Source organism: Luteimonas sp. A649 (genome assembly GCF_054072735.1).
Map to the genome: position 1 here is coordinate 1,516,519 of NZ_JBSVRQ010000001.1, position 54,262 is coordinate 1,570,780.

Consider the following 54,262-nt stretch of genomic DNA (forward strand, 5'->3'; position numbering starts at 1 on the left):
TCGTCGTCGCAGAGCACGTAGGTGCGGTTGCCGTGCAATACGCCTACGCGTCCGGCAGAAATGGACGCCGCATGCCGGCCACTGGCCATGCCCTCGCCCGCCGCCTCGGCGCCGACCAGGCGCACGCCGCGGTCGTTGAGGAAGGCGTGGAAGATGCCGATGGCGTTGCTGCCGCCGCCCACGCAGGCGGTGACGACATCCGGCAGCCGGCCGTGGCGCGCGAGCATCTGCATGCGCGCCTCGCGCCCGACCACGGCGTTGAAGTCGCGCACCATGCGCGGATACGGATCGGGGCCGGCCACGGTGCCGATGATGTAGAAGGTGTCGGCGACGTTGGTGACCCAGTCGCGCATCGCCTCGTTGAGCGCGTCCTTGAGCGTCGCCGAGCCACTGGTCACCGGCACCACCGAGGCGCCGAGCAGCTTCATGCGGTAGACGTTGATCTTCTGGCGCTCGATGTCGGTGGCGCCCATGTAGACCACGCACTCCAGGCCCAGGCGCGCGGCGACCGTGGCCGACGCCACGCCGTGCTGTCCGGCGCCGGTCTCGGCGATGATCCGGGTCTTGCCCATGCGGCTGGCCAGCAGCGCCTGGCCGATGGTGTTGTTGATCTTGTGCGCGCCGGTGTGGTTCAGGTCCTCGCGCTTGAGCAGGATGCGCGCGCCGCCGACGTGGCGGGTGAGGCCCACGGCTTCGTAGATCGGGCTCGGGCGACCGACGTAATCGGCCAGGTCGGCCTCGAAGGCGGCCACGAAGGCGGGATCGGCGCGCGCGGCGTCGTAGGCGGCAGCCAGCTCCTGCAGCGGCCCGGCCAGGGTCTCGGCCACGAAGCGGCCCCCGTGGCGGCCGAAGTGGCCGCTGGCGTCGGGGAACGCATGGAAATCCTCGGGCATGTCGCTCATCGCGCACCTTCTCCGTGGGTTGTCGCGTCATCGTCCGCGCGACAGTCGGCGCGGCGCACCTCGGTCACGAAGGCACGCATCAGGTCCCCGTCCTTCTGGCCGGGCGCGGCTTCGATGCCGCTGCTCACGTCCACGCCCCAGGGCATGGTGGCGGACACGGCATCGTGCACGTTGGCCGGCGACAGGCCGCCCGACAGCAGGTAGGGACGGGTCAGGCCGGCAGGTATCGCGGACCAGTCGAAACGGCGCCCGCTGCCGCCGTCATGCCCGCCGCCATGGCTGTCGAACAGGAACGCGGATGCATCGGGAAAGGCCGCCATCAGCGCGGGGCCGCTGGCGGGTGCGCCCTCGCCCATGCCCACCGCCTTGATCCACGGCACGTCGAAGCGGCGGCAGAAGGCATCGTCCTCGTCGCCGTGGAACTGCAGCAGGCTGGGCCTGACGTGCTTCACCACCTCGCGCACTTCGTCGGCACTGTTGTTGCGGAACACGGCCACCGCGTCCAGCAGCGGCGCCAGCGCCTTGCGCAGCGCACGCGCTTCAGCGACATGGACGCGGCGCGAACTGCCGTGGGCGAAGACGAAGCCGACAGCGTCGACGCCGAGTTCGCCAGCCAGGCGGACATCGCCGGGGCGGGTCAGGCCGCAGAACTTGATGCGGGTACGGAACAGGGTGCGGGGCATGTCAGGGGCGTGGCAGGGGAAGGGGGAGCAACGGGCCGGCAGCGGCCAGCGTGACCTCGTCGGGAAGGCCGCAGTCGGCCGGGTACAGCGGTCCAAGGAACACCAGTCCACCTGCCGGCGCCGTTGGACCGGCGATGGTGCGATCGCGCGCAGCCAGCACCTCTGCGATCCAGTGCACAGGACGGGATCCCTCACCGACCGCGAGCAAGGACCCGACGATATTGCGGACCATATGATGCAGGAAAGCGTTGGCCTGGATCTCGACGATGATCACGTCGCCCTCGCGGACGACGCTGATCTGCTGCAGGTCGCGGCGCGCATGCGGCGCCTGGCAGTGGACCGTGCGGAACGAGGTGAAGTCGAACTCGCCGACCAAGGCCTGGGCCGCGCGGTGCATGGCCTCCGCATCCAGCGACCTCCGGCTCCACGACAGGTACTGGTGGCCCAGCGCGGGACGCACCGGGCGGTTGAGGATGCTGTAGCGGTAGCGGCGTGCACGCGCGGAAAAACGCGCATTGAAGTCGTCCCCGACCTCGCTGCACCAGCGCACCGCCATCGACGGTGGCAGCAGCGACGTGGTGCCCAGCATCCAGTTGCGCGGCACGCGCCCGGCCTCGCTGTCGAAGTGCACGACGTTGCAGCGCGCGTGCACGCCGGAGTCGGTGCGGCCTGCGCAGATGGTTGCCACCGGGGTGTTCGCGACCTTCGACAGCGCGGCTTCCAGCGTCCCCTGCAGCGTCTCCAGGCTCTCCACGCCGGCCCGGGCCAGGCGCTGCCATCCCAGGAAAGCGCTGCCGTCGTATTCGATGCCAAGGGCGTAGCGCATGGTGTCGACAGACCGCCGCGCCGCGGCCAGGCCGCGGCGGGTTCGTCAGGCGATCCCTTCCAGCAGGCGGGACGCCTCGGCGCGGGCAGCGGGCTCGCCGGCGTCGGCCACCTCGCGCAGCAGGTCGCGCGCGGTATCGATGTCACCGAGGTCGATATAGGCGCGTGCCAGCTCGATCCGCTCGGCACCGCCCGGCGCGGGGTTGAGCGATGCGATCACCGCGGCGTCCGCCGCATCCCGGCCCGCGTCCGTGGCCGGAGGCGACTGCGTCGGCGGTGTCACCGGGGCCGCCACCGCGGTCGACAGGGGCGCGTCGGCGTGCCAGGTCGGGGCCGCAGCTGCCGGCACGGGCCTGGACACCGCTGCAGGAGCGGGGACAGCGTCATCCGGACCGGCTTCCCGGCGCGGCGCTGGCGACGGCGTCGCAGCCGCCAGCGTCTCGGAATCGAAGCGCGGACGCGGCGTCGGACGCGGCGCGCGCCGTACGAGCAGCCACGCCACGGCCACCACCACCAGCAGGCCAAGGCCGATCCACAGCCAGGGCAACCCGCCGGCCTGGTCCGCTGTGGGCGCCGGCGTCGCCGGGACTTCGGACGCACTGGCCAGCCGCTCTTGCGCCGCGGCCATCTCGCTGTCCTTCATTTCGATCAGCTGCGCCTGCTGTGCCTGCAGGCGCTCGAGGTCGGCGACGCGGGCCTTGAGCTCGGCAACCTCGGCCTCGCGCGCGGCCAGGGTTTCCTGGTTCTGTTGCAGTTCCTGTTGCATTTCCTGTCGCAGCATTTCGCCCTCGCCACCGGCCTGGATGCCGGATCGTATGCCTGCCTGCTGCCCGCCCGCGGCCGACGGCGGCACGATTTCAAGGCGCGCATCCGCGGTTCGTGGAGCCGGAGCCGACTGCGCACCCGCGCCGGCAGCATCCGCTTCGGAGGCGCCCTCGCCCGCCGCGGCTACCGCATCGGGCTGGGGTGCCGGCTGCGTCATGTCACGCCATGCCGCAATCTGCTCACGCATCAGCGCGCGTGATTCGCGCAGGTCGAGCCCGGCGATCTCGCTGCGATCCGGGATGCGGAGCACCGCGCCCTGGCGCACTAGGTTCAGGTTGTTGGCGATGAACGCCTGCGGATTGGCACGGAACAGGGCCACGATCGCCTGTTCACGGCTGATGCCGTCGCCCACCAGCTGCTGGGCGATCGCGCCCAGGGTCTCGCCGGACTGCACCGGACCGTATTCACTGGCCTGCGCCGATGCAGCCGCGGGCGGCGCGGGGGCGGGGGCCGAAACAGCCGGTGCGGGCGCGGGCGCGGGCGCAGGCGCGGGCTCGGGTGCGGAAGCAAGCTCGGCCGCTGGCTCATCCTGGCCCTCGGCATCGGTCGCGACGGCTTCGTTTGCCGGCGTCGCGTCCGCAGCCGCCGTCCCGCCGTCCGCGATGCTGGCTTCGGGCGCCCGCACGATCGTGTTCGACGGCGCGGAGACAGGGGCCGCGACGGCCGGCTGCGCCGGTGCCGACACCGTCTGCGGCGCATCGACCAGGGCGGAATACTCGCGCACCAGGCGCCCCTGCCCCCAGTCGACCTCGACCAGGAAGGTGAGCGCCGGTTGTGTGACGGGGTCGCGCGTGGTGACCCGGATCACCGGATTGCCGCGGACGTCCAGGGCCACCGTGAACTGCAACCCCGATACCGTTTCATCGGGTGCCGGCAGGCCGATGCGGCGGAACGTGTCGGGCGATGCCAGTCGTGCGCGCAAGGCGTCGAGCTCGGCCGGATCGGTGGAAATGACCTGGATCTCGGCCAGCAGCGGCTCACCGGCGCGCGATTTGACCTCGATGCGCCCCAGCCCCAAGGCCAAGGCCTGCCCGGCGAACAGCACCAGTGCCAGCCCGAAGGCGGCCGCCCATGCCATCGCGCGTATGGATCGCAGCTTCTTGATGACGCTTTCCCCCGCGGATATCCCGAAGACTCTAGCGGTGCCGGGGCGCAATTGGCAATCTCCGACGCGGCAGGCGCACCCAATCCACGTGCACTACGGCACGTGGCCGGCCGCGGTATCGTCGCCGTCGTGGTACCGGTGGCCGATGTCCAGCCCGCAGGGATCAACTCATCGGAGCAAGCATGAACATCGAGCCGCGAACCGCGCGCGTGCCACGGGGAACGACCGCCTGCTCAGCGGACTCATCATGGCGGTCGTCACCTTCTGGCTGTTCGCGCAGTCGGCGCTGAACATCGCGCCGGCGATGCGGGAAGGCCTCGGCACCAGCGTCAGCCTGATGAACACCGCCGTGGCCCTGGCGGCCCTGTTCTCGGGAATCTTCACCGTCGTCTTCGGTGGCCTCACCGACCGCGTCGGGCGGCTCAGGATGGTCCGCATCGGTCTTCACCTGGGCATCGCCGGCTCGCTGCTCATCGCCGTGGCGCCCCGGCAGCCTGGGCGCCGCGGCGCTGCTTTGCGGCCGCGCGCTGCGGGGCCTGTCCGCCGCCTGCATCATGCCCGCCAGCCTGGCGCTGGTGAAAACCTGCTGGGACGGCACGGAGCGGCAGGCGGCGATCGTGGCGCTGCTGGTCAACGTGCTCCTGCTCGCAAGCGCCACGGCCGTAGTCGCGCTCACGATCCCGAAGACCCCGCGCGCGGACTGAGGCGCGCCTGCCTCAGCCTTCCGCGACCACCAGCTCGGCCACCTGCACGGCATTGAGCGCCGCGCCCTTGCGGATGTTGTCCGCGACCACCCACAGGTCCAGCCCGCGCGGATGCGAGAGGTCCTCGCGGATCCGGCCGACGAACACGGCATCGTGGCCCGATGCGTGCGTCACCGGCGTCGGGTAGCCGCCGTCGGCGCGCTCGTCGACCACTTCCACGCCGGGAGCGGCCTCGAGCAGCGCGCGCGCTTCGGCGGCGGTGATCTTCGCCCGGGTCTCGATGTGCACGGCCTCGGCATGGCCGTAGAACACCGGCACCCGCACCGCTGTCGGGTTCACCTGGATGGACGCGTCACCGAGGATCTTCTGCGTCTCCCAGACCAGCTTCATCTCCTCGCGGGTGAAACCGTTGTCCATGAACTCGTCGATGTGCGGAATCAGGTTGAACGCGATCTGCACCGGGAAGCGCTTCGGCTCCGCTCCCTGGAAGCGCAGCAGCGAAGCGGTCTGCCGGCCCAGTTCCTCCAGCGCCGAGCGGCCCGCGCCGGACACCGACTGGTAGGTCGCGACGTTGATGCGCTCGATGCCCACGGCGCGGTGGATCGGTGCCAGCGCCACCACCATCTGCATCGTCGAGCAGTTGGGATTGGCGATGATGCCGCGCGGGCGATTCTTCGCCGCGTCCGGGTTGACCTCGCTCACCACCAGCGGCACGTCGTCGTCCTGGCGGAAGGCCGAGGAGTTGTCGATCACCACCGCGCCGACGGCGGCGAATTTCGGCGCGTACTCCTTCGAGATGGCGCCGCCCGCGGCGAACAGCGCGATATCCACGCCCGCCGGGTCGAATTCCGCGAGGTCACGGACCACGACTTCCTCTTCGCCGAAGGCGACCACGCCGCCCGCCGAGCGCGCACTGGCCAAGGCGACGAGTTCGCGGACCGGGAAATTGCGCTCGGAGAGGATCGCGAGCATCGTTTCGCCCACCGCGCCGGTCGCGCCGACCACGGCCACCTTGTATTGCTTGCCCATGGGGGGCCTCCGTCTGCTGTCCCGCGCGACGGCGCCGCGCAGCCATGCATTATCGCGCCTGCGGCGCCCGGATGCGCAGACGCCCCCACCACAGCAGCACGAAGCCCAGCGCCATCGCGATCCCGACATCGCGCAGCTCACGCGCGCTGCCCTGGGCCAGCAGCCACGCAATGACGGCCAGGGCCACCGCCACCGTGCCGATGCCGCCCGGGGCGCGGAACAGCGCCGGGGCCACGTCCGTGCGCCGCCGCAGCATGGCCACCGCGGCGCAGGTCGCGCCGTAGGCCAGCAGCCGCGTGAGCGTGCTGATCGCCACCGCCGACAGGAACGAACCCGAAAGCGTCAACACCAGCATCGCCAGCGCAGTGAACACGATCGCCACGTGCGGCGTGTGGTGGCGTGGATGCGTGCGCGCGAACAGCGCGGGCAGCTCGCTGTTGCCGGCCATCGCGAACAGCAGCCGCGGCGCCGCAAGCACCAGGCCATTGAGGGTGCCGGCGATGGACACCAGCGCGCCGACCACCACCACGCTGGCACCTGCCGTGCCGGCGAAGCTTCCGGCGGCGTCGGCCAGCGGCCGCGTCGATGTCGCAAGCCCGGGCAGCGTGCCGATGCTCACCACCTGCACCAGCACGTACAACGGCACGATCACCGCGAGCGCTGCGAGGATCGCGAACGGCAGCGTGCGCCGCGGGTCCCGGACTTCGCCGGCGGGCACCGTCGCGGTCTCGAAGCCGGTGAACGCGAATACCAGCAGCAGCATGCCGGCGGAGAAGTCGTCGAGCGCCGGCGCATCGCCCGGCACCAAGCGTGCCGGCTCCACGAACCACAGGCCGATGCCCACGAACAGCAGCAGCGGCACCAGCTTGCCGACGGTGAACACGTTGGCGACGATCGCCGCGGGCCGCACGCCACGGATGTTCACCCAGGCGATCAGCGCCACCACGCCCGACACCAGCACCACCCGCCAGGCCGGCGACGTCGCAGCTGGCCAGAACCAGGCCAGGTAGTCGAGCAGCAGGTTGCACAGCGCCGCGAACGCGGTGACCCGCGTCAGCCAGACCAGCCAGCCGACCTGGAAGCCGGCGACCGGCCCGAAGGCCTCGCGCGCGTAGAGGTAGGGCCCGCCGGTGCGCTCGAAGCGGCTGCCGACTTCGGCGAAGCACAGCACCACCAGCAGCACCAGCAGCGCGCATGCGAGGTAGGCCAGCAGCGCCCAAGGGCCCAGCAGCGCATGCACGCGCGACGGCAGGCCGAAGATGCCGGCGCCCACGACGGCGTTGATGAAGAGCGCGACCATGCTGGCGCGGCCGATGCCGCGGACCAGGCCTTCCCCGGTGCGGGCAGCGTCAGTCACGCCTGGCCGCGCCGCCGTTGATCACGACCGTCCGCCATCCCTGTCGACCGGTCGCGGCGTGACGGAGTCCGGCGGATGCCCCGCATCGGGTCCATGGCCCATCGCCGCCACCAGGTTGTCGACCGCCAGCGACACCATCGCCCGTCGCGTGGGCAGGCTGGCACTGGCGATGTGTGGTGTCAGCACCACGTTGCGGCAGGCGACGAGGCGCGGATTGACCGCAGGCTCGCCCTCGAACACGTCCAGGCCGGCCGCGGCCAGGCGGCCTGCCTGCAGCGCGTCGGCCAGCGCGTCCTCGTCGATGAGGCCACCACGGGCGATGTTGGTCAGCGTCGCACCAGGCTTCATGCGCGCGAGCGCCGCCGCATCGATGACGTGGTGATTGGCCGGCGTGTAGGGCAGCACCAGCACGAGATGGTCGGCTTCCGCGAGCAACGCATCGCGCGCGACCCAGGTCGCGGCGCACTCACACTCCACTGCATCCGGAAGCCGGCTGCGGTTGTGGTACAGCACGCGCATACCGAACCCCCGCGCGCGCCGCGCGATGCCCTGCCCGATGCGTCCCATGCCGAGGATGCCCAGCGTGCTGCCGTGGATCTCCACACCCAGCAGCTGGTGGAAGCCCCAGCCCTGCCAGCGGCCCTCACGCAGCCAGTGCTCGGCCTCGGTGATCCGCCGCGCCGCGGCCATCATCAGCGCGAAGCCGAAGTCGGCCGTGGTCTCGGTCAGCACGCCCGGCGTGTTGGTGGCGATGATGCCGTGCGCGGCCAACGCATCCACATCGAGGTTGTTGTAGCCGACGCCGACGTTGGCCACGGCGCGCAGCCGCGCTGCGCCGGCGATCTCCGTCGCGCCGATGCTGTCGTTGAGCGTGACCAGGGCGCCGTCGGCACCGGCCAGCGCCGCCGCGATCGCGTCCGGCGCGTGGTCGGTGACGCGCAGCGTGCGCGTGACATCGAACCACTCGTCCAACCGCGCTTCGATGTCCTCGTACAGGGGCTGCGACACCCAGACCTTCGGCCTGGGATCAGCCATCGACGGATCCGTCGCGCGACGCCGGGATGCGCGGTGCAACGTCGCCCACGTCGCCGCACTGCGCACGGTGGCGCAGCGCCTGGTCCATCAGCTCCAGCGCCATCATCGCCTCGCAGATCGGCGTCGCGCGGATGCCGACGCAGGGGTCGTGCCGCCCGGTGGTCACGATGTCCACCACGCTGCCTTCGACGTCAACGCCCGCCACCGGCAGGCGCAGGCTGGAGGTCGGCTTGAACGCGATCGAGCACACCACCTGCTGGCCGCTGCTGATGCCCCCCAGCACACCGCCAGCGTGGTTGCTCAGGAAGCCGTCGGGCGCCATCGCGTCCCGGTGTTCGCTGCCCTTCTGCGTGACGGACGCGAAGCCGTCGCCGATCTCCACGCCCTTGACCGCGTTGATCGACATCATCGCCGCGGCCAGTCCGGCATCGAGCTTGCCGTAGACGGGTTCGCCCCAGCCCGGCGGCACGCCGTCGGCAACCACGGTGACGCGCGCGCCGACGGAATCGCCGGACTTGCGCAGCGCATCCATGTACGCCTCGAGCTCGGGCACCTGGGCTGCGTCGGGCCAGAAGAACGGGTTGTGTTCCACCACGCTCCAGTCGTGGCCGCGCGGAGTGATCTCGCCCAGCTGCGCCAGGTGGCCACGCACGTGCACGCCATGGCGTTCGCCCAGCCACTTCTTCGCGATCACCGCCGCCGCCACCCGCATCGTGGTCTCGCGTGCAGAGCTGCGGCCGCCGCCACGGGGATCCCGCACCCCGTACTTCTGCCAGTAGGTGTAGTCGGCATGGCCGGGTCGGAACTGCGCGGCGATCCCTGCGTAGTCCTTGCTGCGCGCGTCGGTGTTGCGGACGAGCAGCGCCAGCGGTGTCCCCGTGGTCACGCCCCCGTACACGCCGGAAAGAATCTCGACCGCGTCATCCTCGCGCCGCGCCGAGGTGTGCCTCGTGCGCCCGGTCGCGCGGCGCTCGAGGTCGTGCGTGAAGTCTCCGGGCGCCAGGGCGATGCCGGGAGGACAGCCGTCGACCACGCAGCCGATCGCCGGCCCGTGTGATTCGCCAAAGGTGGTGACGCGCAGCAGCTGCCCGAACGTGTTCACCGCCATGCCCCGCGCGGCTGGCCGGCGGGCGCGCACATCAGAACAGGTCGCCCGCCCCGGACACGGCACCGTGCTCAGGGGATGGAACAGCGCGCGCCGCCGCCCCTGTACGCTCCGCGGCCAGGGCCGCGATGCGGGCGTTGTGGGTCACCAGGTCGTGCCGTTCGACCACGAACACGCCCATCTGCCCGACCTTGAACTCCACCCACATCAACGGCAGCTCCGGCAGCAGCCGGGACAGCGCCCGCTCGGCCTCGCCGACCTCACAGATGAGCAGCCCGTCCTCGGACAGGTGCAGCGGCGCGTCACGCAGGATCGCCAGCACCAGGTCGAGTCCATCGTCGCCCGCGCGCAGGCCCATCTCGGGTTCGTACGAATACTCGCGCGGCAGCGCGTCGGTCTCGTCGTTGGTGACATAGGGCGGATTGGTGACGATGAGGTCGTAATGCTCGCCCTGCAGCGACGAGAACAGGTCCGAGCGCATGAAGCGGACGTTGTGCACGTCCAGGCGGCGCTCGTTCTCGGCAGCGAGGGACAACGCGTCGTCGCTGAGGTCGACACCGTCGACGTGCCAGTCGGGGTTGTAATGTGCCATCGCCAGCGCGATGCAGCCCGAGCCGGTGCACAGGTCGAGCGCGCGGCGCACGTCGCGTCCGGCGAGCCAGGGCTCGAAGCCGGATTCGATCAGTTCGGCGATCGGCGAGCGCGGCACCAGTGCGCGCGTGTCGCTCTTGAAGCTCAGGCCGGCGAACCAGGCTTCCCCGCAAAGATAGGCCGCGGGGATTCGCTCCTCGATGCGACGGATGAACAGCCCCAGCACCTCTTCCTTCTCGGCCTCGGTCACCCGCGCCTGGCCGTAGACGGGATTCAGGTCGTGCGGCAGGTGCAGCGCGTGCAGGGTGAGCTGGGTGGCTTCGTCCAGCGCGTTGTCGTAGCTGTGGCCGAACGTCAGCCCCGCCGCGTTGAAGCGGCTGGCACCGTAGCGGATGAGGTCGATGATGGTCTGGAGCTGATGGGTCGTCATGGCGCGCGGTCACGGCGCTTTCGCCGGGTCCGGCAGTATAGGCGAGCAATGCGCGCCACCGCGCGCCGGCCGTTATGATGTTGCGCCCCCAACGCACCGAGGCCCCATGTTCAACCGCAGCTTCCTGATCGTGCTCGTGATCGCCTTGGCGGCCGGCCTCGGCCTGGTGGCCTCGCAGCGCTGGTTCGGGGGCGACGCCGCCCCGGTGGGCCCCGAGCTCGAAACCGTGCGTCTGTTCCCGCAGCCGCGCGAGCTGCCGCCCTTCGCGCTGCAGCAGTCCGACGGCACCCAGCTGGTGCCGGGCGAGCTGCACGGCCACTGGACCCTGGTGTTCCTCGGCTTCACCCACTGCCCCGACGTGTGCCCGACCACGCTTGCGGAACTCGCGCAGGCGCAGAAGCAGTGGGAGCCGCTGCCCGAGGCGCTGCGCCCACGGGTGCTGTTCGTCTCCGTCGACCCCGAGCGCGACAGCCCCGACCGCATCGGCGAGTACGCCGCGTTCTTCCATCGCGACACGTTGGCCGCCACCGCCGACATCCCCGCGCTGGAAGCGTTCGCGCGCTCCCTGTCGCTGGTGTTCATGAAGGTGCCGCTGTCCGACGACGCGCCCGCCGACCAGTACACGATCGACCATTCCGCAGCGCTCGCCCTGCTCGACCCCGAGGGCCGCATGGCCGGCGTGGTGCAGGGACCCCTGGACCCGGCGGCGATCGCCGCCGACCTCACCGCGCTGACCGGAGTCGCACCGCAGTGAGCCTCACGACCACCCTGACCTACGCGCTGCCGCACCGGTTGCTGTCCGCGGCCGCGCGTCGCCTCGCCTATTCCGACAATCCGCGGCTGAGCCGCTGGCTGATCGACACCGTGGTGCGCCGCTTCCAGGTCGATCTCGCGGAAGCGGCCCAGCCCGACCAGGCCGCCTACCCCACCTTCAACGCGTTCTTCACCCGGGCGCTGGGGCCGGAGGCGCGCCGGGCGGATCCGGACCCTGACGCGATCCTGATGCCCGCCGACGGCCGCATCAGCCAGTGCGGACCGATCCGCGAGGGCCGCATCTTCCAGGCCAAGGGACGTTCCTTCACCGCCGCGGAGCTGCTGGCCGACGCCACCGCCGCGGCCCCCTATGACGATGGCCTGTTCGCCACCGTCTATCTTTCGCCGCGCGACTACCATCGCGTGCACATGCCCTGGAACGGGCGCCTGCTGCGCACCGTCCACGTCCCCGGCCGTCTTTTCAGCGTCGGGCCGGCCGCGGTCGCACGCGTGCCGCGCCTGTTCGCGCGCAACGAACGCCTGGTCTGCCATTTCGCGACCGACTTCGGGCCCATGGCCGTGGTGATGGTCGGCGCCCTGCTGGTCTCGGGCGTGGAGACGGTCTGGAGCGGCGAGGAGATCCCCGCCTATGGCGACCGCGTGGACAGCAAGGATTACGTGGCGGACACCGTGGAACTGGCGCGCTTCGAGGAAATGGCGCGCTTCAACTACGGCTCCACCGTGATCGTGCTGCTGCCACCCGGAGTGGCCGAACTGGCGGCCGGGCTGGGTCCGGAAACCCCCGTCCGCCTGGGCCAGCGCCTGGCCACGCGACTGCCCTGACACCGCACAGGCGCCGGGAGGCGTAGAATCTGCGCCCCTTATGGCCGTCCCGGCCCCGCACAAGGCCGCAGATGAGTTCCGACGCCCCCACCACCCCGCTCTTCACCGACCTCGGCCTGCCGCAGCCGCTGCTGCAGGCGCTCGCCGCCGTCGGCTACGAGGCCCCTTCGCCGATCCAGGCCGCCACCATCCCGCCGCTGCTGGCCGGCCGCGACGTGCTGGGCCAGGCCCAGACCGGCACCGGCAAGACCGCCGCCTTCGCGCTGCCGGCGATGGCACGCCTGGACCCCGCCGCGCGCAAGCCGCAGGTGCTGGTGCTGGCGCCGACCCGCGAACTCGCGATCCAGGTGGCCGAGGCCTTCCAGAAGTACGCCGCCTTCCTGCCCGGCTTCCAGGTGCTGCCGATCTACGGCGGCCAGGGCTACGGCCCGCAGCTGCAGGCGCTGCGCCGCGGCGTGCAGGTGATCGTGGGCACGCCCGGCCGGGTGATCGACCACCTCGAGAAGGGCTCGCTGGACATCTCCGAGCTGCGCCTGCTGGTGCTCGACGAGGCCGACGAGATGCTGCGCATGGGCTTCATCGACGACGTCGAAGCGGTCCTTGCGCGCACCCCGGCGACGCGCCAGGTGGCGCTGTTCTCGGCCACCATGCCGCCGCCGATCCGGCGCATCGCCCAGACCTACCTGAAGGATCCGGTCGAGGTCGCGATCAAGTCCGCCACCAGCACCGCGCGCAACATCCGCCAGCGCTACTGGATGGTCAGCGGCACCAACAAGCTCGACGCGCTGACCCGCATCCTCGAGGCCGAACCCTTCGACGGCATGATCGTGTTCACGCGCACCAAGATCGCGACCGAGGAGCTGGCGGAGAAGCTGCAGGCGCGCGGCTTTGCCGCCGCCGCGATCAACGGCGACATCGCCCAGGCCCAGCGCGAGCGCACCATCGCCCAGCTCAAGGACGGCAAGGTCGACATCCTGGTGGCGACCGACGTCGCCGCGCGCGGGCTCGACGTCGACCGCATCAGCCACGTGCTGAACTACGACGTGCCCTACGACACCGAGAGCTACGTCCACCGCATCGGCCGCACCGGCCGCGCCGGGCGCAGCGGCGAGGCGATCCTGTTCATCGCCCCGCGCGAGCGCAACCTGCTGCGCGCGATCGAGCGCGCCACCCGGCAGCCGATCGAACAGATGGAGCTGCCGAGCGTGGAGACGGTGAACGACGCCCGCATCGTCAAGTTCAAGCAGTCGATCACCGAGACCCTGGCGACGGGCGAGCTGGGACTGTTCCAGTCGCTGGTCGAGGACTACGAGCGCGAGCACAACGTCCCGGCCGTCGAGGTGGCCGCCGCGCTTGCGAAGATGGCACGCGGCGACGTGCCGCTGCTGCTCGAGCCGCCAAGGCGCGATCTGCGTCCGGCACCCGCGTTCGATCGCGCCGAGCGTCCGGCGCGCCACGACCGCCCGGAGCGTCCCGACCGCCCCGCCTTCCCGAAGAAGGAGCGCGTGGCGCGCGCGCCCTCGCCGGGCATGCAGACCTTCCGCGTCGAAGTCGGCTACGACCACGGCGTGAAGCCGGGCAACATCGTCGGCGCGATCGCCAACGAGGCCAACATCGAGTCGAAGCACATCGGCAGGATCGAGATCTTCGAGGACCACAGCCTGATCGACCTGCCATCCGGCATGCCGCCCGAAACCATGACCCACTTGAAGGGCGTGTGGTGCGCGGGCCAGCAGCTGCGGATCACCGTGGACGGCGAGCCGCCGGATACTTCGGGAGGCAAGCCGGCGGGCCGCAAGCCGTTCGGAAAGAAGCCGTTCGAGAAAAAGGCGTTCCCGCCGCGCAAACCGCACCGCAAGGGTCCGGCCCCTTCGCGCTAGGCGGTCCTCAGAGGGCGGCGACCCTGTTGCGCGCGTCGGCTTCGGCTTCCACGCCGGCCGGCATGCGCTCGTGCAGCTCCTCGACCACCACCCGCGGAAGCTCGTGCACGCAGACGCGGTTGCGGCCCTCGCGCTTGGCGCGGTAGAGCATGCGGTCGGCCTGGGACATCATCGCGGTGAGGTCGCGGCCGGCGAGCTCGCTGGAGGTAACGCCGAAGCTTGCGGTGACGGTGAACACGTGACCGCTGCCGGCCGAGTCGATGGACGCCAGCCGTGACCTGCACTCCTCGGCGACGTGGCGCGCGCGTGCGACGTCGGCACCGGGGATGAGGATCGCGAATTCCTCGCCGCCGATGCGCGCGAAGCAGTCGCGCGGCGTGCACAGCGCGCGGCAGACTTCGACCACGCGTACCAGGGCCCAGTCGCCGGCGGCGTGGCCGAAGTCGTCGTTGATGAGCTTGAAGCCGTCGAGGTCGAACATTACCAGCGATACGGTTCCCTCCCCCTGCGCGGCGAGCATCTGCTTGGCGCGCTGGGTGAAGAAATGGCGGTTGCGGGCGCCGGTGAGCGGATCGTTCTCGGCAAGATGGCGCAGCGAGCGCTGCATGCGCTTGGTCTTGAAGGCCCAGTAGCAGATCGTGGCCAGCGCCAGCAGCAGGAGCAGCACGATCAGCCGCGAATTGGTCGCCTCCTGCTCCTGCACCCGTTGCTGCAGCTGCAGGACCTCGTTCTGCTGGTTGAGCAGCTCGATCTGCTGGTTCTTCTGGTTCGTTTCCTGGCGCACGATCTGGTAGGCCAGCTCGCGCGTCTTGACCTCGTTCAACCAGGCCTTGTCGGCCTCGGCATGCTTGCGGTAGTACTCCAGCGCCTCCTGAGGACGCCCCGCGCGCTCGGCGATCACGTACAGCACGCGGTAGGCATCGGCGATCGCACGGGCACCGTCGATGCCGGCGGCCTGGGCAACGGCCGCTTCCGCGCTGCGAACCGCGCCCTGGATGTCGCCGCTCTCTTCCAGGAGCACGGACAGCAGCGAGCGATATTCCGCTATGAGCCACGGATAGCCGATGGCCGTCACCTTGTCGACGGTCTGCTGCAGCAGCGTGATCGCTTCGCGCCGCTTGCCGGTGGCCGCCAGGTGGCGTGCGATGTTGGTGCGGATGATACCGGCGACGACGCCCTCGCCGATCGCATCGCATTTCGCCAGGATTTCTCGCGCGTCCCCTTCGCCATCACCCAGCTGGCCCAGTCTCAGGCGCGCCTCGAGGCTGAAATGGCCGGCGAAACAGGCTGCGCGCGGTGCCGGCGAATCAGCCAGGGTCTCGGCGGCATAGGTCTTGGCCAGCGTGTACTGCCCGAGCTGGTTGTACAGCGCCGCCGCCACGTTGGTGCCGTCATGGCGGATGTCCCGGTCTTCGACCTCGTGGCGCATCGGCAGCGTTTTCTCGAGGAAGCGCAGGCCTTCCGCGAAGTCGCGGTTGATCGCGAAGCTGTTGGCCACCAGCGACCCGGCGCGGAAGCGCAGATCCGGATCCGCAGCCTCGTGGAACAGCGTCTGCGCACGCGCGATGCCGGCAGTGACATCGTTGCCGAAAAGCACGAGCCAATAGGCCCGCAGGTACTGCAGCCGCTGCACTTCGGCCAGGTCCAGCGAATCGCGGCGTGCGTAGAGCTGCTCGAGCGCCTGGCCGAAGCGGACGCGGTCCGAGCTGCGCAGGGCATCGGCCTGGGCGAGCAGCTCCCGGATATCGGTCTTGTCATCAGCGGGCGCGACGGGGTCCGACGCGCCAACAGATCCGGTCGCCCCGCAAAGTGCGGCGAGGACGACGATGACGATGGCGAAGGTCCGCGTCACTTGCGCAGATCACTCGCCCGCCGGCGAGCGATCCTCCCGATCGGGCACGTCCCGTTCGTCGCCGTCGCCTTCGCGGTCGGGCGAGCGCAGCGGAACTTCTTCGCTGTCTGGCGTGCAGATCGCGCAGACCATGCGCGGGCGCCCGCCGAGCAGGTCGCCCAGACCCATCGCGTCGCGTCGCAGGAGGGCATCCCGCAGGGCGGGAGTGGCGTCGAGGGACTCGACCGCAGCCTGGTAGGCCGCTGTCGAGCCGAGGATCGCCGGGGCACGGCCGATCGCGTCGAGGAACTGGATGGTTTGCGTCATGTCAGGTGTATTCCTGCAGTTCGGGGTTTGATTCCACCGCGGCATCGAGGACGGCGAGGCGTTCAAGCATCGCTTCGTCGCGCTGCAGCGGAATCGCGGGAGGTACCACCAGGGTGGTCTGCAGGTCCATGCGCGCACCAGGGAACGCCGACAGCGGCAGTTCCTCGATGCGGGGCGTGGAAATCGGCAGCGTGGCGGCTTCGTAAAGGATCACGGGATGGTCCAGGGGATAGTCTTCGGCCAGGCGTTCCACCAGCAGTTGGCGATGCGCCCGCCCCGTAGCAAAACGGCTTGTGGAGCGATCCCCGGCCACCCCGACCTGCCACAGCACCAGGCAGGCGGACGGATCCACCCGCCGGCGGTAGAACATGAACTGGCTGGCCTCGAAGTGCTGGCAGCCATGCATGCCCGGATCGATGCCGAGATCGGCGTAGAGGCAGTCCTCGGCGGACACGCCCGGCTCCATGACGGCTTCGAACCCTTCGCGGCGCGCCTGCGCGATGGCGCGGTGCGGCACCAGCGCGAACACGCCGGGATGGCCATAGAACGCACCGCAGACGCGACGCCCCGCGCGGACCTCGGCCAGCATGGCCTCGACCATTTCGCGGTAGGTGTCGTGCCGGGACTTGCCCTCGTCGTAGAGGGGCTGCAGGCTGCGGACGTCGGGATGCATCTGCTGCAGCCAGAGTTCGACCAGGGGATCGGAGACGGCAGCGAACACGACCTCGGCCTGTTCGATGGTCGCACGCGCACGCGGGCCGATATGCGCGCCCAGCATCATCCCGGTACCGACACAGGCAAGACTTCCAGCCACTGCCCAGCCCCCATGGGCCATCCAGGCCCGTTCAGCTGAGCCTAGCAAACAATCCACCGGGGCGTCAGCCCGGTTCCCGACCGCTCGTCAGGGGCCCAGGACGTGGATGACTTCGTCGAGCGGTGGCCAGCCCAGGAGCGGGGCCAGCCACCAGTAGGCGGCGACCAGGATCAGGACCCACAGCGCGAGCTTCAGCACCACGCCGGCGACCTTGAACGCCAGGTAGAGGCCGATGATGATCGCGACCAGGCCAAGCCAGGTCATGCGCGATGCGGCGCCGGAGCGGTGCGGGGATAGGAGGGAACACGGTCGGACAGGGGCATGCGGACATTCTAGCCGGGCTATCCTGTCGCGATGAAGATCGCCTGCGACGTGCTGGTCATCGGAGCCGGCGCCGCGGGGCTCATGTGCGCGCTGACCGCCGGCCGCCGCGGCCGGCACGTGCGCGTGGTCGAACGCGCCAACAAGCCGGGCAAGAAGATCCTGATGTCGGGCGGTGGCCGCTGCAACTTCACCAACACCGGCACCGGGCCGGCGAACTTCGTCTCGGCCAACCCGCACTTCTGCAAGTCCGCGCTGGCGCGCTACACCCCTGCCGATTTCATCGACATGGTCGACCGCCACGGCATCGCCTGGCACGAGAAGGAACTGGGCCAGCTGTTCTGCGACGACTCTTCGAAGCAGATCGTCCGCATGCTGCTCGACGAGTGCGCGGACGCCGGAGTCACCGTCGACGTGGGCTGCGAGGTCCACGGCGTGGCGCGCGCGGACGACGGCTTCCGCGTCGACACGGCCCGCGGGCTCATCGTCGCGCAGTCGCTCGTGGTGGCCAGCGGCGGCCTGTCGATCCCGAGCCTCGGCGGCAGCGGCTTCGGGTATGCGCTGGCGCGCCAGTTCGGCCACACGGTGCTGCCCACGCGCGCCGGACTCGTGCCGCTGGTCCTCACCGGGTCACACGCGGAACGCCTGGACGGCCTCAGCGGCGTGGCGCTCGAGGTCGAGGCCGAAAGCCGCGGGCAGCCCTTCCGCAACGCCATGCTCGTCACCCACCGCGGCCTCAGCGGCCCGGCCATCCTGCAGGTGTCTTCGTACTGGGATGCCGGCGAGCCGCTGGCCATCAACCTGCTTCCCGGCGTGGACGCCCTCGCCTTCCTGCGCGAACAGCGCGCCGCGCGTCCGGCCAGCGAACTGCGCACGGTGCTCGCCGAACGCATGCCGCGCCGCTTCGCCCAGCGCCTGTGCGAACAGTGGCTGGGCGACCGCCCCCTGCGCCAGTTCGACGAGCCGGCGCTGGCGCGCGTGGCCTCGACGTTGTCGTGCTGGCCGGTGACCGCCAGCGGCACCGAGGGCTACCGCACGGCCGAGGTCACGCTCGGGGGCGTCGATACCGACGGCCTGTCGTCGACGACGATGATGTCGCGCAGCGTGCCGGGCCTGTACTTCATCGGCGAGGTCGTCGACGTCACCGGCTGGCTGGGCGGTTACAACTTCCAGTGGGCCTGGGCGTCCGGCCATGCCGCGGGCAACGATGCCTGATCAGGGGGCGGCTTCGTAGCTCGTCGAAGCGCACAGCTGCGTGTCTTCGGCGGTGGGCGCCGGGATGCCGTCGCCCTGCAGAGCGAGCAGCTTGACCACGCGGATGCCCGCCTCTTCGTAGCTGGCGAGCGCCAGGTAGCCGGTCTTCATGCTGCCGCAGAAGGCCTGGCCGTCCCCGGCGCGGGTCTCGTCCAGCACGCGACGCAGCTCAACCGGTTGCCCCGCGTCGACCATCATCACGTCGGCATAGCGCTGTCCGGCGCTGAACTCGTCGCCGCCACGGACGACGGCCACGCGCTCTGTCACGAAGCCGGCACCGTTCTCACCTGCGATACGCGAGTCCTCGATCTCCAGCGCGCCCGTCATCGCCCTCGAGACCCGGTCGGCGGCATCGAAACGCCCGAGTGCGACCGACTGCAGCGTCGGCGGCGCGGCGCGCTCGATCGGCGCGTTGGCGGTATCGGGCTCGAGCGAAGCACGCGGCGCCGGGGGCGGTGCGCTGGTGGCGGGCGGCTGGCCGGCGCCCGGCGTGGCGACGGCCTCGTCACGCGCGCAGCTGGCGGAAGCCATGCAGGCCAGCGCGATCAGGGACAGGACGTGACGGAGTGGACGATGGGCCAAGTGGGGATCCGGGATTCGATGAGGGACGACCGCCGATGATAGGCGCCTGGCGTTCAATGCGCGTCAGGGGTCGACCCGAGGGTCCGGCGGCGATGGCAGAGCCGGCGTGTTCTCGCTGAGGATGCGCAGGCTTTCCTCTTCGCGGCGGCGGCGCTCGGCCGCGGCCTCGGGATCCTCTGCTTCGGCGTCGGCACCGGCCACCTGGGCCCGCAGCGACGCCCCCGGCACGCCATAGGGGGTTGGCGCGGCGGCCGCTGCCCTGCCGGCCTGGCATTCGGCCTGAAGCGACGCCGCGGCGGGCACGGCCGCGGCCACTTCCTGTATCCGCACCGCCAGCCCGGAGACGTCACCGTGCGCCGCAAGCCGCCGGCAGGCCTCGGACACCATGGAGTGCCCCGCGCCGCGCGAAGTCACAAGCAGCAGCATCGTCATGCGATCGACCCACCCGGCGCCGCGGACGCCGGGCATCGCAGCAAGCTCGCGGCGTGCGGCCTCGCGACGCACGGCGCTGCCGCGGTCGGCGAGCAGGGCATCGCGATGCACCTGTGCACCGAGGTCGGCCAGGCGCGCCGTGGCGGCCTCGCCATCACCGGCGCGCGCGTCGCGGCCGATGGCCTCGACTTCGTCGGCCGCCAGCGTAGCTGCAGGACCCACGGACCCGGATGAGAGCAACGGCGATGGCGATGGCGACGGCGACGATGGTGGTGTTAGAGCCGGCTGCGCCAGGGCTGGCACGGCGTCCACCACCGGGTCGGTCCGGGGGCCGAGCCAATCGCGCACGTGGCGATATCCGAACCAGGGCAGCACCAGCAGCAGCGCCACCACCACCCAGAAGACGCGGCGCGCGTTGCGCCGACGGAGATGCGCGGAACGGTCGGGCCAATGCGGCGCCTTCGGGGGGCGCCGCGGGCTCACGCCCCGGCCCTCCACAGCAGCACGACCGGAAGCGCGACCAGTGCCAGCAGGACCAGGATGCCGGCCGCGACCGCGGCCACGCGGGCGGGCTCGCGGCGCAGTACGTCGGCAAAGGTGTCGGCGGTGCCGTCGCTGAGCGCCTGGGCGCGGTCGGCCCGCGCGCTTGCCTGCCGAGCGGCCTGATAGTCGTCCATCAGCTTGCGCGCGCGGGGATGGTCCGCGTCGTCCGAGATCCAGATGCCACCGTGGGAAATGCCCCAGCGACTGGGCCGGGTTTCGTGGAAGGCGATGTCGTGCTCGCGCAGGAAGCCACGGACGTCGTCCGCTTCGTCCTCGGGCACCATCTTCATGTTGAGCAGCAGCTTGGCCATGGTGCGAAGGATACCGGGCCACGCGCCATCCAGTCGTCGCGTGCGAGCTCCCAGCGGCATGGTCCATGCGGCGCCGATGGCATGGCCCTGAATCCGGTGCGTCGCATCAGCGCTGCGGCGGCCTCGTGTCCCGATGCATGCCGGGTCCACAGCCGGCGCAGGTCCGTGGCCGTGAATACCGCGTCGGCCAGCGCGGTGATCGCGGCGGTCGCCACGCCCGAGCGCTGCGCTGCCGGTGCGAGCAGCACGCCAACCTCGGCGCTGGTCGCGGCCTCGTCGCCCAGCAAGGCCATCATCCCGCACGGCGCGCCCGCTTCCAGCGCTCCCGGCAGCAGCCAGTAACCGTAGCGCGCGGGCTCGCGCTCCAGCAGCATGAGGACGCGGTCAAAGGCCGCCGCGGCCGCTTCGCCAGGCAAGGGCGCGCCCACGTTGCGCATGGTGTCGGCGCACCCGTACAGACCGCAGTAGAGCGCGCGGTCACGCGGTGCGAGGCGCTGCAACGCATGACCGCCAACCACCGGATCGGGCAGCCGCAAGATCAGCCCTCCACGCCGAGGGTCCGCCGCAGGTTGGCGCGCGCGACGGCATCCAGGCGGTCGTGGAAAAACGCGCTCAGGTAGATGCGTTCGCGGCCCAGCAAGCCGCGCAGGAAGCGGCGGCGGTTCAGGCGGTACAGCCAGCCGGGAACGGCGTCGCGGTACTCGTCCGCGATCGCCCGGTCATAGGCATCGAAGGTGGACGCATCGGCACCCAGGATCGCCATGTCGCAGTCGAGGAAGTGGCGTCGGTCATCGCCCGCCGGGCCGGCGCCGAGCGCTTCGGGCCGCAGCGAGCCGTGGCGGGCGGTGAGTTCGATGAGTTCGACGACGTGCGCAGCATCCAGGCCGGCATCGGGCAGCCAGCGAGCGATGGATTGGGCCGCCAACACCGCGGAGCGGGTCTCGTTGTCGCGCCGCCCGGCCTCGTAGACCGCATCGTGGTACAGCACCGCCAGCCAGGCCTCACGCGGGCGGGCCCAGCCCGGTCCGGCGGCGACGGCGTCGAACTGCGCGAGCACGGCCTCGACGTGGCCGAAGTGGTGGTAGGCGCGGGGCGGCGTGGCGTAGGCCAGGCGCAGCGCGTCGAGCATGCCGGCGGGCAGCGGGATCAGCTCGCGCACGGGGCCGTCCGCTTCCGGCGGAGCGCCAGCGCCACGCGCTCCAGCACCGGCTCCAGCTCCCGCCCCGCAGCGCCCCCCGACAGTGCGGACCGCGCCGCCCGGACGGTTGCGTGATTGGCGACGGGCGCATCGCCGGTCCATGCGAAGGCGATCCGGTTGCTCATCTTCGTTTCTTCCAGCACCAACACATGCTCGGTGCCGAAAGCCTCACGCAGCCGTTCGAGGTAGGGAGCCGGATCCGCACCGTGCAGATTGCTCGCCATGACGCCGCCTGGCAGCAGTGCGTCACGGCAGGCCTGGAGGAAGGCCGTGGTCGACAGGGCTTCGGGAATGCCGCGTTCGTCGTAGCCATCGACCAGCAGCAGGTCGTAGCGCGCGGGCCGTGCGGCGATGAAGCGTGCGCCGTCGTCGTGCGTCACCTCCAGCCGCGAATCGTCGTCCGGGATGCCGAACGAGCGGCGCAGCGCGATCACCCCGGGGTGGTTTTCCACCACCTCCAGGCGCGCCAGCGGCAGGTGCCGGTGCAGGAACTTCACCTGCGAACCGCCCCCCAGGCCCACGATCCCGATCCGCCGCGCCTTCGGCCGCCACAGCAGCGCCGCCAGCATGGTCCGGGTGTAGTCGATCAGCAGGTGGTCGGGTGCATCGCTGCGCATCCGGCTCTGGGTCTGCCCGCGGATGAAGTGCAGCGACACGTACCCGTTGCGCTCGCGCACGCGCGCCGGGCGCAGGCGCAGCCCGGTGGGATCGCGCGGTCCTGCCCCGCGCAGCAGCGCGAACAGGTCCGCGAGCCCTTGCCACCAGGAATTGCCGCCCGCCACGCCTGCCTCCGTCGCCATCCCAAAGAGCCTAGCGCAGCACGGCCCGAGGCGTCAGCGCAGTTGGCTGTCCTTGCTGCCGCGCCGGTTGTAACTCCCGCTGCCGGTCTCTTCCTCATCGCGTGCGGCCTGGCAGGTGATGCACAGGCGCACCCCCGGCACGGCCTTGCGGCGCGCCTCGGGAATGGCTTTGCCACATTCCTCGCAGTCCTCGCGCCCGGGGCCGGTTCCCAGGCGACTGCGGGCGCGCTCGATCGCGTCCTTCACGGTCGCGTCGATCTGATCCTGGACGGCGCCGTCTCCGGCCCAACCGGTGGCCATGCCGCTTCTCCATGGAGTTGCCTGTATCCCGTTATCGGGGCGCTGCTGGATTGCTGCAAGGGCAGGCATCACCAAGTGGTGGCACATGTTTTGCTTGCATTGGTTTCCATGACCCGTTCCCGGCCCACCGTCGCCCTCCGCAACCGCCTGGCTGCGGGCGTGCTGGCGCTCCTGGCCTGCTTCAGCGCGTGCGCAGGATCCGGGGACCTGTTGCGCCTGGAGTCATACGGTCCGGATGAGGGATTGCCACAGTCCACCGTGATGGCGCTGGCCAGCGACGACCAGGGCTTCCTGTGGGTGTCCACCCAGGATGGGATCGCGCGCTTCGACGGCCACCGGTTCCAGGTCTGGCGCGGCGAAGAACCCGCCGAAGCGCAGGATCCAGGCTCGACCCGGGGCCTGGTCAGCGGCAGCATCGACGCCCTGGCCTTCGATGCCACCAGCCGCCGCCTGTGGCTGGGCAGCAACGACGCCGGCCTTGAAGTGCTGCACCTGCCCGACTGGTCGCGGACCCGCATCGACCGCACGTCCGGGCTGTCCCACCACCAGATCACCCGGATCGTGCTCGACGGCGCGGGCGGAGCCTGGGTCGGCACCAGCCACGGTCTGAACCACGTCGCGGCGGACGCCGCCGTGGCCCGCCTCGGCGGCGACGCGGGAATCGTCGGTATCGCGCACCTGCCGGGGACCGGCGGCGCGCTGGCGCTGGGCCGCGATTGCCGGCTGTGGCGGGCCAGTCGTACCACCATGGACCTGCTGGCGACGGTACCGGGCGCGTCCGGCGACTGCATCGCGCTCGAGGCCGGCCCGGAGGGCGCCTGGGTCGCAAGCGAGCACGGCGGCGTGTTCCTGCTTTCCAGCCAGGACGGCCGGACGCTGCACACGCTTACGCTTGCAGGGCTGTTGCCCGGTGCCCAGCCGGTCAGCGCCCTGCTCCGTCGCCGCGACGGCACCTTGCTGGTGGGCCTGCGCGACGGCAGCATCGCGCGCATCGCCGGCCCCCGGGCCGCCCCCGTTCCGCTGGCACTCGACCGGCCGCTGGACAGCGCAGTCACCGTGCTCCACGAAGATCCCGCGGGCGCGCTGTGGATCGGCAGCTACACCTCGGGCCTGCACTATGCACGCCCGCTTTCGGCGGTCGTCCGCGCAGGCGGTGCCGAAGCCGGCATCCCCGGGGGATGGCCACGCGGCAGCATGCGAGCGATCTGGCGCGACGGCGGACACACTCTGCTCGGCACCGACGCCGGCCTGCTGGAGCGCCGCCATGGCAGCCCGGAATGGCGCGAGATCCCCGGCTTCAGCGGCCAGTCCGTGCGCGCCATCGCGCGTGCCACCGACGGCGGCTGGTGGATCGGCAGCCACGACGGCCTGTGGCACTGGTCCGGCCACGGCACGCCGCGGGCGGTGCCCGGCCTGCCCGACCGCCGCATCGACGCCCTGCTGGTCGAAGGCGACAACGGCTGGATCGGCACCCGTGGCGGACTGGCCCGGCTGAGCGACGGCCGCATCATCGACGATCCGACGCTCGCACCGCTGCTCACGAGCCATGTGACTGCACTGGTGCGCACAGGCAATCATCTCTGGATCGCCACCAATGCCGACGGCCTCTGGCGACTGGATCCCGCAGCCCCGGCGACGCAGGTAGCGCCGGATGATATCCATCGTTCGCTGTGGTCGCTCGCCACCGACCGGGAGGGCGCCCTCTGGGCCGGCAGCTATTCGCGGGGCGTCTACCGCATCGACCGCGCCACCGGCAGCGTGCGCAACTACACCATGCAGGACGGACTCGGCAGCAACGTCGTCTATGCGCTGATCCCAGACGACCTCGGCCGGATCTGGGTGAGCAGCAACGACGGCCTGTCCGTCATCGATCCCGGCAATGACAACATCCAGGTGCTGGGCCCGCGCGACGGCCTCGTCAACCGCGAGTACAACAGCAGCTCCGCTCTTCGCGGCAGCGATGCGCTGCTGTACTTTGGCGGCACCCGGGGCATCGACGTGATCGACCCGTCCGGCCTGCCGCGCCACAGTCCACCCGCGCGCCCGGTGTTGACCAACCTGCGGACCGCCTCCTTGGACGCCAATGGTGGCGGGCCGCGCGAAACCGACATCGTCTATGCAGACAACGTGCAGCTTGCCCACGGCGACCGCATGGTCACCGTGCAGATGGCCGCGATCGATTTCGGCGCGCCCGACGCCGCGAAGCTCCGCTACCGCGTGCTGGGCCTGCACGAGGACTGGGTGTACCCGCACGCCCCCCGGGCCGAATTCTCGGTGACCGACCTCCCACCGGGACGCTACGTGCTGGAAGCCGAGGCTGCCGGGCGTGATGGCCGCTTCGGCACCGCTCGACGCCTCCAGGTCGACATGGCGCCGCCCTGGTGGCGGCACCCGGCGGCCTACGCGGCCTACGCCCTGGTCCTGCTGCTGCTGCTGGGGCTGATCGCGCTTCGCGTCGACGCCGCCATGCGGCGCGAACGCAGGCAGGTGGAGCTGCTGGAGCGCACCGTCACCGAGCGCACCGCGCAGCTGCAGCTCGCCAACCAGCGCCTGAGCCGCACCAACGCCGAACTCAGCATCGCGACCCGCCGTGATCCGCTGACACGCATCTCCAACAGGCGTGACCTGCAGGATTGGCTCGGGCGCGAAGCCGCTTCGCTGCGGCAGCGTACCGAGGCCGCCGACGGCAGCGGCAGCCGCCTGGCGTTCCTGATGATCGACATCGACGACTTCAAGCAGGTCAACGACGTCCACGGCCACCAGGCCGGCGACGAGGTCCTGGTGCACTTCGCAGACCGCCTGCGCCTGCTCAGCCGCGACGACGACCTGCTGGTGCGCTGGGGCGGCGAGGAGTTCCTGCTGATCTCGCGCTTCACCCGCCTGGAGGACGCCGCGGTGCTTGCCGAGCGGATCCGCGACGCGATTGCGACCCAGCCGATCCGCCTCGGCCGCGGACTCGCGCTCGATCTCACCTGTTCGATCGGCTTCGCGCCGTGGCCGTTCGCGCCCGAATGGCCGGAGCTCGGTGACTGGAGCGCCTGCGTGGGCCTGGCCGACCGCTGCCTGTATGCCGTGAAGCGAGGTCGCAAGAACGGCTGGCTGGGGGTGGTTCCCGGCGATGCCCCGCAGCCCGACGCGATCCGCGCGCTGCTTTCGGGGACGCCCCCGGACCGGGTTGGTGCGGACACCGCGCGCGTGTTGCAGTCGGGCACGCACGCGGGTTTCGCCTGAGCGATCGACGGGGCCGATTTCACGAGCTCGTGCGAACATGCCCGCCATGCGCATGAACCCCACCGCATCGCTCCTCGCCATCCTGCTGCTGTCCTTTGCCCTGGGCACGGCGGCTCCGGCCCAAGCGCAGGATGTCGCCGCGCCGCCCGTTGAAGACACTGCCAACGCGGAGGCGCCCGTGTCCGAAGCCGGAAGCGGCGACACCGAGCGCGACCTCGCCGACAGCCGCCGCGTCGCCGATCGCCTGCGGGAAGCCGACGGCCTCGCCGATGTCACCGTCACGGTGCGCGACGGCGTGGCGGAGCTCGAGGGTGTCGTCCTCACCCCTGAAGACCGCGAGCGCGCAGCGCAGGTGGCCGGCCAGCAACCGGGCATCACCCAGGTCGAGAACCGCGTGGCCCTGAGCACCCGGCTGTCCGATCGCGTCGCCACGGCAACGTCGCTGGCCGGGGACAAACTCATGCGCCTGGTGGCGGCGCTGCCATTGCTGCTGGTGGCAATCGCGGTGGTGATGCTGGCCTGGTGGGTCGGGAAATGGTTCGGCCGCCGCGTGGGACGGCGTATCCGGCGACGCAACTGGCAGTCGGAAAACCCGTATTTCGCCAGCCTCATCCAGCAGGTCATCCAGTGGCTCGTGCTGCTGGGCGGCGTCCTGGTGGCACTCGACCTGCTCGGCGCCACGGCCCTGGTCGGCGCCGTGATGGGATCGGCGGGCGTGCTCGGCCTGGCCCTTGGCTTCGCCTTCAAGGACATCGCCGAGAACTACGTCGCCGGCGTGCTGCTGAGCATCCGCCGGCCATTCGCCCCCGGCGAGCTGCTGCGCATCGACGGCGCGCACGAGGGGCGGGTCGCGGCGCTCACTCCCCGCGCCACCGTGCTGGTCACCGCCGACGGCAATCGCCTCACCCTGCCCAACGCCCTGGTGTTCAAATCGGTGGTGCTCAACTTCTCCAGCAACCGCAAGCGGCGCCTGGACTTCGCGATCCCGGTCGACGTCTCCGAGTCGATCCGCTGCGTCCAGGAACTTGCGCTGGAAGCAATCCGCACCACCGACGGCGTCCTCGATGACCCCGGCCCTTCATGGACGGTCGAGGGCTACGACGCCAGCGCGATCACGCTGCGCTTCTTCGCCTGGGTGGACCAGAGCGCGAGCGACCTGGGCAAGGTCCGCTCCGAGGCGCTGCACGCCGTGCGCAGCCGCCTGGCCGAAGCCGGCATCAGCACGCCGCGCAGCATCCAGTACACGGCGACGCTTGCAGACGATGCCGCCGCGCCTGCGGCGCAGTTCCCGCCCACGGGGAGCGAACCGGCGGGTGACACCTCGGTCAATACCGAACTCGACGCCCACCTTGCGGCAGAGCAGCGTGCCTACGCGGGTGAGGATCTGCTGCCGGTCGAAGCGGGCGCGACGACGGCCGCCTCGCCCTAGGTTTTCGGATTTTTCCTACCCGTTTATCGCGAAGGCGCTGACGGGCTGACGGGCGCTGCAGGCGCATCCTGTCTGGGCCCCGGCAGCACGGCCCTGCACCGGTCACGGATGCCGCTCAGCAACGGAACTGGCCGCGACCTTGAGCAAGTCGTGAAGCTGGGCCGGGGCGCCCCCACTACCAGGTCACGCCAATGGTCGAGATCAAAGAGGTCGCATCGGGATTCCAGGTCTCCGGCGCGAATTACGACGAGGTCTTCCACAGCCGCTTCAAGGCCACCATGGCCGCGCACGCCGTCGCGCTTGGCGACGCCACCACCGCCGGCCGAGCGGTCGTGATCACCATGCCCCTGAGCTGGGGCGAAACAGTGCTGATCGAACCCGGCCGCCACAGCGGCCACACCGCCCACGACGCCTGATCCATGGCACGGGGTCCGCACGCGACTGCGCGCGGCTAGACGCCCGGTGCGGGCGGCGGCATGTCGGCCGGCCGCGCACAGCCCGGCGTCGGACCGATACCATCGATGGTCAGCTCCGCGGCCTGCGGGAACACGGCACCGGACATGTTGTCCTCGCAGGGCCCCGGCAGCAGGGTGACCGAGATCGAACCGGCGGCGTCGCCCGCATGGACCACGCGGGCACCGTCGGCGTCGTTCTCGCTGCTGATCGTGAAGTGCCGTCCTTCGACGTCCGGACCGCTCAGCACCACTTCGCCACCCTCCACGCGCGCCTGCCAGAACGGCTCGTTGGTCAGCACCACGAATTCCTCGGGAAGCGCGGAAACCGGGGCCGCTGGCGGCTGGTCGGCCGGTGTACCGGCCACAACGTCATCGGCATCGGGGAGCGCGTCCGGCGGCGGGTTGCCGCGATCGCAGGCGGCAAGCGGCACGGCCAGCACAAACAGCAGCGGAAGCAGTCTCGGGTTCATCGCGTGGTCCTCGTCAGGATCTGAAGGCGGACAGCATGCCGCATCGGTGCGGAGGCGTCGTCAATCCGTCGCCGCAAGCCAGCGCAGGACGCCTTCAGCCGCCGCCCGGCCGCTGGCGAAGCAGGCGGTCAGCAGGTAGCCGCCAGTCGGTGCTTCCCAATCCAGCATCTCCCCGGCCGCGAACGTTCCCGGACGGACACGCAGCATCAGGTGGGCGTCCAGCGCCTCCAGGCGCACGCCCCCTGCGCTGCTGATGGCCTCCGCCAGCGGGCGCGGGGCGCGCAGGCGCAGCGGGAGGCGCTTGGTGGTGGCAGCGACCGCATCGGCATCGTGCATGGCGTCGGCGCCGATCACTTCCCGCACCAGCCCGGCCTTGGCGCCGTCCAGGCCGCAGCTTCGGCGCAGGTGTTCGGACACGCTGCGCTTGCCCCTGGGCCGTGCCAGTTCGCGCTGCAGGCGCGTCAGGTCGCGACCGGGCGCGAGGTCGAGCTCCAGCAGCGCATGGCCGTTGCGCGCGATCGCATCGCGCAGGTCCGCCGAGATCGCGTAGACCAGGCTGCCCTCGATGCCGTGCTCCGACACGACGCACTCGCCTTGCAGCGCTTGCTCGACGCCGTCGGCATCGCGCCAGTGCGCGACCACCGGCTTCAGTGGCGCACCGGGGTGGCGCGCGGCGAAGTGCGGTGACCAGACGATGTCGAAGCCACAGTTGGCCGGTTGCAGCGGCGCGACATCGACGCCCGCATCGCGCAGCACGCCCTCCCAGGCACCGTCCGAGCCCAGCTGGGGCCAGCTGCCGCCGCCCAGGGCGAATACCACGGCATCGGGGGCGACTTGCTGTTCGCCGTCCGGCGTCGCGAAGCGCAGCGCGCCCGTGTCATTCCAGCCAAGCCAGCGGTGGTGGACATGGATCCCCACGCCCTGCCCGCGCAGCCTGCGCACCCAGCCGCGCAGCAGCGGCGCAGCCTTGAGGTCCTCCGGGAAGACGCGACCGGAGCTGCCGACGAAGGTCGGGACACCCAGTCCAAGCGCCCAGGCGCGCAGCGCGTCGGCGTCGAACACCGACAACCAGCCCGCGACCTGGTCGGCCCGCTCGCGGTAGCGGCTGGCGAACAGCGCCGGCGGATCGGAATGCGTGAGGTTCAGGCCGCCCTTCCCCGCGACCAGGAACTTGCGCCCGACCGAACCCTTGGCTTCGAAGACATCCACCTCGCAGCCGGCCGCGCGCAGCGCTTCCGCCGCGAACAGCCCCGCGGGGCCGCCGCCGACCACGGCCACGCGGCGGACGGCCGCCTGCGACGCGGCCGCCGCGACCGCCGCGGTCGCCGTCGGGGCGTCATCCATCGTGGCCTCAGGCCTTGCGCAGGAAGCAGGTCTTCAGCACGAGGTCGCGGATCTTGTCCGAATGACCTTCGATGTTCTCCACATCGCCGTCGACCAGGCGGATATTGCGGATCACCGTGCCCTGCTTGAGCGGGATCGAAGAGCCCTTCACCTTCAGGTCCTTGATCACCACCACGGTGTCGCCGGCTTCCAACGGGTTGCCGTTGACGTCGCGGACCACCACGGCATCCACGCTCGCGCCCTCGCCATCACCGGCGGCCCATTCGTGGCCGCAGTCGGCACAGACGTAAAGCGCACCGTCGGGATAGGTGTTCTCGAGGCCGCATTGCGGACAGGCGGGAATGGTGGCGGGCATGGCGACTCCGGGGCTTGCGTGTGACCGCCCATTGTAGCCGCGCGCTCACGCTCCCTTGAGCGCGGCCCCGCGCGGACGCAGCACTGCCGCGGTCCTACGCAGGCGCTGCAGCGGCGAGGGATCGACTGGACCGTCGTCGAGCAGCGCATCGGCCAACACGCGGCGCAGCGGCGGCAGCATGCGGCCCGCCTGGATGATGGCGCGGCGCACCGGGCGCATCGGAAGGCGGTCGTCGGTGAACACCCGCACGACCAGCCCGGTCCCCAGGAACAGGGTGGCGCAGCCGGCGCGATGGCGGCGCTGGTAGCGCGCAAGCAGCGCCGGATCGGCCGGATCGCCATGGCACTCCATCGAATCCCCCACCGCGTGCGACAGGCGCTCGACGCTGGCCAAGCCGAGGTTGAAGCCGTGCGCGGTCACCGGATGCATCCCCACCGCGGCATCGCCCACCAGCGCGAAGCGGCGGCCGACGAAGCGATGCGCCCAGGTCGCCACCAATGGATAGGCGTGCACCTCGCCTTCGAGCGTCATCGTGCCAAAGCGGCCGCGATACCGCTCATGGAGCTCCTTCGAAAAAGCCCCGGCATCCATCGCCTTCAATCGCTCCGCCTCGGCGCCCGTCACGGTGACCACCGCCGAAGCCAACGCACCATTGAGCGGCAGCAGCGCGCGCGTCTGCCCTTCGCCGAACCATTCCCAAGCGACGCCTTCGTGCGGATCCGCCAGCCGCACCCGGCAGACCAGCATGGTCTTGCCGAAGTCGTGCATCGCCACCGGGATGCCCATCGCGCGACGGGTGGACGAGAAGCGACTGTCGGCCGCGACCAGCAGCGGCGCCTCGAAGCGGCGGCCGTCATCGAGCGTGACCTCGGCCAGGCGCGAACCGGTCGCCACCGAAGCAACCCGGGCACCGAAGTGCACGCGGATATTGCCGTCGCCCTCCGCCTGCGACCAGGCGGCGGCGCGGATGTCACTGTTCGCGACCAGGCTGCCAAGCGCCTCGCCTCCGAAGGGGCTGGCATCGACTTCGAACCCCCTGCCGGCGTCGCCGTCAGCGACCCGCGCGCGCAGCAGCGGCGATACCGCGTCTCCGGGCAGCCGATCCCATACGCCAAGCTCGCGCAGGATCCGCACCGATGCCCGGGTCAGCGCGATCTCGCGGCCATCCGCTGCGGGAGCCGACACCGCCTCGCGCGATTGCTGTTCGATGACATCCACGCGCAGCCCGCGCAGCGACAGTGCACGCGCAAGGCAGAGGCCGGCGGGGCCGGCACCGATGACAAGGACGGAAGGTCGGGACATGTCGCGCTCCAAGGTCAGGCTGGAGCCGACAAGCCTAGGCAGGGCGGGCGCAGGGCACCCTGACCCGGATCAAGCGGGGGAACGCCCCCGCGCGGCCGCATGCACCGCCGGCTCCGCCAGGAAGCGCCCGACCTGGAACCACACCAGCAGCGCGCCGCCGCCGATCAGCAGCGCAGCCAGCCCGTTTCCGGGCTGCAGCAAGTACAGCGCGGCCGCCAGTCCCACGGTCAAGGCCAGCCACGCCCAGGCCTGCCAGCGGCCCAGCAGCGCCCGTCGCGTCTCGCGCCCGATGATCTCCCTGGCCTGTGCGGCCGGGATCCCGTATTCCTCGCTGATCACTTGCGGATGCATCGTGTGGCTGACTCCTGTGGCTGTGCGGACGCGTTACCTCGGGTGGAATGGACGACGTGGGTGGACCGATTACGCCACGGATCGGCGCATAAAAGAAAGGGGGCGGAAACCCGCCCCCTCCCGACTCACCAGATGCGGACGCGATCGTCCGGCGCGACCCACAGCGGATCGGCCTCGGTGACGCCGAATGCCTCGTACCAGGCATCGATGTTGCGCAGCGGCGCGAAGGCGCGGATATGCCCCGGCGAATGCGTGCCGTTGACCAGCTGCTGGCGCAGCGCGTCATCGCGCCACAGCGTGCGCCACACCTGCGACCAGCCCATGAAGAAGCGTTGCTCGCCGGTGAAGCCGTCGATCACCGGCGCGTCCTTGCCGTCAAGCGAGCGGCGGTAGGCCTCGAGCGCGATGGTCAGGCCACCGAGGTCGCCGATGTTCTCGCCCATCGCCACCTTGCTGTTGATGTGCATGCCCGGCAGCTGCGGGAACTTGAAGGCCTCGTACTGTGCGCCGAGCTTCGCGGCCTCGACTTCGAACTGCGCCGCGTCCTCGGCCGTCCACCAGTCGCGCAGCAGGCCGGCACCATCGGACTTGCGGCCCTGGTCGTCGAAGCCGTGGATGATCTCGTGGCCGATCACGCCGCCAATGCCGCCGTAGTTCACGGCCGGGTCGGCGTCGGGATCGAAGAACGGCGGCTGCAGGATCGCGGCCGGGAACACGATCTCGTTCTTGACCGAGTTGTAGTAGGCGTTGACGGTCTGCGGGGTCATGCCCCATTCGGCCTTGTCCACCGGCTTGCCGATGCGCACGCGGCGGTAGTCCCACTCGAACGCGGCGGCGCGCTGGGCGTTGCCGAACACGTCGGCGTTGGCGAGCTGCAGGCCGCTGTAGTCGCGCCAGGTGTCGGGGTGGCCGATCTTCAGCCCGAAGCCGGCCAGCTTGGCGCGGGCCTCGGCCTTGGTCTCGTCACCCATCCACTCCAGCTGGTCCAGGCGCGCGCCCATCGCCGCCTTCACGTTGGCGACCAGGGCGTCCATCTTGCCCTTGGCGTCGGCGGGGAAATACAGCTTCACGTAGTCCTCGCCGATCGCCTCGCCCATCGCCGAGGACGCGAAGGAGACCGCACGCTTCCAGCGCGCGCTCTGCTCGGGCTGGCCGGACAGGAACTTGCTGCGGAACTCGAACTGGGCGTCGGCGAAGGCGCTCGACAGCAGCGGCGCGGCGTTGTCAGTGGTGTGGAAGGCCTGCCAGGCCTTCAGGGTGTCGAGGTCGGTGTCGGCGAAGATCTTCGCGATCTTCGGAAGCGCCGTGTCCTGGCGGACCACGCCGGCATCGGCGTAGTCCACGCCGGCCGCGGCCAGGTAGGCCTGCCACGGGAAGCCCGGGGCGAAGGCGTCGAGGCCGGCGAAGGTGACCGGGTTGTAGGTCTTGTCGCGGTCGCGGCTCTCGGCGCGCGTCCAGTGCGCCTCGGCGATCTTCGTTTCCAGCGCCATGATCGCGTCGGCGTTGGCCGCCGGCTTGTCCCAGCCGGCCAGCTCCAGCATCTGCGCGATGTAGGCGACGTAGCGCTCGCGTTGCGGGGCGAACTTCTCGTCCAGGTACATCTGGCGATCACCCAGGCCAAGGCCGGACTGGCTCAGGTACAGGGTGTAGACGTCCGGGTTGCGCTGGTCGTCGCCCACGTAGTGGCCGAAGAAGCTGCCGCCGAAGCTGGCGTTGCGCTGGCCCATCAGCTTCGCCATGCCGTCCTTGCCGTCGACCGCGCGGATCGCGTCCAGCTGCGGCTGCAGCGGCTTGGCGCCGAGCGCTTCCACCGCGGCTTCGTCCATGAAGCCCTGGTACAGGGCCGCGAGCTTGGCGGCATTGTCGCTGCCCGCCGGATCGCCCGGCGCGTAGCTTTCCAGCAGCTGGTGCACGCGGGCCTCGGACAGGTCGCGCAGGACCAGGAACGAGCCGTACATGGACTTGTCGGACGGGATCTCGGTGTTCGCCGCCCAGGTACCGCTGACATAGCCGAAGAAGTCGCTGCCCGGCGACACGGAGGGATCCATGCCGGCGGTGTCGATGCCCCAGGTGCCGTACCGGGTGGCCGCCACGGTGTCCGTGGTGCCCGCACCCTGCCCACCGTCATCGACGAGGGCGAGGAGGTGGCAGGCTTCGTCCAGGCAGCGTTCGTGGGCACTGGCGGCCGCAGGGGTGCCGACGGTGAGCGCGAGGGCGGTGGCAAGGCTGAGGATCGTCTTTTTCAAAGCGGGCTTCTCCGGCGCGTCGTGGCGCAAATGGTTGGCCCCGCGGGTGCGGGTGCGCCGGACAGTCTACCCACGCCGATCCGCCCGCGAAGTGTGTCGCTGGTCATGGCAGGGCCATGCGACCATCACCCCATGCCTGCCAATTCCACTCGCCGCCGCTTGCTGTCCGCCGTGCCCTTGTTGGCGCTTGCGCCGCTCCTTCCGGGCCTGTGCGCCGAAGAGGCCTTCGGGCCAACCACCACCGCCGAAGAAGCCACGCGTGGCCTGGACCTCGCCGGCCGCACAGTCCTGGTGACCGGCGCGACGTCCGGGATCGGACTGGAAACCGCGCGCGTGCTCGCACTGCGCGGCGCTCGGGTGCTGGGCAGCACGCGTTCCGCGGCGCGCGGACCGGCCGCCTGGGACGGCTTCGCGGGACACCTGGTGCCGGTGCAACTCGACCTGGCGGATTTCGATTCGGTACGGGCCTGCGCGGCCCGTGTCCGCGAACTGGCGCCGCGGCTGGACGCAATCGTCTGCAACGCGGGCATCGTGCTTGGCGACTGGCAGCGCGTGGGCGGCATCGAAAAGCACTTCGTGGTGAACCACCTTGGCCATCATCTGCTGGTGAACCAGGCGCTTGACCTCGTGGTCGCCGCGCGCGGTCGCGTGGTGGTGCTGGGCAGCGCCAACCACCACGATGCGCCCGAGGGCGGCATCCAGTTCGACAAACTGTCGGGCGAAGGCTGGCACGAGCGTGCGTACAGCCACTCCAAGCTGGCCAACGGCCTGTTCTCGCTTGAGCTGTCGCGCCGCCTCGCGGGCACCGGCGCCACGTCGAACTGCGTGACGCCCGGGCATACGCGCACGCGCATCCTGCGCCACGTCGGCGATGCCTATCGGGCGGATGCACGCACTCCGGCGCAGGGTGCCGCCACGCCTTGCTACGCGGCGGTGCACCCGCGCATGGCGGGAGTGAACGGTCGGTTCCTGCGGGATTTCCAACCCGCCGAACAGAGCGCCGAACAGCGCGACGCAGCGATGGCACGCCGGCTCTGGGACATATCCGAGGAGTTGACGTGAGGGAGCATCTGCCCGTGTGGGTGCAGGAATGGCTGGGCGTGATCGTGCCCCTGGGCCAGGTCGCGCTGATCATTGTCGCCGCGCTGCTGCTGCGCCTGCTGGCACGCCGCGTCGGCGGCCGCATCTGGAAGCGTTACGACGCCCCGGCCGAACTCGTGGTGGGGTCGCGCCGCGTGGTCACCTTCCTGATCTCCGCATCCGCGCTCCTGCTGATCCTGCAGCGCCTGGGCGTGTCCGGCACCGTGCTGTGGACGGCGTTCACCGGCTTCGCCGCGGTCGCCGCGGTGGCCTTCTTCGCCGCCTGGAGCGTGCTGTCGAACATCTTCTGCACGATGCTGATCCTGGCCACGCGCCCGTTCCGGCTGTACGACCACGTCGAGATCCTCGAAGGCGGCGACAAGCCGGGCCTGGGCGGCCGCGTGACCGACATCAACCTGGTCTACACCACGCTGCAGGAAATCGACGACGCCGGCGACCCGCGCGGCAGCGTGCTCCGCGTGCCCAACAGCCTGTTCTTCCAGCGCAGCGTCCGCCGCTGGCGGAGCGACGAAGACCGTCGTCGCGCCCTTGCAGCGCGGGACAGGCCGGCCCGCAACCTGGACGTCTGACGCCGGCGCGCCCCGCTGGATGCGCGCAACGCATCGTTGCGCGAGGCCGTGGTTCCGGCGTCCGGTATCGGCCATACCCTTGTTGCGTGCACTCCTCCCCACGCAACTTCCAGGACCCTTCCATGGCCAAGTACCGCCTTGCCATCGTCGTCGGCAGCAACCGCCGCGACTCCATCAACCGCAAGCTTGCCGAAGCCATGGCCCGTCAGCTGCCCGACACCTTCGAGGTCAGCTGGCCGCGCATCGACGACCTGCCGATGTACAACATGGACCTTGAGGGCGAGCGCCCGGCCGAAGTCATCCGCTTCACCGGCGAGATCGCCGCCGCCGACGCCGTGGCGGTGGTGATGCCCGAGCACAACCGCTCGCTGCCGGCGGTGCTGAAGAACGCCATCGACTGGGGTTCCAAGCCGATGGACCAGAACGTCTGGCGCGGCAAGCCGACCTCGATCACCGGCACCACGCCCGGCGCGATCGGCACCGCGGTCGGCCAGCAGCACCTGCGGCAGATCCTCGGCGTCCTCGGCGCGGTGGTCCAGGGCGGCGAAGCCTACATCCAGTTCAAGCCCGACCTCATCGGCGCCGACGGCGACTTCAGCAATGCCGACACGCGCGCGTTCCTGCAGGCGTATGTCGACGGCTTCGTCGACCTGGTCACGCGCCTCGTGCCGCGCTGACGCGACGCAGGGCCTAGAATCGGAAGTCCTCCGAGGAGCCCCGCCATGACCACCCTGAAGCGCACCCTGGTACTCGCCGCCCTCGCCCTCGCCTCCGCCTGCTCGCCGCAGGCGCGCGCGACCCTCCAGCCCGGTGACGCCGCACCCGACTTCACCGCCCCCGCCTGGCTCGCCGGCGAGGCGTTCGAGTACTCCCTCTCCAAGGCGCTGCGCGACGGGCCGGTGGTGCTGTATTTCTTCCCCGCGGCGAACACGCCTGGCTGCAACATCGAGGCATCGCTGTTCTCGCAGGCGATCGACGATTTCAAGGCACGCGGCGTGTCGGTGATCGGCGTGACGGCCGGAAACACCGAACAGCTGCGCGAGTTCTCCGCCGACAAGGCCACCTGCTCCGGCAAGTTCCCGGTGGCCGCCGACACCGGCGCGAAGATCGCGGCCGAATACTCCGCCGTGCTTGAGCGCAAGCCAGAGATGTCCAGCCGCACCTCCTATCTGATCGGCAGCGACGGACGCGTGCTGGCCGCGCATTCGGACATGAATCCCGCGCAGCACGTCAAGCGGATGCTCGAAGCGATCCCAGGAACCGCCGGCGACGCCACGAACTGACCGCCGCCGCGGCAGCCGGCTCAGACCAGGCGCACCAGCGCCGCCGCGGCCGCACCTGCCACCACCACCACGAGGAACGGCAGCCGCAGCACCAGCGCGGCCGCCGCCGCGAGCAGTGCTGCAACGCGCGCATCGAAGGCAAGCACTTGGCCGTGGGCAAAGGTGTTGACCGCCGTCAGCGAAGCGAGCAGGCCGATCGTCAAGGCCGTTGCCGCCGCCTGCGCGCGCGGCGCGTCGAGCCAGCGCGGCGGCACCAGGAAGCCGGCGAACTTGGTCGCGAACGCGGCAGCGCTGGCGAGCAGGATCCATCCCCAAGTCGACATCAGTGCAGCCTCGCCGCGCCGTACCAGCCCCAGGCGGCGGCCACGGCCGCCGCGACCAGGATCGGCACGCCCGGCGGCACGAAGGGCACCGCGAGCACCGTGGCCAACGCGCAGACCACCGCGATCGCCACAGGTTCACGCGCCGACAGCCGCGGCCACAGCAGCCCGAGGAAGGCCGCCACCGCGGCGCCGTCCAGGCCCCAGCGCCGCGGATCACCCATGGCATCGCCAAGCAGCGCGCCCGCCGCGGTGCACATGTTCCAGAGCAGGTAGATGCCGAGCCCCGCCGTCCAGAAACCGCGCCGCTGTTCGGCCGGGTCGCGCTGGCCAACGGCGGTCGCAGTGGACTCGTCGATGCAGACCTGGGCCGCAAGCACACGCCTCCACCCTCGCGGCCGCAGCATGCGGTTGATCTGCATGCCGTACACCGCGTTGCGCACGCCCAGCAACGTGGCCGCGCCAAACGCCGCGGCCCCGCCTCCACCACCGGCCACCACGCCGATGTAGGCGAACTGCGAGCCGCCGGTGAACATCAGCGCGCTGAGCGCGACCACCTGCAGGACGTCCAGTCCGGCCGCCACGCCGAGCGCGCCGAAGGACACGCCGTACAGTCCGGTAGCGACCGCGACCGACAGGCCGACGCGCATCGCTGGAGTCTTCGTGATTCGCATGCGGGGATCTTAAAGCGCCCAATCGCCCAAACCCCAGGCAACCGTGGTACTACTCTCCGGTGCGGTCCCATCAGATGGGGGTCGGATGGAAGCGGACGGCAAGTGCACTCGACGAGTTCGCCCGTGGTGGCTGCTGGCGCCGGGCCTCCTGCTGGCACTCACCGCCACGCTGTCGGTCGCCTCCGGTGAGCCCCGCACCCTCCGTATCGGCGGCGATGCCAACTACCCGCCGTACCACTTCCTCGACGCCCGCGGCCACCCTGATGGCTTCGACATCGAACTCTCCCGCGAAATCGCCGCCGACCTGGGCTTGGAACCGGTGTTCGAGCTTGGCGACTGGGGGGCCGCGCTCGAGCGCCTCGCACGCGGCGAACTCGACGTCGTACCCATGTTCTGGTCGCCCGCGCGCGAACAGCGCTACGGGCTTACCGAGCCCTTCCTGATCCGCCACCACGCCCTGTTCGGCCACTACGAAACGCCGGCCGTCAGCTCACTGGAGGCGCTGGCGAACGTGCGCATCGCGGTACAAAGCTCGGGGCTGGCCTGGGAAGCGATGCGCGAACTCGATCGCCCCGGAGTCACCCTGGTCGAGACCAACAACGAATCCGAAACCCTGAGGTTGGTGGCGCAGGGCGCAGTCGACTACGCACTGGCACCCACCGGCATCGGTTATTACGCGATCCAGCACGAGGACCTGCCGGGCATCGTTGCGCTCACCCCGCCGCTGCTGGAGCGCAAATACGTGTTCGCCGTCCGGCCGGGCGATCCGGAACTGGTGGCCGCAATCAACGGATCGCTGGGGCGACTGCGCCGGAATGGCGTCCAGAACCGGCTGTACGTGGAATGGATCGGCAATCCGGGCGCGCCAGGCGAGCCGCTACCCACGCCGCGCAACCTTTTCGCCCTGCTCCTGTCCGGGCTGGGTGCGCTGGCTGTCGCGTGCATCGCACTGCTCGCACTGCTCGCATGGCAACGCCGTCGGCGTCCCGCCACCGCGCATACGGTCGCGCCAAGCCAGACCTCAACGGCCGCCGCCAGTACGCAATCACCCGATGCCACCGTCGACAGCCCGCGGTTGCTTGAGGAGTTGAGCGAGGCGATCGCCAACCAGCAGCTCGCCTATGCCTTGCAACCGAAGATCGACCTGCGCAGCGGACGCCTGCTTGGTGCCGAGTTGCTGGTGCGCTGGGACCATCCGCGCCTGGGCCCGATGGCGCCCGAAGAGTTCGTGCCGATCGCGGAACAGGCACGCACCATCGGAGAAATGACGCTCTACCTGGTGCGCCATGGCCTCGCGCAGTGCCGCGGCTGGCCGACCACGGGCGACCCGCTGCATGTGTCCATCAACGTGTCGGCCAATGACCTCGCCGACCCGCACCTGGTCGACGCCATCATCGACGCCTGCGACGGTGGCTGTCCCGGCTTGATGCTGGAGATCACCGAGACCGAAGTGATGCGCGAACCCGAACGCGTGGCAGAAGCGCTTCCGCGCCTGCGCAGCCACGGCATCGGGATCTCGGTCGACGACTTCGGCGTGGGCCACTCCTCGCTCGTGAACCTGCGACGCCTCGCACCGGACGAACTGAAGATCGACCGGTCCTTCGTGCGCGCCCTGCTGGCCTCGCACTCGGACCGCGCGATCGTCCGTGCCACCATCGATCTCGGTCACGAGCTCGGCGCCAGCGTCGCCGCGGAAGGCATCGAGGACGAGGACACGCGGGCCTGGCTCACCGAGGCCGGATGCGACGCCGGGCAGGGCTTCTGGATCGCCCGCCCGATGCCGCCCGCCGAGTTCGTGCAGCTGCTGCAGGCACAGCGCTGACCGGCGGCCACCGGCCGCGCCTGCTACCCTGCCCGCGAGTGCAGGCTCGCCCTGCATATGCGCGTACCAACCCACCGGACGCCCCTCCCACGCGCAGTCCGACAGGACGGGCGCCCCTCCAGGGAGGCCTTCGTGCCCGGTTACAGCACCCGCACGCTCACCGTGGCGGTCGGCGCGCACCGCTACCGGCTGCGCGTCCTCAGCGACAACCAGCAGTTCTCCGATCCCGACGGCCATGGCGAGCGCTTGGGCATCTCGTCGGCGCAGTGGAGCCATTTCGGCCAGCTCTGGCCCTCGGCACGGCTGCTGGCCGAGGCCATGGACACGTTCGACATCGCAGGCAAGCGGATCCTTGAAGCCGGCTGTGGCATCGGCCTGGCCAGCCTGGTGCTCCAGCGGCGCGGGGCCGACGTGGTCGCCTCGGACATACACCCGCTGGCGGAAGCCTTCATCGCCTACAACTCGGCGCTCAACGGCTTGCCGGCCGTGCACTACCGCCAGCTCGACTGGGAACGGGCGCTGCCGTCGCTGGGCGGCTTCGACGTGCTCATCGCCAGCGACGTGCTGTACGAGCGCGAACATGCGGCGCTGCTCGCGGCTGTAGTGGTGCGCCACGCAAATCCGGTGGCCGAGGTCGTTGTCGCCGACCCCGGCCGTGGCAACAGCAGCACCCTCGTGCGCTTGCTGGAGGACGAAGGTTTCGGGCTTACGCAATCGCGCGGAGCGCTGAAAGGGGACGCCCTGGGCACGCTGCGTGGCCGTCTGCTGCACTTCCGGCGCTGAGCCTCCTGCCACGGCGGCAAGCCGGCGTCAAGAGCCTGCAAACACTTTGTTAATGTGCGATTGGTAAAATGGACGCAAGGACACATGCACCCGACAGGGTCAGCGGTGTCCAGGTCGGGCAGTTCCAGTCTCCAGGTGCGTTTCGGCACCGCAAAACCATTCCGGGGCCCTGCCCCGACTGCCATGGCCGCTCTCCGAAGGCCGGCCGGCCGCAACCGCACGGCCGAGCCAACAACGACAGGAGTCGAGATGTCCCGCAGCAACGCCCAGAAGAAGACCCCCGCCCCCGCCGCCACCACACCGCGCGCCCGCACCTCGCCGCCGCTCCGCCGCTCTTCGGGCAGCAGCGCCAACAGCTCTGCCTCCCACCTGACCAGCCAGCGCATCGCCGCCGACCTCGCGTCGTTCAAGAAGTCCGGTGGACGGATCGAAGTGTTGGGCAACACGCCCCTGCGGCCGTATACCTCGCGCACCACCAGCCGCAAGACCGCTGTCGCCAAACCTGCGGCAGACGCCCCCGCGGCGAAGGCCAAGAAGTAAACCAGGCTGCACCCTGCCCGACCGGGCCAGGATGACCGGGGCGGCGCGCGATCATCGCGCGCCGCCCGTACGTTTCAGACGCTGAAGCCGCCCCTCGGCACCGCGTTCCCGGACATTCCGCCCGCGGCATCCTCATCGACCACTGCATCGCGGGCGGAGGTCGCGCCGCAGGCCGCGGCGATGAACACCACGTCGGTCGACGAGTTCAACGCCGTCTCCGCCGAATCCTGCACCACGCCCACGATGAAGCCGATCGCCACCACCTGCATGGCGATGTCGTCACTGATGCCGAACAGCCCGCAGGCCAGCGGGATCAGCAGCAGAGACCCGCCCGGTACGCCCGACGCACCGCATGCGCCGATCGCCGCGACCACGCTCAGCAGCAGCGCCGTGGGCAGGTCCACTGGGATGCCGAGCGTGTGCACCGCCGCCAGCGACAGCACCGAAATGGTGATCGCGGCGCCCGCCATGTTGATCGTCGCGCCCAGCGGCACCGCTACCGAACAGGTTTCCTGGTGCAGGCCCAGCTTGCGGCAGAGCTCCATGTTGACCGGGATGTTGGCCGCCGACGAGCGGGTGAAGAACGCCGTGATGCCGCTCTCGCGCAGGCAGCGCAGCACCAGCGGATAGGGATTGCGCCGCGTCATCGCGAACACGACCAGCGGATTGGCCACCAGGGCCACGAACAGCATCGCGCCCAGCAGCACCGCCAACAGGTGCACATAATCGAGTAGCGCCGACAACCCGCTTTCGGCCAGGATCGAGGCGACGATTCCGAACACGCCCAGCGGCGCCAGTCGGATCACCATCCGCACCACGCGCGTGATCGCGTCCGAGAAATCGGACAGCACCTGCTTCGTGCCCTCGCCCGCGTGGCGCAACGCCAGGCCCGTGGCGATGCCCCAGGCCAGCAGGCCGATGTAGTTGGCGTTGACCAGCGCAGCGAAGGGGTTGTCGAACACCTGCAGCACCAGCGTGCGTAGCACCTCGCCGATGCCGCCAGGCGCGCTGAGAGCGACGTCGGCCGGCACGTCGAGCGTGAGCGTGGTCGGGAACATGAAGCTCGCCGCGACGCCCACCAGCGCCGCAAGCGCGGTGCCGACCAGGTACAGCACGAGCACCGGACGCATCCGCGTGTCCTGGCCCTGCCGATGGTTGGCGATCGACGCGGCCACGAGCACCAGGACGAGCACCGGCGCCACCGCCTTCAGCGCGGAGATGAACACCGTCCCGAGCAGGCCGACCGACGCCGCGGCGCGTGGCGACGCCATGGCGAGCAGGACGCCGGCCAGCAGGCCGATCACGATTTGCGTGACCAGGCTTGGCCGGCGCAGGAAAGCGGGGAGGAAAGACATAAAGGTACGGATTCCGGGCGACGGCAGCGCGCCATGATAGAGCGCCGGCGGCGCGGACGCGCCGGTCTGACCCAGGTCAATGCGCGAACGCCGCGAAGATGCGAGCCTGCATGCTCCCCACGCACGGAGGAGGCCATGGGCGACGCCATTTCCCTTCAACTTGCCGACCGGCCGGACATCGAGATCGACGGCGACCTGGTGGCGCGCGGCCTCGGCCTGGATGTGGAGCGGTTCCGCGAACTGATGGCGCTGCGCAAGGTCGGCATGCTCTGCGAACGCGGCACCGGCGAGGATGCCGGACTCTACCGCGCCAGCTTCTACCACGAGGGCCGGCGCCTGCGGCTGGTGGTGGATGCCGAGGGGCGGCCGGTCGACCACCCTTCACAGACGACGACGGCCCCCTGATCCGGCCGCGCCGGCCGCGCGCCTTCACGCGCGCGAAAGACCACGAAGGTCCATCATGGTTCCCAATTTCCCACGCACGAGGTGCACGATGAAACTCCACGCTTCCCTGCTTGCCGCCGCCTGCGCACTGGCCCTGTCCGCCTGTGGCGGCGAGCCGTCACAGACCCAGGACACCGCAGCCGCACCGGCCCCCGCCACCACCCCGGCCGAAGATGCCGCTACGGCGGTTCCCGCCCCGGGTACCGACGCCCCGATGGACCAGGTTCCAGCGGACGGCTCCATGGCTGGGCCCGGCGACCCGGGCGAACCCGCCGAGTCACCCGCAACCGCCGACACCGCTGCCGGTGATGCCGCAGCCAGCGCCACCAGCTGCGCCGTCGACATCGAAGGCAACGACATGATGCAGTTCAACCTGTCGTCGATCAGCGTGCCGTCGAGCTGCGCCGAATTCACCATCAACCTCACCCATACCGGCCGCCTGCCGGAAGCGGCGATGGGCCACAACGTCGTGGTCACCACGTCGTCCGACATGGCCGGCGTCGCCGCCGACGGCATTTCCACCGGCGCAGCAGCGGGCTACCTCAAGGCCGGCGACAGCCGCGTCATCGCGGCCACGGACATGGTCGGCGGCGGCGAAAGCACCTCGGTGACCTTCGACGTGGCCAAGATCAAGACCGGTGGTCCCTACCAGTTCTTCTGCAGCTTCCCGGGCCATGCAGCGCTGATGAAGGGCACGATCAGCGTCAACTGATGCCGCTCGGCATCCGCGACACCTGTCGCCCGCGTAGCGCATCTGCGACGCGGGCGATTCCTGAATGGCCAGCCAGCTGTCATGACTGTGTCATCGCAGCAAGGTAGAGCAGCCACGCGGCGGGCCGGTAGCCTGAAAGGCCGATTCCAGCCGTGGTTCACATGCTCCGCATCGCCGCCCTCCTCGCCGCCTGCCTGCTGGCGGCGGGTTTCACCTCCTGGCCAGGACTGTCCGCGGCGCTGGCATCGCGCCTGGTCGCGCCCGGCGGCACCTCGTCGCTGCTGCCGTCCGGCCCGATCAACGCCGCCCTGTCCCGCCTGCACGACCGCAGCGGCCACGTCACCACCGGCGACGGCATCGCCGTCTTCTGGCGCGCTATCGATCCCGGCAACTACGACCTGCGCATGTCCTGGCCGCAGGGCCTGACCGTGGCCGACACCTTTCCCACGCTCGATTTCGACGTCCCGTCCACGCCTGCCTCCGCGCCGCGCGGCACCGTGGTGCTGCTGCACGGGTGGATGATGCACGGCGATTCCATGCTGCCCTGGGCGCTGCGCCTGGGCGAGGCCGGCTACCGCACGATCACCATCGACCTGCGCAACCACGGCCGCTCGGGCGAGGGCCCTTCCGGCTACGGCACGCGCGAGGCGGACGACGTGGTCGACGTGGTCACCGCCTTGCGCCAGCGCGGCGAGATCGTCGGTCCGCTGCACCTGCTGGGCGTGTCCTACGGCGCCGCCACCGCGATCTTCGCCGGCGCCGACCCGCACCTGCAGGCCGACAGCGTGGTGGCCATGGAATCCTTCGCCGTCGCCGGCACCGCGATCCGCGACATGGTGCCCTACATGCTCACCGACGCCCCCGCGCCGCCTTCTGCCTGGCTGACCCGGCAGTGGCTGAAATGGCGCCTGAGCGATGCCGTGCTGGATGACGCGATCGAGCAGGCCGACAGCACCCTGGAGCTGTCCCTGGACAACGTCGACGTTGGCGCCGCGCTTGCGCACGTGCCCTGCCCGCTGCTGGTCCACGGCGATGCCGACCGCCACGTCCCCGTCGAACATGGCCGCGCGCTGGCCGCGTCGTCGCCGCACGCGCGTTACGTCGAGATCCCCGGCCAGGACCACCTGAGCCTGCCGATGCAACTCGACGCGCTGATGCCGCTGGTGGTGGACTGGTTCGAGCAGCCGGGATGCCGCAGGCCGGCCACCACGACCGCCACGCTGCGCTAGCCTCCCTGCAGTCTTCGTCCGGTTAACGCCGGCGAAACATCTCCGGGATTACTTTGTCGGCGCATCGGCAGGCCCGTGCAGGGCTGCCCTTCCCCGACGCCCAGGAGACGCCACATGCCCTACTACACCGGCACGATCGTCGCGGTTCCCACCGCCCGCAAGCAGGACTACATCGACCACGCCGCTGCCACTTGGCGCGTGTTCCAGAAGTACGGCGCCGAACGCATGGTCGAGACCTGGGGCGTGGACGTGCCCCACGGGAAGCTCACCGACCTCCATCGCGCCGTCGAGGCCGGGGATGACGAGACCGTCGTGTTCTCGTGGATCGCCTGGCCCGACCGGGCCGCCTCCGATGCCGCATGGCAGAAAATGGAACAGGACTCGGCGATGGCGGTGTTGCCGGAGATGCCGTTCGACGGCAGCCGCATGATCTACGGCGGTTTCACACCGGTGTACTCGCAGGGCGAACCTGCGAGCGGTGGCTATTACCAGGGCTTCGCGCTCGCCGTGCCCGGGGAAAACCAGGAAACCTATGTCGCCATGGCCGACGAGGGCTGGCAGATGTTCGCCCGGCTCGGCGCCTTGGCCATGGTCGAGGCCTGGGGAGAAGACGTTCCGCATGGCAAGCGCACCGACTTCTACCGCGCTGCCCAGGCCGTCGAAGGCGAAGTACCGGTGTTCAGCTGGATCGCCTGGCCGGATCGCGACACCTGCGATGCCGCGAACAAGGCCATGGAGGCCGAGATGGAAGGCGCCGGCATGCCGGAGATGCCCTTCGACGGCAAGCGCATGATGTGGGGCGGGTTCGAGCCGGTGTTCGATTCCGGCGCGTCGCCGTGATGCAGGGCGCCTGCCCGCACGTTTGAGAAGCGTTCTTCCGACTCCAGCATCCGAGGTCTGTTATCGACCTAGAACCGCGCTCCCTGCGTCGCTCCATGCGCGGTTGTCGCATCGTATTCCAACTCCCGTGCACGGAACTCCTCGATCAGGGCCTGGGCTTTCCTGTTGATGTCTTCCGGCAGCAGGAACAGACAGCAGGCGACATGCTTCATTGGCTCTCCCGAAGACCTGTGAGCTGGTGGATGCGATCGAGTGGTCGGCAGCGGCAGCGGCGCGGCGAGCCGACGCCTTGCGGCGCAGCCCCCGATCAGTGCAGCGGCGGTGACGCCGGCTCGGCAGCCGACATGTAGAAGTCGTTGAGGTACTTCTCGCCCTTGTCGGCAAGCACGGTGACCACGGTCTTCAACTCCGGGAAGAGCTCGCGGATACGACGGGCGGCGATGAGGTGCGCCCCGGAGCTGGGCCCGCACAGCAGGCCGCGCGTGCGGGCCAGCTTGCGCATCTCGGCGACCGCGTCGGTGCTCGACACGCTCAGGAAGTCGCTGACCTGGTCGCGGTGGCGGGCGAAGATGCCGGGGACGAAGCCGTCGGAAATGCCTTCGATGCCATGCAGGTCCACTTCGCCGCACAGCAGCGTGCGCGACTCCGACGGCTCCATCGCGAACAGGCGTACGTCGGGGTTCACCCTGCGGAACGCCTGGCCGACGCCGATCAGGGTGCCACCGGTGCCGACGCCGTGCACGAAGGCATCCGGCACGCGACCTGCGGGCAGCTGGGCCAGGATCTCCGGACCCAGGATCTCGCGGTTTTCCTGCACGTTCCACTCCGACTCGAACTGGCCGGGGAAGAAGAAGCCCGGGCGCTGGCCGAGTTCGCGTGCGCGCTCCAGCGCTTCGTTGACGTGGAAGTTGCCGCACAGCAGCACCTCGGCGCCAAACGCGCGGGAAATCGCCACCCGCTCGCTGGACAGGCCTTCGGGCATGACCACGATCATGCGGTAACCCTTGACCGCCGCGACCATCGAGAACGCGTTGCCGGTGTTGCCGCTGGTGGCCTCGACGATGGTGTCGCCGGGCTTGATCAGCCCTTCCTTCTCCGCGCGATCGATGATGTACGAGGCGATGCGCGCCTTGATCGACCCGGAGGGGTTGAGGAATTCGCACTTGGCGAAGATGCCGTCCTCGAGTTCGAGCATGGGCGTGTCGTGCACGGCGTCGAGGATGCTGTTGGACACCTGCGTGTATCGGACCGGCATGGTTCGGCTCCTTGGAGGGGACGATCCCGATTTTCCCGGCCGGCACCGGCCACGGCCCTGATCCAGGTCACGGGCCTTGGCCGGCCGGTACGCGCGGGTCAAAGCATCCGCTGCAGCACGCCATCCTTCTTGACGAAGCGGTGGACCAGCGCCATCACCGCATGGCCGATCACCATGGCCAGCAGCAGCCACGCGACTGGCGAATGCAGGACGCCGCCGAAGGTGGCCAGCCAGGGGATCTCGGCGCCCTGCGCCACCAGCTCCATGCCGAAGACGGTCAATCCGTAGCCATTGCCGATCATGATGCTGATGCCGGTCACCGGCATCAGCACGAGAGCCGCGTACAGCGCGAAGTGGCCCGCCTTGGCGACAAGGCCGAGCATCTTCGGCGGCGGCGCCGGCGGGCGGTTGCCCTGGTTGCGCAGCGCCCACACGATGCGCAACAGCATCAGCAGCAGGATCAGGAAGCCGATCGAGATGTGCCAGGGCACCAGGGTCTGGCCGACCCAGTGCTCGCCATCGTCGATGCGGTCGAAGATCTTGAGCACCTGCCAGACCACCAGCAGGGCCACGCCCCAGTGCAGCAGGCGCGAAACGGTTCCGTAGCGTTCCCTGGTATCACGACTCATGGGATCTCCTTGGCTTGCTGGACTGCTGGCGGGCCGGAATAGCAGCAAGGCCAACCTTACCGCCATTCCATGGAGATCAGGCCGACGCCTGTTCCAGGGCCTCCATTGCGGACACCGGCAGGTGCAGCTCCGCCGCGGCCATGATGTCGTCAAGCTGCTCCAGGCTGGTGGCACTGGCGATGGGCGTGACGTTCGGACGCGCCATCAGCCACGCAAGGGAGACCTGCGCGGGCGTGGCAGCGACGTCGGCTGCGACCGTGCGCAGGACTTCGAGAAGCTTCATGCCGCGCTCATCGAAATAGCCCTTGAGGAAGCCGGCGCGCGCGGTGCCTTCCAGATCCTCGACGCTGCGGTACTTGCCGGTCAGGAAGCCGCTGGCGAGCGAGAAGTAACTCACCACGCCGATATCGTTTTCCTGCGCCACGGCGGCCAGCCCGGACTCGTAGCCGGCGCGGTCGTACAGGCTGTATCCGGGCTGCAGCACTTCGTAGCGGGACAGGCCCTCGTCGCTGGACACCTGCAGTGCCTCGCGCATGCGTTCGACCGAATAGTTCGACGCGCCGATCGTGCGGACCTTGCCGGCCTCGACCAGCTTCGAGAACGCGGTGAGCGTTTCCTCCAGCGGCACGGTCGCATCGTCGGCGTGGGCGAAGTAGACATCGAGATAATCGGTACGCAGGCGCTTCAGCGACTCCTCCACCGCCGCCTGGATGTTGTCCGCCGACAGGCCCTCGCGCGATGCCAGCTTCCCGACCTTGGTCATCAGCACCACATCGTCGCGGCGGCCGCGCTTCGCCAGCCAGTTGCCGATCACGGTTTCCGATTCGCCACCCGACAGGCCCGGGGCCCACGCCGAGTAGACATCGGCTGTGTCGATGGCATTGAAGCCGCGTCCGGTGAAGCGGTCGAGCAGCGCGAACGAGGTGGCTTCATCGGCGGTCCAGCCGAAGACGTTGCCGCCGAATACGAGGGGTGAAATTTCAGGGCCACTGCGGCCGAGCCTGCGCTTGTGCATGATCTGTTGCTCCTTGGAATCCGTAGGGTTCAGGCAATCGTCTCGACCGTGCCGCCATCAACGCGCAGCGCGGCACCCGTCGTGGCGCTCGCCTGCAGCGACGCCGCGTACACGCTGAGGTTGGCGACCTCGTCCGGATCCGCGAAGCGACCCAGCAGGTTCGACGGACGGTTCTCGGCCAGGAACAGGCCTTCCATCTCCGCCGGGGTCACGCCGCGCTCCGCGGCCAGGTCGGCCATCATCCGCACGCCACCCTCGGTGCGTGTCGGGCCAGGCAGGATGGTGTTGACGGTGACCCCGGTGCCCGCCAGCACCTTGGCCAGGCCGCGCGACAGGCCCTGCAGCGCGGCCTTGCTGGCGCCGTAGTGGACCATCTCGGTGGGGATGTTGAGCGCCGACTCGCTGGACACGAACTGGATCCGGCCCCAGCCGCGATCGCGCATGCCCTTCGCATAGTGGCGGGCCAGGCGCACGCCGCTCATCACGTTCACCTGCCAGTACTCGTCCCAGAGCGCATCGTCGATGTCGAAGAATTCGCGCGCACCATAGATGCCGAGGTTGTTGACGAGGATGTCCGCGTCTGGGCGCACCCCCACCAGGGCGCTGCAGCCTTTGGCGGTGCCGACATCGGCCACCACGCCGCTGGCATCGTCGCGACCGCCGTCCCGGCGCAGCTTGGCCAGCGCTTCGTCCACGCGCCCCTGGATGCGGCCGACGATGGTGACGGCCGCGCCGGCCTTCGACAGGCCGGTGGCGATGGCCAGTCCGATGCCGCCGCTGGATCCGGTGACGATGGCGCGCTTGCCGGAAAGATCGATCTTCATGGGGGAGTCTCCTGTAGCGGGCTTGGCTGCGGATCAGCCGAAGCGGAATGCGGAAAGGGTGGTCTTCATGACTTCCTCCGAATAGACCTTGCAGCCTTCGGAGCCGGCGCCCGCGCCGGCGGCGACCAGCAGCGGAAGCAGGTGCTCCTCGCCGCCCGGGGGATGGCTGTCGCGGGCGTGCGGCGCGGCTGCCCACTCGCGCAGCATGGCCTCGCGCCGTGGCGTTTCGCTTGCAACCGCCGCCGTCAGCCATTCGTCGAACGTTGCCGACACCGGTGTGTAGCGCGGGTCACCGTAGCCACGCATGTTGTGGAAGCTCATGCCGCTGCCGACGATCAGCACGCCCTCGTCGCGCAGCGCGGCGAGGGCGCGACCGGCCTCGATGTGCGCGGCCGGATCCATGTCGCGGCGCAGCGAAAGCTGCACCACCGGCACCTCCGCCTTGGGGAACATCAGCTTCAACGGGATGAACACGCCGTGGTCATGGCCGCGCTGCGGATCCACGCGCGCCTGCGCGCCCGCCTCGCCAAGCAGCTGCACGATGCGTTCGGCCAGGACTGGCTCGCCAGGCGCCGGGTACGTCAGCTCATAGGTATGCGGCGGGAAGCCGCTGTAGTCGTAGATCAGGGAAGGCCGGGCGCTTCCGGTGACGCTGAAGCCGAGCTCCAGCCAGTGGCCGGAGACCAGCACGATCGCGCGCGGCGTGGCCGGCAGGGTGCCGGCGACGCCCTTGAGGAAGGCGGCCATGCGGTCCCAGGTATCGGCCGGGTTCCAGTCCATGAAGAAGCAGGGGCCGGCACCGTGGGGGACGAAGAAGACGGGCATGCGCACGCCGCCGGTCACAGCGGATGTACTGCCGATGGAGCTCGCGGAGGGAATGTTCGTGGTCATGGCACACAGTATGGGCTCCACCCCTTAGGCAGAGAACCGGCCAGAATCGAACAATACTTCCCACTCCGAGTGTTAGATTGCCGCCGTGGACCGGATCACCAGCATGCGCGCCTTCGTGCGCGCCGCCAGCGACGGCAGCCTGTCGGCGGCCGCGCGCCATCTCGGCATGTCGCCGGCCATGGCCACCAAGCACGTCAATGCCCTGGAAGCACGGCTGGGCGTGAAGCTGTTCCACCGCAGCACGCGCCGGCTGGCCCTGACCGAAGCCGGAGCCAACTATCTCGAGGCCTGCCTGCGGATCCTTCCGGAGATCGACGAAGCCGAGGCGGCTGCGGCTTCGCAGCGCGTCAAGGCAAGCGGCCTGCTGCGGATGAACGTGCCGCTGTCGTTCGGCCGCGGCTTCGTGGCCCCCTTGATGCCGGAGTTCAGCCGACGCCACCCGGAAGTGTCGGTGGAACTCGGCCTGAGCGACGCCGAACTCGACATCATCGCCGGCAATTGGGACCTGGCGATCCGCATCGGCCGCCTGGCCGACAGTCCGCTGCAGGCGCGCCGACTGGGCGAAAGCCCGATGCTGGTCTGCGCGGCACCCGACTACCTGGACCGGCGCGGCGTTCCGCGGCGGGTCGCCGAGCTCATCCAGCACAACTGCCTCGGGTACACGCTGTCTGCCTCGCAGGGGCGCGACCACTGGGCCTTCGGCAGCAACGGCGAGATCCGGGTCCCGGTCAGCGGCAACCTGATGGCGAACAACGGCGAGGCCTTGCTGGAAGCGGCCGTGCGCGGCCAGGGGGTCATCTACCAGCCGGGATTCATCGTCGGCGAGGCCGTGTCGCGGGGCGAACTCGTGGCCCTGGAACTCGACAGGCCAGCGGTGGACCTTGGCGGCATCCACGTGCTGTATCCGCCCGACGGGCGCCCGCCGGCCAAGGTGCGGGTGATGATCGACTACCTCGCCGACGCGTTCTCCCGATGCGGCCCCATCGTGGGCACGCGCTGCCAGGGCACGCGCTGCTAGAGCGTGCCGGTCACCTCGCCTCCGCGTGCGGCGAGGAACTCCTTCGCCCGCGACTGCTCGTCGCGCGACAGCGCATGCACCACGACCGTGGTGCGGTGCGCGTCCATCGCGTCGTGGGTGGCCTGCACGTAACGGTCGTGGTCGGGTCGGATGGCAACCAGTCCGCCCAGGAACAGTCCGCCGACGGCACCAAAGAAGATCGTCGCCAGGCCCGCCGCCACCGGCGAGCGCGCCACGAAGGGCACGCCCATCCACATCATGGTCCCGAAGGCGGCTGCGCCCAGCACGGCGCCGAGGATGCCCAGCCGCACGTGGGCAATGACGATGGTGCGCCAGATGCCGCCGCCCTCGGGTTCGAGCTTGATATTGGCGTCGGGCTCGTCGGGCGCGATCACCTTCACCTGCGCGGGCTGCAGCCCGATCTCGGCGATCATCGCCGCGGCGGCATCGCGCGCAGCGCCGGCGCTGTCGAACACCGCGGCAAGCTTGCTGTTGGATACCTCTCCGCTGACCGGGCTGTCGGACACGGCGCGTGCTCCTGAGGGCCTGCGCCGATCATTCCAGACCGGGTGTCCGCCGGACGTGAGCGCCGGACTGCGCCCTCAGGCGGCCGCGACACCCATCCGCATCTGCGGCTTCAGGGTCACGTCGCCGCGATCGGCGATGAGCTGCAGCTCGCCGTCCTGGATCATCGCGCCCATGTTCATGCTGCGCTCGAGCAGGCCGGCCGCGGCCTCCACCGATGCCGGCTCGAGGTTGACGACCGAAAGGTTCTTCAGGCGCCCGAGGCTGTTGGCGGCCTTGTCCCACCAGATGTCCGCGGCGCCGCCGCTGTAGTTGACCACGGTGACCTGCCGGGCGCGGCCACAGGCCTTGCGGATGCGGCTTTCATCGGGCTGGCCGAGGTCGATCCAGTGCTCGACGTCGCCGGTGTAGTCGCGCAGCCAGAGGTCGGGTTCCTCTTCGTTGCTCAGGCCGCGACCGAACTCCAGGCGCTCGTGCGCATTCAGCGCGAACGCGATCACGCGCGCCATCAGGCGCAGGGGCGTTTCGGACGGATGCTGGGCGAGCGTCAGGGCATGGCCGGCGTAGTAATGCCGGTCCATGTCGCTGACCTGGAGCTCGAGCCGGTAGATCGTGGCATTGGGGGCCATGCGTGCGCCTCTTCAAGGGAGGCGCGAGTGTAGACCCTTGGCTCAGCTGCAGCCGCCGCAGCAGGTGCTGCCACCGCTGATATGCAGCTCTTGCACGAGCGGCTCGGCGGCGTAGCCCACCTTGCGCAGCGCGGCCACGATCTGCTCGCTGCTGGCGCTCGAGATCACTTCCAGGCGGCCGTTCTCGAGATCCAGCGCGATCTTTGCGTCGGGATCGAGCGGGCGCATCGCGGTGGAAAGCATGGCGGCGTCGGCCTTGCCGGACAGTTCGAACTGCATGTGGATCTCCTTGTGGGGTCACCGGCGACCCCGGCGGAATGCATCATGCAGCCCTCCCCCTCTTGGCGTCCTTGACTCCGGTCAAGCCGCATGCGGGCGCGCCCGAGGCGTAAGGTTGCCGTGCCACCGCCACCAGGGAGCTGCCCGCCATGACCCGTCGCACCGCGAAGGATTTCTCGCCAGAACTGCTCGAGCTCTACGACGGCTACGTCCACGGCCGCATCAACCGGCGGCAGTTCCTGGATCGCGCCGCCACGCTCGCCATTGGCGGGATGACCGCGGCCGTCGCCCTTGCCGCGCTGACGCCCGACTATGCGCTCGCCCAGCAGGTCCAGTTCACCGATCCGGACATCGTCGCCGACTACATCACCTATCCCTCGCCCAACGGCCACGGCGAGGTGCGCGGCTACCTGGTGATGCCGGCGAAGGCGCAGGCCCCCGTGCCGGGCGTGGTGGTGGTGCACGAGAACCGCGGCCTCAATCCCTATATCGAAGACGTCGCCCGCCGCGTGGCCAAGGCCGGCTTCGCGGCGCTCGCGCCCGACGGCCTGAGTTCGGTTGGCGGCTACCCGGGCAACGACGACCGCGGCCGCGAGCTGCAGCAGCAGGTCGATCCGGAAAAACTGATGAACGACTTCTTTGCCGCCATCGAGTTCCTGCTGCGCGACGCGCGCACCACGGACAAGGTCGGCATCACCGGCTTCTGCTATGGGGGCGGCGTCTCCAACGCGGCAGCAGTGGCGTATCCCGAGCTCGCCGCGGCCGTGCCCTTCTACGGGCGCCAGGCCGAACCGGCCGACGTGCCACGCATCAAGGCGCCGCTGCTGATCCATTTCGCCGAGAACGACGAACGCGTCAACGCCACCTGGCCGGCGTACGAAGCCGCGCTGAAAGCGGCCGGCAGCGACTACGAGGCGCACTTCTATCCCGGCACCAACCACGGCTTCCACAACGACTCGACGCCGCGCTACGACGAGGCCGCGGCGAAGCTGGCCTGGGAGCGCACGATCGACTGGTTCAGCCGCCACCTGGCTTGACGCCGCCGCGTGCCCGAAGCCGCCAGGACGCGAAGGACACCGCTGCCAGCCCGGCCAATGCGCCCGGCCACACGCCCCACACCAGCGCCGCGGCGAGCCCGGCGTACAGGGCTGCGCCACCGGCCAGGATGGGCAACATGTCGTGCACAGCGGGCACGTCCCGCGTACGCCGCAGCTCGAAGCGCAGCACCAGCGCGATCACCGGCGCCACCATCAGCAGGCACAGCGCGATCCACCCTGCCCGCCCCAGCCAGAAACCCGGCTCCCCGGGCACGCCCGCATCGATCGGCAGGCCGAGTTTCTCGCCCAGCCACGCAGCGGGGAGTTCAGCCAGCTTGTGCCAGAGGTACAGCGGCATCCCGAGCGCACCGAGCACGGCAATCACGCGACCCAGCGCGCGGCCCGCCAGCAGCCGACGAGCCAGCGGCTCGAAGGACAACACCGCGCCCACCTGCAGCCACATCACGCCGATCAGCGCCAGCGTGGGCGGCAGCATGTTGTTGCCGGCCAGGGCCACGCCGACCA

General features: G+C 70.2%; 58 protein-coding genes and 4 pseudogenes (2 of these 62 running past the window's edge). 23 read left to right on the forward strand and 39 right to left on the reverse strand.

The genetic code is table 11. The features are described from left to right. The 4 genes in view from trpB to ACW5E8_RS07025 are tightly spaced (at most 45 nt apart) and all read right to left on the reverse strand, a layout consistent with a single transcriptional unit that may run on beyond the window. Positions 1-902 carry the 5' portion of a tryptophan synthase subunit beta gene (trpB, locus tag ACW5E8_RS07010; RefSeq protein ID WP_456964747.1) on the reverse strand. 313 nt of this gene lie to the left of the window's left edge, so only the first 902 of its 1,215 coding nucleotides appear in the window; it begins with the start codon at positions 900-902; the stop codon falls past the left edge of the window. Continuing rightward, the gene (locus ACW5E8_RS07015) at positions 899-1,585 is read right to left on the reverse strand and encodes a phosphoribosylanthranilate isomerase (protein WP_456964748.1); all 687 of its coding nucleotides are present in this window, start codon (positions 1,583-1,585) and stop codon (positions 899-901) included. Before ACW5E8_RS07015 ends, trpB begins: the two co-directional genes overlap by 4 nt. Before the next feature lies 1 nt (position 1,586). Then, positions 1,587-2,411: a tRNA pseudouridine(38-40) synthase TruA gene (gene truA / locus ACW5E8_RS07020; protein ID WP_456964749.1), complete on the reverse strand. Its 825-nt coding sequence runs from the start codon at positions 2,409-2,411 to the stop codon at positions 1,587-1,589. Positions 2,412-2,456: 45 nt separating this feature from the next. Further along, the gene (locus ACW5E8_RS07025; RefSeq protein ID WP_456964750.1) at positions 2,457-4,313 is read right to left on the reverse strand and encodes a type IV pilus assembly protein FimV; all 1,857 of its coding nucleotides are present in this window, start codon (positions 4,311-4,313) and stop codon (positions 2,457-2,459) included. Between the two features lie 331 nt (positions 4,314-4,644). On the opposite strand from ACW5E8_RS07025, the pseudogene ACW5E8_RS07030 reads away from it, so the two are divergent. Together ACW5E8_RS07030 and ACW5E8_RS07035 are read left to right on the forward strand one after the other, a co-directional pair. After that, positions 4,645-4,758: pseudogene (locus ACW5E8_RS07030) on the forward strand (hypothetical protein); the annotation flags it as partial. Between the two features lie 136 nt (positions 4,759-4,894). Then, positions 4,895-5,044, forward strand: coding sequence for a hypothetical protein (locus ACW5E8_RS07035; RefSeq protein WP_456965291.1), 150 nt, complete (start codon positions 4,895-4,897; stop codon positions 5,042-5,044). Between the two features lie 12 nt (positions 5,045-5,056). On the opposite strand, the gene ACW5E8_RS07040 is transcribed toward ACW5E8_RS07035, so the two are convergent. The 5 genes and pseudogenes from ACW5E8_RS07040 to prmB all read right to left on the reverse strand — a co-directional run. Continuing rightward, on the reverse strand, positions 5,057-6,073 hold the full coding sequence (locus ACW5E8_RS07040) for an aspartate-semialdehyde dehydrogenase (RefSeq protein ID WP_456964752.1): 1,017 nt from the start codon (positions 6,071-6,073) through the stop codon (positions 5,057-5,059). Between the two features lie 49 nt (positions 6,074-6,122). After that, positions 6,123-7,430, reverse strand: coding sequence for an APC family permease (locus ACW5E8_RS07045; RefSeq protein ID WP_456964753.1), 1,308 nt, complete (start codon positions 7,428-7,430; stop codon positions 6,123-6,125). Positions 7,431-7,451: 21 nt separating this feature from the next. Continuing rightward, entirely contained in the window at positions 7,452-8,465 is a 1,014-nt protein-coding gene (locus ACW5E8_RS07050) for a 2-hydroxyacid dehydrogenase (RefSeq protein ID WP_456964754.1), read from the reverse strand. Continuing rightward, positions 8,458-9,573, reverse strand: a complete 1,116-nt coding sequence (gene aroC, locus ACW5E8_RS07055) for a chorismate synthase (protein WP_456964755.1) — start codon at positions 9,571-9,573, stop codon at positions 8,458-8,460. The genes ACW5E8_RS07050 and aroC overlap by 8 nt, the downstream gene beginning before the upstream one ends. Before the next feature lie 103 nt (positions 9,574-9,676). Further along, positions 9,677-10,591 (reverse strand): annotated as a pseudogene (gene prmB / locus ACW5E8_RS07060) (50S ribosomal protein L3 N(5)-glutamine methyltransferase); the annotation flags it as partial. A 106-nt stretch (positions 10,592-10,697) separates the two neighbouring features. On the opposite strand from prmB, the gene ACW5E8_RS07065 reads away from it, so the two are divergent. The 3 genes from ACW5E8_RS07065 (at position 10,698) to ACW5E8_RS07075 (ending at position 14,067) form a co-directional block, all read left to right on the forward strand. Then, entirely contained in the window at positions 10,698-11,345 is a 648-nt protein-coding gene (locus ACW5E8_RS07065; protein WP_456964756.1) for an SCO family protein, read from the forward strand. After that, on the forward strand, positions 11,342-12,187 hold the full coding sequence (gene asd / locus ACW5E8_RS07070; RefSeq protein ID WP_456964757.1) for an archaetidylserine decarboxylase: 846 nt from the start codon (positions 11,342-11,344) through the stop codon (positions 12,185-12,187). The genes ACW5E8_RS07065 and asd overlap by 4 nt, the downstream gene beginning before the upstream one ends. 71 nt (positions 12,188-12,258) lie before the next feature. Beyond that, positions 12,259-14,067: a DEAD/DEAH box helicase gene (locus ACW5E8_RS07075; RefSeq protein ID WP_456964758.1), complete on the forward strand. Its 1,809-nt coding sequence runs from the start codon at positions 12,259-12,261 to the stop codon at positions 14,065-14,067. A 7-nt stretch (positions 14,068-14,074) separates the two neighbouring features. On the opposite strand, the gene ACW5E8_RS07080 is transcribed toward ACW5E8_RS07075, so the two are convergent. From ACW5E8_RS07080 to ACW5E8_RS07095, 4 genes are all read right to left on the reverse strand, one after another. After that, positions 14,075-15,919: a GGDEF domain-containing protein gene (locus ACW5E8_RS07080; RefSeq protein ID WP_456964759.1), complete on the reverse strand. Its 1,845-nt coding sequence runs from the start codon at positions 15,917-15,919 to the stop codon at positions 14,075-14,077. Between the two features lie 9 nt (positions 15,920-15,928). After that, complete coding sequence (locus ACW5E8_RS07085) at positions 15,929-16,225, reverse strand: hypothetical protein (RefSeq protein WP_456964760.1); 297 nt, start codon at positions 16,223-16,225, stop codon at positions 15,929-15,931. Between the two features lies 1 nt (position 16,226). After that, positions 16,227-17,039 (reverse strand): SAM-dependent methyltransferase, encoded by an 813-nt coding sequence (locus ACW5E8_RS07090; RefSeq protein WP_456964761.1) that lies wholly within the window; start codon positions 17,037-17,039, stop codon positions 16,227-16,229. An 87-nt stretch (positions 17,040-17,126) separates the two neighbouring features. Further along, positions 17,127-17,303 (reverse strand): hypothetical protein, encoded by a 177-nt coding sequence (locus ACW5E8_RS07095; protein WP_456964762.1) that lies wholly within the window; start codon positions 17,301-17,303, stop codon positions 17,127-17,129. Positions 17,304-17,393: 90 nt separating this feature from the next. On the opposite strand from ACW5E8_RS07095, the gene ACW5E8_RS07100 reads away from it, so the two are divergent. Beyond that, entirely contained in the window at positions 17,394-18,575 is a 1,182-nt protein-coding gene (locus tag ACW5E8_RS07100; protein WP_456964763.1) for an NAD(P)/FAD-dependent oxidoreductase, read from the forward strand. On the opposite strand, the gene ACW5E8_RS07105 is transcribed toward ACW5E8_RS07100, so the two are convergent. From ACW5E8_RS07105 to ACW5E8_RS07135, 7 genes are all read right to left on the reverse strand, one after another. Next, positions 18,576-19,196, reverse strand: coding sequence for a hypothetical protein (locus ACW5E8_RS07105; RefSeq protein WP_456964764.1), 621 nt, complete (start codon positions 19,194-19,196; stop codon positions 18,576-18,578). Between the two features lie 63 nt (positions 19,197-19,259). Next, positions 19,260-20,111 (reverse strand): hypothetical protein, encoded by an 852-nt coding sequence (locus ACW5E8_RS07110; RefSeq protein WP_456964765.1) that lies wholly within the window; start codon positions 20,109-20,111, stop codon positions 19,260-19,262. Then, on the reverse strand, positions 20,108-20,482 hold the full coding sequence (locus ACW5E8_RS07115; RefSeq protein ID WP_456964766.1) for a DUF6164 family protein: 375 nt from the start codon (positions 20,480-20,482) through the stop codon (positions 20,108-20,110). Before ACW5E8_RS07115 ends, ACW5E8_RS07110 begins: the two co-directional genes overlap by 4 nt. Then, complete coding sequence (locus tag ACW5E8_RS07120) at positions 20,458-21,018, reverse strand: GNAT family N-acetyltransferase (RefSeq protein ID WP_456964767.1); 561 nt, start codon at positions 21,016-21,018, stop codon at positions 20,458-20,460. Before ACW5E8_RS07120 ends, ACW5E8_RS07115 begins: the two co-directional genes overlap by 25 nt. Positions 21,019-21,020: 2 nt before the next feature. Then, positions 21,021-21,611 (reverse strand): HD domain-containing protein, encoded by a 591-nt coding sequence (locus ACW5E8_RS07125; protein WP_456965263.1) that lies wholly within the window; start codon positions 21,609-21,611, stop codon positions 21,021-21,023. 17 nt (positions 21,612-21,628) lie between these two features. Beyond that, the gene (locus ACW5E8_RS07130) at positions 21,629-22,480 is read right to left on the reverse strand and encodes a spermine/spermidine synthase domain-containing protein (RefSeq protein WP_456964768.1); all 852 of its coding nucleotides are present in this window, start codon (positions 22,478-22,480) and stop codon (positions 21,629-21,631) included. Positions 22,481-22,513: 33 nt separating this feature from the next. Then, positions 22,514-22,780, reverse strand: coding sequence for a DksA/TraR family C4-type zinc finger protein (locus tag ACW5E8_RS07135; protein WP_456964769.1), 267 nt, complete (start codon positions 22,778-22,780; stop codon positions 22,514-22,516). Positions 22,781-22,888: 108 nt separating this feature from the next. Here ACW5E8_RS07135 and ACW5E8_RS07140 point away from each other — a divergent pair, with 108 nt between their 5' ends. From ACW5E8_RS07140 to ACW5E8_RS07150, 3 genes are all read left to right on the forward strand, one after another. Next, the gene (locus tag ACW5E8_RS07140) at positions 22,889-26,011 is read left to right on the forward strand and encodes a diguanylate cyclase (RefSeq protein WP_456964770.1); all 3,123 of its coding nucleotides are present in this window, start codon (positions 22,889-22,891) and stop codon (positions 26,009-26,011) included. Positions 26,012-26,048: 37 nt separating this feature from the next. Beyond that, positions 26,049-27,440, forward strand: coding sequence for a mechanosensitive ion channel domain-containing protein (locus tag ACW5E8_RS07145; protein WP_456964771.1), 1,392 nt, complete (start codon positions 26,049-26,051; stop codon positions 27,438-27,440). Positions 27,441-27,631: 191 nt separating this feature from the next. After that, positions 27,632-27,856, forward strand: coding sequence for a hypothetical protein (locus ACW5E8_RS07150; protein WP_456964772.1), 225 nt, complete (start codon positions 27,632-27,634; stop codon positions 27,854-27,856). A gap of 35 nt (positions 27,857-27,891) precedes the next feature. Here the strand turns inward: ACW5E8_RS07150 and ACW5E8_RS07155 are convergent, their stop codons facing one another. The 6 genes from ACW5E8_RS07155 to ACW5E8_RS07180 form a co-directional block, all read right to left on the reverse strand. Beyond that, complete coding sequence (locus tag ACW5E8_RS07155; RefSeq protein WP_456964773.1) at positions 27,892-28,365, reverse strand: hypothetical protein; 474 nt, start codon at positions 28,363-28,365, stop codon at positions 27,892-27,894. A 60-nt stretch (positions 28,366-28,425) separates the two neighbouring features. Next, complete coding sequence (locus ACW5E8_RS07160) at positions 28,426-29,709, reverse strand: TIGR03862 family flavoprotein (protein WP_456964774.1); 1,284 nt, start codon at positions 29,707-29,709, stop codon at positions 28,426-28,428. A gap of 7 nt (positions 29,710-29,716) precedes the next feature. Further along, positions 29,717-30,064: a zinc ribbon domain-containing protein YjdM gene (locus ACW5E8_RS07165; RefSeq protein WP_456964775.1), complete on the reverse strand. Its 348-nt coding sequence runs from the start codon at positions 30,062-30,064 to the stop codon at positions 29,717-29,719. Between the two features lie 45 nt (positions 30,065-30,109). After that, the gene (ubiM, locus tag ACW5E8_RS07170) at positions 30,110-31,366 is read right to left on the reverse strand and encodes a 5-demethoxyubiquinol-8 5-hydroxylase UbiM (RefSeq protein ID WP_456964776.1); all 1,257 of its coding nucleotides are present in this window, start codon (positions 31,364-31,366) and stop codon (positions 30,110-30,112) included. A gap of 69 nt (positions 31,367-31,435) precedes the next feature. After that, the gene (locus ACW5E8_RS07175) at positions 31,436-31,717 is read right to left on the reverse strand and encodes a hypothetical protein (RefSeq protein WP_456964777.1); all 282 of its coding nucleotides are present in this window, start codon (positions 31,715-31,717) and stop codon (positions 31,436-31,438) included. Between the two features lie 125 nt (positions 31,718-31,842). After that, a complete protein-coding gene (locus ACW5E8_RS07180) occupies positions 31,843-33,963 on the reverse strand; it encodes a M13 family metallopeptidase (protein WP_456964778.1) in 2,121 nt (706 codons plus the stop codon). A gap of 132 nt (positions 33,964-34,095) precedes the next feature. Between ACW5E8_RS07180 and ACW5E8_RS07185 the strand changes: the two genes are divergently transcribed. The 4 genes from ACW5E8_RS07185 to ACW5E8_RS07200 all read left to right on the forward strand — a co-directional run bounded on the left by ACW5E8_RS07185 (position 34,096) and on the right by ACW5E8_RS07200 (position 36,916). Beyond that, positions 34,096-35,025, forward strand: coding sequence for an SDR family NAD(P)-dependent oxidoreductase (locus ACW5E8_RS07185; RefSeq protein WP_456964779.1), 930 nt, complete (start codon positions 34,096-34,098; stop codon positions 35,023-35,025). Next, the gene (locus tag ACW5E8_RS07190) at positions 35,022-35,633 is read left to right on the forward strand and encodes a mechanosensitive ion channel domain-containing protein (protein ID WP_456964780.1); all 612 of its coding nucleotides are present in this window, start codon (positions 35,022-35,024) and stop codon (positions 35,631-35,633) included. Before ACW5E8_RS07185 ends, ACW5E8_RS07190 begins: the two co-directional genes overlap by 4 nt. Before the next feature lie 122 nt (positions 35,634-35,755). After that, a complete protein-coding gene (locus tag ACW5E8_RS07195) occupies positions 35,756-36,310 on the forward strand; it encodes an NADPH-dependent FMN reductase (protein ID WP_456964781.1) in 555 nt (184 codons plus the stop codon). 45 nt (positions 36,311-36,355) lie between these two features. Next, entirely contained in the window at positions 36,356-36,916 is a 561-nt protein-coding gene (locus tag ACW5E8_RS07200) for a peroxiredoxin (RefSeq protein WP_456964782.1), read from the forward strand. Between the two features lie 20 nt (positions 36,917-36,936). On the opposite strand, the gene ACW5E8_RS07205 is transcribed toward ACW5E8_RS07200, so the two are convergent. Together ACW5E8_RS07205 and ACW5E8_RS07210 are read right to left on the reverse strand one after the other, a co-directional pair. Beyond that, a complete protein-coding gene (locus tag ACW5E8_RS07205) occupies positions 36,937-37,239 on the reverse strand; it encodes an AzlD domain-containing protein (protein WP_456964783.1) in 303 nt (100 codons plus the stop codon). After that, a complete protein-coding gene (locus tag ACW5E8_RS07210) occupies positions 37,239-37,910 on the reverse strand; it encodes an AzlC family ABC transporter permease (RefSeq protein WP_456964784.1) in 672 nt (223 codons plus the stop codon). The genes ACW5E8_RS07205 and ACW5E8_RS07210 overlap by 1 nt, the downstream gene beginning before the upstream one ends. A gap of 85 nt (positions 37,911-37,995) precedes the next feature. Here ACW5E8_RS07210 and ACW5E8_RS07215 point away from each other — a divergent pair, with 85 nt between their 5' ends. From ACW5E8_RS07215 to ACW5E8_RS07225, 3 genes are all read left to right on the forward strand, one after another. After that, positions 37,996-39,732 (forward strand): EAL domain-containing protein, encoded by a 1,737-nt coding sequence (locus ACW5E8_RS07215; protein ID WP_456964785.1) that lies wholly within the window; start codon positions 37,996-37,998, stop codon positions 39,730-39,732. Between the two features lie 132 nt (positions 39,733-39,864). Beyond that, positions 39,865-40,515 carry a class I SAM-dependent methyltransferase gene (locus ACW5E8_RS07220; RefSeq protein ID WP_456964786.1) on the forward strand — a complete coding sequence of 217 codons (651 nt, stop codon included), beginning with the start codon at positions 39,865-39,867 and terminating at the stop codon, positions 40,513-40,515. Positions 40,516-40,764: 249 nt separating this feature from the next. Further along, complete coding sequence (locus ACW5E8_RS07225; RefSeq protein ID WP_456964787.1) at positions 40,765-41,055, forward strand: hypothetical protein; 291 nt, start codon at positions 40,765-40,767, stop codon at positions 41,053-41,055. A 74-nt stretch (positions 41,056-41,129) separates the two neighbouring features. Here the strand turns inward: ACW5E8_RS07225 and sstT are convergent, their stop codons facing one another. Continuing rightward, the gene (sstT, locus tag ACW5E8_RS07230; RefSeq protein ID WP_456964788.1) at positions 41,130-42,410 is read right to left on the reverse strand and encodes a serine/threonine transporter SstT; all 1,281 of its coding nucleotides are present in this window, start codon (positions 42,408-42,410) and stop codon (positions 41,130-41,132) included. A gap of 135 nt (positions 42,411-42,545) precedes the next feature. Between sstT and ACW5E8_RS07235 the strand changes: the two genes are divergently transcribed. From ACW5E8_RS07235 to ACW5E8_RS07255, 5 genes and pseudogenes are all read left to right on the forward strand, one after another. Next, positions 42,546-42,815, forward strand: coding sequence for a DUF6522 family protein (locus ACW5E8_RS07235; protein WP_456964789.1), 270 nt, complete (start codon positions 42,546-42,548; stop codon positions 42,813-42,815). An 88-nt stretch (positions 42,816-42,903) separates the two neighbouring features. Then, complete coding sequence (gene azu / locus ACW5E8_RS07240; RefSeq protein ID WP_456964790.1) at positions 42,904-43,566, forward strand: azurin; 663 nt, start codon at positions 42,904-42,906, stop codon at positions 43,564-43,566. Between the two features lie 161 nt (positions 43,567-43,727). Next, entirely contained in the window at positions 43,728-44,795 is a 1,068-nt protein-coding gene (locus ACW5E8_RS07245; RefSeq protein WP_456964791.1) for an alpha/beta hydrolase, read from the forward strand. 114 nt (positions 44,796-44,909) lie between these two features. Further along, positions 44,910-45,269 (forward strand): annotated as a pseudogene (locus ACW5E8_RS07250) (DUF1428 domain-containing protein); the annotation flags it as partial. A gap of 21 nt (positions 45,270-45,290) precedes the next feature. Beyond that, positions 45,291-45,635 (forward strand): annotated as a pseudogene (locus ACW5E8_RS07255) (DUF1428 domain-containing protein); the annotation flags it as partial. Positions 45,636-45,703: 68 nt separating this feature from the next. Here ACW5E8_RS07255 and ACW5E8_RS07260 read toward each other — a convergent pair. The 6 genes from ACW5E8_RS07260 to ACW5E8_RS07285 all read right to left on the reverse strand — a co-directional run bounded on the left by ACW5E8_RS07260 (position 45,704) and on the right by ACW5E8_RS07285 (position 50,249). Then, entirely contained in the window at positions 45,704-45,847 is a 144-nt protein-coding gene (locus tag ACW5E8_RS07260) for a hypothetical protein (protein WP_456964792.1), read from the reverse strand. Between the two features lie 95 nt (positions 45,848-45,942). Then, a complete protein-coding gene (locus ACW5E8_RS07265; protein WP_456964793.1) occupies positions 45,943-46,890 on the reverse strand; it encodes a PLP-dependent cysteine synthase family protein in 948 nt (315 codons plus the stop codon). Positions 46,891-46,988: 98 nt separating this feature from the next. Next, positions 46,989-47,519 carry a cytochrome b gene (locus ACW5E8_RS07270; protein WP_456964794.1) on the reverse strand — a complete coding sequence of 177 codons (531 nt, stop codon included), beginning with the start codon at positions 47,517-47,519 and terminating at the stop codon, positions 46,989-46,991. 76 nt (positions 47,520-47,595) lie between these two features. After that, positions 47,596-48,537, reverse strand: coding sequence for an aldo/keto reductase (locus ACW5E8_RS07275; protein WP_456965264.1), 942 nt, complete (start codon positions 48,535-48,537; stop codon positions 47,596-47,598). Between the two features lie 26 nt (positions 48,538-48,563). Further along, positions 48,564-49,358, reverse strand: a complete 795-nt coding sequence (locus tag ACW5E8_RS07280) for an SDR family NAD(P)-dependent oxidoreductase (protein ID WP_456964795.1) — start codon at positions 49,356-49,358, stop codon at positions 48,564-48,566. 33 nt (positions 49,359-49,391) lie between these two features. Further along, on the reverse strand, positions 49,392-50,249 hold the full coding sequence (locus ACW5E8_RS07285; RefSeq protein WP_456964796.1) for a DODA-type extradiol aromatic ring-opening family dioxygenase: 858 nt from the start codon (positions 50,247-50,249) through the stop codon (positions 49,392-49,394). A 103-nt stretch (positions 50,250-50,352) separates the two neighbouring features. Here ACW5E8_RS07285 and ACW5E8_RS07290 point away from each other — a divergent pair, with 103 nt between their 5' ends. Next, positions 50,353-51,267: a LysR family transcriptional regulator gene (locus ACW5E8_RS07290; RefSeq protein WP_456964797.1), complete on the forward strand. Its 915-nt coding sequence runs from the start codon at positions 50,353-50,355 to the stop codon at positions 51,265-51,267. Here ACW5E8_RS07290 and ACW5E8_RS07295 read toward each other — a convergent pair. From ACW5E8_RS07295 to ACW5E8_RS07305, 3 genes are all read right to left on the reverse strand, one after another. Further along, a complete protein-coding gene (locus ACW5E8_RS07295) occupies positions 51,264-51,794 on the reverse strand; it encodes a hypothetical protein (protein WP_456964798.1) in 531 nt (176 codons plus the stop codon). The genes ACW5E8_RS07290 and ACW5E8_RS07295 overlap by 4 nt on opposite strands. A gap of 75 nt (positions 51,795-51,869) precedes the next feature. After that, positions 51,870-52,421: a YaeQ family protein gene (locus ACW5E8_RS07300; RefSeq protein ID WP_456964799.1), complete on the reverse strand. Its 552-nt coding sequence runs from the start codon at positions 52,419-52,421 to the stop codon at positions 51,870-51,872. 42 nt (positions 52,422-52,463) lie between these two features. After that, positions 52,464-52,700, reverse strand: coding sequence for a hypothetical protein (locus tag ACW5E8_RS07305; protein WP_456964800.1), 237 nt, complete (start codon positions 52,698-52,700; stop codon positions 52,464-52,466). Positions 52,701-52,849: 149 nt separating this feature from the next. Here ACW5E8_RS07305 and yghX point away from each other — a divergent pair, with 149 nt between their 5' ends. Then, a complete protein-coding gene (gene yghX / locus ACW5E8_RS07310; protein WP_456964801.1) occupies positions 52,850-53,737 on the forward strand; it encodes a YghX family hydrolase in 888 nt (295 codons plus the stop codon). On the opposite strand, the gene ACW5E8_RS07315 is transcribed toward yghX, so the two are convergent. After that, positions 53,718-54,262, reverse strand: the 3' end of a protein-coding gene (locus tag ACW5E8_RS07315) for an acyltransferase family protein (protein WP_456964802.1). It continues 763 nt past the right edge of the window; the window shows 545 of its 1,308 coding nt (coding positions 764-1,308); its start codon lies off the right edge, out of view — the gene reads right to left on this strand; the stop codon is at positions 53,718-53,720. The genes yghX and ACW5E8_RS07315 overlap by 20 nt on opposite strands.

Bases quoted from the DNA above. Each gene is read 5' to 3' on its own strand.
- ACW5E8_RS07185 (WP_456964779.1), top strand. From the start codon at position 34,096: ATGCCTGCCAATTCCACTCGCCGCCGCTTGCTGTCCGCCGTGCCCTTG.
- ACW5E8_RS07155 (WP_456964773.1), bottom strand. From the start codon at position 28,365: ATGAACCCGAGACTGCTTCCGCTGCTGTTTGTGCTGGCCGTGCCGCTT.
- ACW5E8_RS07150 (WP_456964772.1), top strand. From the start codon at position 27,632: ATGGTCGAGATCAAAGAGGTCGCATCGGGATTCCAGGTCTCCGGCGCG.
- ACW5E8_RS07305 (WP_456964800.1), bottom strand. From the start codon at position 52,700: ATGCAGTTCGAACTGTCCGGCAAGGCCGACGCCGCCATGCTTTCCACC.
- ACW5E8_RS07065 (WP_456964756.1), top strand. From the start codon at position 10,698: ATGTTCAACCGCAGCTTCCTGATCGTGCTCGTGATCGCCTTGGCGGCC.
- ACW5E8_RS07270 (WP_456964794.1), bottom strand. From the start codon at position 47,519: ATGAGTCGTGATACCAGGGAACGCTACGGAACCGTTTCGCGCCTGCTG.
- ACW5E8_RS07195 (WP_456964781.1), top strand. From the start codon at position 35,756: ATGGCCAAGTACCGCCTTGCCATCGTCGTCGGCAGCAACCGCCGCGAC.
- ACW5E8_RS07095 (WP_456964762.1), bottom strand. From the start codon at position 17,303: ATGACCTGGCTTGGCCTGGTCGCGATCATCATCGGCCTCTACCTGGCG.
- ACW5E8_RS07075 (WP_456964758.1), top strand. From the start codon at position 12,259: ATGAGTTCCGACGCCCCCACCACCCCGCTCTTCACCGACCTCGGCCTG.
- sstT (WP_456964788.1), bottom strand. From the start codon at position 42,410: ATGTCTTTCCTCCCCGCTTTCCTGCGCCGGCCAAGCCTGGTCACGCAA.
- ACW5E8_RS07175 (WP_456964777.1), bottom strand. From the start codon at position 31,717: ATGCATCCGCAAGTGATCAGCGAGGAATACGGGATCCCGGCCGCACAG.
- ACW5E8_RS07265 (WP_456964793.1), bottom strand. From the start codon at position 46,890: ATGCCGGTCCGATACACGCAGGTGTCCAACAGCATCCTCGACGCCGTG.
- ACW5E8_RS07165 (WP_456964775.1), bottom strand. From the start codon at position 30,064: ATGCCCGCCACCATTCCCGCCTGTCCGCAATGCGGCCTCGAGAACACC.
- ACW5E8_RS07235 (WP_456964789.1), top strand. From the start codon at position 42,546: ATGGGCGACGCCATTTCCCTTCAACTTGCCGACCGGCCGGACATCGAG.
- ACW5E8_RS07130 (WP_456964768.1), bottom strand. From the start codon at position 22,480: ATGGCGACGGAGGCAGGCGTGGCGGGCGGCAATTCCTGGTGGCAAGGG.
- ACW5E8_RS07035 (WP_456965291.1), top strand. From the start codon at position 4,895: ATGCCCGCCAGCCTGGCGCTGGTGAAAACCTGCTGGGACGGCACGGAG.
- ACW5E8_RS07100 (WP_456964763.1), top strand. From the start codon at position 17,394: ATGAAGATCGCCTGCGACGTGCTGGTCATCGGAGCCGGCGCCGCGGGG.
- azu (WP_456964790.1), top strand. From the start codon at position 42,904: ATGAAACTCCACGCTTCCCTGCTTGCCGCCGCCTGCGCACTGGCCCTG.
- aroC (WP_456964755.1), bottom strand. From the start codon at position 9,573: ATGGCGGTGAACACGTTCGGGCAGCTGCTGCGCGTCACCACCTTTGGC.
- ubiM (WP_456964776.1), bottom strand. From the start codon at position 31,366: ATGTCCCGACCTTCCGTCCTTGTCATCGGTGCCGGCCCCGCCGGCCTC.
- ACW5E8_RS07050 (WP_456964754.1), bottom strand. From the start codon at position 8,465: ATGGCTGATCCCAGGCCGAAGGTCTGGGTGTCGCAGCCCCTGTACGAG.
- truA (WP_456964749.1), bottom strand. From the start codon at position 2,411: ATGCGCTACGCCCTTGGCATCGAATACGACGGCAGCGCTTTCCTGGGA.
- ACW5E8_RS07260 (WP_456964792.1), bottom strand. From the start codon at position 45,847: ATGAAGCATGTCGCCTGCTGTCTGTTCCTGCTGCCGGAAGACATCAAC.
- ACW5E8_RS07025 (WP_456964750.1), bottom strand. From the start codon at position 4,313: ATGGCATGGGCGGCCGCCTTCGGGCTGGCACTGGTGCTGTTCGCCGGG.
- ACW5E8_RS07200 (WP_456964782.1), top strand. From the start codon at position 36,356: ATGACCACCCTGAAGCGCACCCTGGTACTCGCCGCCCTCGCCCTCGCC.
- ACW5E8_RS07290 (WP_456964797.1), top strand. From the start codon at position 50,353: ATGCGCGCCTTCGTGCGCGCCGCCAGCGACGGCAGCCTGTCGGCGGCC.
- ACW5E8_RS07280 (WP_456964795.1), bottom strand. From the start codon at position 49,358: ATGAAGATCGATCTTTCCGGCAAGCGCGCCATCGTCACCGGATCCAGC.
- yghX (WP_456964801.1), top strand. From the start codon at position 52,850: ATGACCCGTCGCACCGCGAAGGATTTCTCGCCAGAACTGCTCGAGCTC.
- ACW5E8_RS07135 (WP_456964769.1), bottom strand. From the start codon at position 22,780: ATGGCCACCGGTTGGGCCGGAGACGGCGCCGTCCAGGATCAGATCGAC.
- ACW5E8_RS07215 (WP_456964785.1), top strand. From the start codon at position 37,996: ATGGAAGCGGACGGCAAGTGCACTCGACGAGTTCGCCCGTGGTGGCTG.
- ACW5E8_RS07205 (WP_456964783.1), bottom strand. From the start codon at position 37,239: ATGTCGACTTGGGGATGGATCCTGCTCGCCAGCGCTGCCGCGTTCGCG.
- ACW5E8_RS07160 (WP_456964774.1), bottom strand. From the start codon at position 29,709: ATGGATGACGCCCCGACGGCGACCGCGGCGGTCGCGGCGGCCGCGTCG.
- ACW5E8_RS07210 (WP_456964784.1), bottom strand. From the start codon at position 37,910: ATGCGAATCACGAAGACTCCAGCGATGCGCGTCGGCCTGTCGGTCGCG.
- ACW5E8_RS07225 (WP_456964787.1), top strand. From the start codon at position 40,765: ATGTCCCGCAGCAACGCCCAGAAGAAGACCCCCGCCCCCGCCGCCACC.
- ACW5E8_RS07085 (WP_456964760.1), bottom strand. From the start codon at position 16,225: ATGACGCAAACCATCCAGTTCCTCGACGCGATCGGCCGTGCCCCGGCG.
- ACW5E8_RS07015 (WP_456964748.1), bottom strand. From the start codon at position 1,585: ATGCCCCGCACCCTGTTCCGTACCCGCATCAAGTTCTGCGGCCTGACC.
- ACW5E8_RS07300 (WP_456964799.1), bottom strand. From the start codon at position 52,421: ATGGCCCCCAATGCCACGATCTACCGGCTCGAGCTCCAGGTCAGCGAC.
- ACW5E8_RS07285 (WP_456964796.1), bottom strand. From the start codon at position 50,249: ATGACCACGAACATTCCCTCCGCGAGCTCCATCGGCAGTACATCCGCT.
- ACW5E8_RS07115 (WP_456964766.1), bottom strand. From the start codon at position 20,482: ATGGCCAAGCTGCTGCTCAACATGAAGATGGTGCCCGAGGACGAAGCG.
- ACW5E8_RS07140 (WP_456964770.1), top strand. From the start codon at position 22,889: ATGACCCGTTCCCGGCCCACCGTCGCCCTCCGCAACCGCCTGGCTGCG.
- ACW5E8_RS07145 (WP_456964771.1), top strand. From the start codon at position 26,049: ATGCCCGCCATGCGCATGAACCCCACCGCATCGCTCCTCGCCATCCTG.
- ACW5E8_RS07125 (WP_456965263.1), bottom strand. From the start codon at position 21,611: ATGCTCGACGCGCTGCGCCTGGCCTACGCCACGCCGCCCCGCGCCTAC.
- ACW5E8_RS07245 (WP_456964791.1), top strand. From the start codon at position 43,728: ATGCTCCGCATCGCCGCCCTCCTCGCCGCCTGCCTGCTGGCGGCGGGT.
- ACW5E8_RS07040 (WP_456964752.1), bottom strand. From the start codon at position 6,073: ATGGGCAAGCAATACAAGGTGGCCGTGGTCGGCGCGACCGGCGCGGTG.